Origin of the sequence: Roseateles oligotrophus (assembly GCF_025717515.1) — a bacterium.
Classification (GTDB): Bacteria; Pseudomonadota; Gammaproteobacteria; order Burkholderiales; family Burkholderiaceae_C; genus Paucibacter_A; species Paucibacter_A oligotrophus.
This window is the reverse complement of the sequence record NZ_JAJIRN010000012.1, coordinates 55085-111048: the sequence shown is the minus strand read 5'-3', so window position 1 is coordinate 111048 and position 55964 is coordinate 55085. Positions and strand designations below refer to the sequence as shown.

Sequence of the window (55964 nt, the reverse complement as noted above, 5' to 3'; positions counted from 1 at the left end):
ACCTCGGCAAGGGCGCCAGCGGGGCCGCCGTGCAGTCGATGAACGTGCACCTGGGCCTCGATGAGGGTCTGGGGCTTTAAGGCGAGCTAGGCCGCTGTATTTGCCGTGGCCGTGGCCGTCGCCGGGCTGCGGTAGTGGTAACGGTAAGCGAAGCTGAAGCCCAGCCGCGCGTAGACGCGCTGGGCCACCGGGTTGTCCGAGCCGACCTGCAGATAGGCCTCTCGGGCGCCCTCGGTGCCGGCAATGTGCAGCAAGCGGCGGCATAGATTGAAGGCATGGCCTTGGCCGCGCTGCTCGGGCGGCGTGAAGATATCAAACAGACCGACGATGCCGCCTTCGCGGGCGAACTGGCCGCAGGCCAGTAGTGCGCCTCCGGCCCAAAGTGCGAAGCCTTGATAGGGCACCGGCGAGGCCTGCATGCGTTCGGCATGGGCGCTGATTTCGGCCGCGCTGGAGCCGCGCAAGTGACCGACCAGTTGCGCGTAGCCTGGCGCATCCAATGTGTGCAAAATCTGGCCGGCCGGCAGTTCCGCTGTGGAGGGAAGGGCAGCCAGGACCATCACATCGGCGGCGTCCGAAGCGGGCCAGCCTTTGGCGGCCAAGCGCTCGTCCAAATCGGCCGGCTGGCTGTAAGGCGTAACGCGCACATAGAGCGGCAGATTGGCCGCCGCAAAAGCCGCCTGGCAGCGCGCCAGCAATTCGTCCAGGGGCAGGCTGCCGGCGGCCAGCGCATTGATGCAGCGCGAGCGTTTTGCTTTGCCGGGGGAGAGCCGGATCAACCAGCCTTCGATCAACTTCTCTTGTGGCGGGGCGCTGGCGTTCAAACCCGCTTGCTCGGCACGCTGTGCCAAATCAATTCCCAACATCACATGCTGCCGACGCGACGCACCATTTCACGTGCGAATTCGACAAAGGACTGCGCACCCTTGGAGGACGGGTCAAACACAACGCCGGGCAGGCCGTAGCTCGGCGCCTCGGCCAAGCGCACATTGCGCGGAATCACGGTGTCGAACACCTTGTCGCCGAAATGGCTCTTGAGTTGGTCGCTGACCTGGTTCTGCAGCGTGATGCGGGGGTCGAACATCACGCGCAAAAGGCCGATGATTTGCAGGTCGGGGTTTAGGTTGGCATGTACCTGCTTGATCGTATTGACCAGGTCCGAGAGACCTTCAAGCGCAAAGTACTCGCATTGCATCGGCACGACGACGCCATGCGCGCAGCACAGGCCGTTCAGCGTCAGCATCGACAGCGAAGGCGGGCAGTCGATCAGGACGAAGTCGTAGTCATCCTTGACCGCGCTCAGCGCGGTTTTCAGGCGGCGCTCACGGCGCTCTTGCGAGACCAGTTCCACCTCGGCGCCGGCCAACTCGCGATTGGCGCCGAGCACGTCGTAGCCGGCTTTTTCGCTGTGCTGCTTGGCCTCGGCGACGCTGCTGGATTCCAGCAACACGTCGTAGACGGTCAGCTCCAGCGTGCGCTTGTCTATGCCCGAGCCCATCGTCGCATTGCCTTGCGGGTCAAGGTCAACGACCAGCACACGCTGGCCTACCTTGGCCAGGCCGGCGGCGAGGTTGACGGTGGTGGTGGTCTTGCCGACTCCGCCTTTTTGATTGGCAACGCAAAAGATCTTGGCCATGTGCTCTATTTTTGTGGACGCTAGGAGTCTGTCGGGCTTGGGAGTCGGCGGCTGGGGCCGATTCTCGCTATCGCCGCCCCAAGTCCGACAGGCTCCTAGAGCTTAATCGCTGCGCCCGGCTATTTTGTTTACAATGCTTGGTTTTTTGGACGAATCCAGATCAAACAACGCTGTGCGTCGAGGCCCGGCACCTCAAGTTGTTCCACGTGAAACACATCGAGATCGGCAGTCAGGGCGGCGATCTCGTCGGCCGGATGCTGGCCCTTCATCGCCAGCCAAATTGCGCCGGGCTTCAGATGCTGGCGGGTGAGGGTGGTGAAGTCTAAGAGCGAGGCGAAGGCCCGCGAGGTGATCAAGTCAAAGGCAGGCGTCTTCAAGGCTTCGACCCTGGAATGCACGCCATGCAAATTGGGCAGCTTCAACTCGGCCGCGACTTGGGTGATGAAGCTGGCTTTCTTCAGCACCGCATCCACGCAAGAAACATCGATCTCGGGGTTGCAGATGGCAATCACCACGCCGGGCAAACCACCGCCGCTGCCGACATCCATCAAACGCAGCGCTTGGCCTTGGGTATGTTTGCGCAAGGCGGGTAGCAAGCTCAGGCTGTCGATCAAATGGTGGGTCAACATCGCCTGCGGGTCGCGCAGCGAGGTCAGGTTGTAGACCTTGTTCCACTTTTCCATCATGGCCAGATAGGCCAGGAGTTGCTCGACTTGAGGCTCGCTGAGCTGCAACTGCAGGGTCGTCGCGGCCGCAGTCAGTGGTGCGCGCAGGCTTGAAATATCAATCATCGTTGTTGTTCGTCGGTGTTTATCAGGCGCTAGGCGTCGCCGCGTCTTCGCTGCCGAAGCCCTTGAAGCGTTTCTTCTTCAGATGCACCAGCAGCAAGGAAATGGCGGCCGGCGTGACGCCGGAGATGCGCGAGGCCTGCCCCAGAGTTTCAGGTTTGAGCTTGTTTAACTTCTGGCGTGCTTCGAAGGAGAGGGCGCTGACCTGTGAGTAGTCGAGGTCGGTTGGCAACTTCAGGTGTTCGTAGTTCGCGGCACGGGCCACATCGTCCACCTGCTTGTTGATGTAGCCGGCGTATTTGACGCTGATTTCTATCGCCTCGATCACCGCTCCGGCCAGAGCGTCGCCCAACTCGACGTTCATTGTTTCACGTGAAACAGCCGACTCCGGTCTTGCGATCGCAGCGACTTCGGCCAGGGTGTCGTAGACGACGCCCGGCCGGCGCAGCAGCTCGATGAAGTTGTACTCGCGCTCCAAGGCCTTGCCGACCAGACGTTCGGCGTCGGCCGAGGGCAGTATTGCCGGATGAACCCAGGTCGCCTTGAGCTTCTCTGTTTCACGTGAAACAGCATCGCGCTTGCGGTTGAAGGCGGCCCAGCGTGCATCGTCCACCAAGCCCAGTTCACGGCCCATTTCGGTCAAACGCATATCGGCGTTGTCTTCGCGCAGCTGCAGGCGGAATTCGGCGCGGCTGGTGAACATGCGGTAGGGCTCGGTCACGCCCTGGGTGATCAGGTCATCGACCAAGACGCCCAGATAGGCCTGATCGCGGGCCGGCAGCCAAGGGCCGCGGCCCTGCACCTGCAGCGCGGCGTTGAGGCCGGCGAACAGACCTTGAGCGGCCGCCTCTTCGTAGCCGGTTGTCCCATTGATCTGGCCGGCAAAGAACAGGCCTTGGATGTCGCGGGTTTCGAAGCTGGACTTGAGGCCGCGCGGGTCGAAGTAGTCGTACTCGATCGCATAGCCGGGCCGGATGATGTGTGCGTTTTCCAGGCCGGGGATTGAGCGGACGGCGGCGAGTTGAATGTCGAAGGGCAGGGAGGTCGAGATCCCGTTCGGGTAGTACTCGTGCGTCGTCAGGCCTTCCGGCTCCAGAAAAATCTGGTGGCTGTCCTTGTCGGCGAAGCGATTGACCTTGTCTTCGATGCTGGGGCAGTAGCGCGGGCCGACGCCTTCGATCACGCCGGTGAACATCGGGCTGCGCTCGAAGCCGCTGCGGATGATCGCGTGCGTGGCCGCCGAAGTGTGCGTGATGAAGCAGGGCACTTGGCGCGGGTGCTGCTCGACCCTGCCCATGAAGCTGAAGACCGGCAGCGGGTTCAGGTCTCCGCCTTGTTCCTCGCATTTCGAAAAATCGATCGAGCGGCCGTCGATGCGCGGCGGCGTGCCGGTTTTCAGCCGGCCCTGCGGCAGCTTCAATTCCTTCAGCCGCGCCGACAGGCTGATCGCCGGCGGATCCCCGGCGCGGCCGGCCGCGTAGTTTTGCAGGCCGACATGGATGCGGCCATCGAGAAAGGTGCCGGCGGTCAGCACCACCGAACGGGCGCGAAATTGCAAGCCCATCTGCGTGACGGCGCCGACGACCCGTTCGCCTTGGCCGTCCGACTCGACCATCAGGTCATCCACCGCCTGCTGGAACAGCCATAGATTGGGCTGATTTTCAAGCTTGTGGCGGATCGCTGCCTTGTACAAAACCCGGTCGGCCTGGGCTCGGGTGGCGCGCACGGCCGGGCCTTTGGAGCCATTGAGGATGCGGAACTGGATGCCGGCCTCGTCGGTGGCGGCCGCCATCGCGCCTCCCAGCGCGTCGACTTCCTTGACCAGATGGCCCTTGCCGATGCCGCCGATCGAGGGGTTGCAGCTCATCGCCCCGAGCGTCTCGATATTGTGGGTCAGCAGCAGCGTGGCGCAGCCCATGCGGGCGGCGGCCAATGCGGCCTCGGTGCCGGCGTGGCCGCCGCCGACCACAATAACGTCGAATTCCTTGGGGTATTGCATGAGTGGGTTTGCCTAGAAGAAAGGAGGCCTCGGCGCCGCTGAAAACTCGCGCGCGGGCAAGCGGCAGATTTTACGCGGGGCTGTGGATAAGTGCCGGTCTGCCGTCCCAACTAGACGGACAATTGCGCGATGAAATGCCGAGAACACTGTGCCGCCTGCTGCATCGCCCCATCCATCAGCTCACCCATCCCAGGCATGCCGGTTGTGGGGGGTATTTCCAAGCCGGCCGGTGTGCGCTGCGTGCAGCTCGATGACGCGAACCGCTGCAAGATCTTCGGCCGGCCCGAACGGCCGGCGGTATGCGGCTCGCTGCAGCCGTCCGAGCTGATGTGTGGCGACAACCGCGAACAGGCGATGCGCTGGCTGGGCTGGATGGAGCAGGAAACCGCGCCCTGATTACAACCACAGGCTCACGCAAGTGCCCTGGCCCAACTCGCTTTCAATCTGCAGCCGCCCGCCCATCAGCTCCAGCAACTCGCGCACGATGCTGACGCCCAGGCCGGTGCCGGGGATATGGCCGGAGGCGTCGGCGCGGAAGAAGCGTTCGCCCATGCGGGCCAGATGGGCAGGTGACAGGCCGATGCCACGGTCCCTGATTTCAACCCCGTAATGAACGCGACCCTCTTCGGGTTCGTCCACCAGCAGGCGGATCGAAACCGGCTCGCCGCCGGGCGAATATTTATAGGCATTGGAGAGCGTGTTGAGCAGTGCCTGCTGCATCTTCTGGCGGTCCACATGGACCGGCATCGCCTGCATAACGGGTTCGAACAACGGGCGCTCGCGTCCCTGTGGCGGCAGGTAGTCGCTCAGCACATGGGTTACCAGCTCGGCCAGATCCAGCATCTCGAACTTGAACTCGCTGGCGCCGCGCGCTTCGATGCGCGCCAGGTCCAGCAGTTCGTTGAGGATGTTGATCATCAGCTTGCTTTGGCGATGGATGCGACCCAGCAAGTCGGCCCGCTTGGCGTCGCTGAACTCGCGGTTGATCAGCAGCTCGACGAAACCGAAGATGCTGGCCATTGGTGTGCGCAGCTCATGGGCGGCCAGCGTCAGGAACTCCGACTTCATCCGGTCCAGCTCATGCTGCTGGGTCTCGTCACGCACATAGAGCGCTAGGCTGACCGAAGCGGCCGTGGTCTGCCGCCCGCTGATGGCCAGCACCTTGGGCGGCTCGCCACGCAGGGTCAGGGTTTGCCTGTTTGGCCCGAAGCTGGCGGCGAGGCCGGCGAATTCGCAACCCTCCACCGCGCGTTCCATCAGCTTGGCGTCTAACCCGAGGTCGTCCTGCCCCAGCACCTCGTCTTCGCGCAGGCCGGTCATGCGCAAAAAGGCCTGATTGGTGAACTCGACCTTGCCCTTGCGGTTGAAGGTCAGCAAACCGTCCGGACTGTTGGTGAAGATGGCGCCGAGCTGATCGTTCTGGGCGGCCAGTTGTTTGGACTGGGCTTGATGGGTCTGGATGCCGTCGGTCAACAGAATCAGGTGCTGCTGCAGCAGCATCGAGGCGTCATTCAGCGCGCGCTGCAACTGCTGGATCTCCAGCGGCCCTTCGAGCACGAGCGGGGCGGTGCCGACATCATCGGCCAACTCGACGGCGAAGCGCCTCGCGCTGTCAATGCTCTCCATCGGGCGGCGCAAAAAGGCCATCAGCAGCGGGTAGCAGAGCAGCACGGCCAGCAAGGCCATCAGCGCGGTATTGCGCCAGACCACATGGCTTTGGCGATGCAACTCGCTCAGGTCATAGTCGAGCTGTATCCAGGCGAGCAACTGCTCATCGGTCTGCACGGGCTGCCACACGGTCAGCAGGCTGCCCTCGGTAGTCAGCGACATTTGCGGCTGTTGGACAGCGGGCAATTGGCGCTGCCGCTGCGGGTCGGCGTAGCTGGCCTGCGCGCTTTGACCGGCTTCATGGACGACCTGGGTCAGCGGCTTGCCTTGCGGGCTGAAGATGCTCAGCCGCCGCACATCGGCCATCGCCGCGTAGGACAAGGCCAGCGCCTCAATCCCGTCAAGGCTGCCGACCAGGATCAGATTGGTGCTTGCCTCAGCCAAGCTGCGGGCCAGCAGCGCGGCCTGTGCTTCAACTGCGGCGCGGGCTCGCGATTCCTGCTGTTGGGCCGTGAAGCCGCCCAGCAAGGTCAGCGCCAAAACCAGCAAGAAACTCATCATCAGCGCGAGCTGATGCTTGAAGCGCTGCGGCCACAATTGTCCGGCGAGCTTGCTGAAGCCGGCGCTGCTCATTCAGCCCGGCACGCGGAGGTGTCTTTCGTGCCCGCCGTCAAGTCAGCCGGCGAAAGTCGCCGACTTGAACGCAATAACTCGCCATACCCCATGCGCGTCTCCTATGCGGAAACCCCGGGCCAGCGCGGCGCGCCCTATCTGCCGAGGGTTCGAGACATTATGAGCATGGCGCAAATGGGCAGGCAAGCGAATAGCCGGGGAAAGCGCCTCCTTTCTGCGCCGGCCCTCCCGCGGACACAAATAGTCCTCAGGACTATTTAGCTGCGACCTAAATGGGTACAAGTTAGTCTTCGCTGAAACTACGTTTTGTGCCCGGCTACCGCCCCGCGCATGGACTTGGCGACGAAGAGCAGGCAGACGACCGTCAGCGCCGTGCCGACCAGCACGCCCGGCATGATTTGAGCGAGGCTCAGGGTCTCGCCCTTCAGCACCAGCATCATCAACGTGTTCTGGGCAAGACCTGGCACCCACAAATACCAGCCCGCATCGCCGCCGGGGTTGAGCATGCTGACCATCGGCGCCAGGCCCACCAGGGTGACGATCAGGCCGCTGCCGGCCTGCGCCTCCTTGAAGGTTTTGGAGCGGATCGCCATCGCCATCAGCAGCGCGCCCAAGCCCGCCGCCAAGGGCAGTTGCAGCAGCAAGAAGGCGCCCACCTCATACCAGCCGAACTGGAACATCGCCTGCAGGCTGTCGCTCCTGAGCAGCCATTGCGCCGGGATGAAGCTCAGGCTGGCGAGCAGCGCCACCAGCATGCCGAGCAGCGCCACCGCGCCCCATTTGCCCAGCACCAGGGCCAGGTGTTGCACCGGGTTCATCAGCAGCGGTTCCAGCGAACCGCGCTCGCGCTCGCCGGCGGTGCTGTCGAGGGCCGCCGTTAGCGCGCCATAGAGCACCGCCATGATGATGAACATCGGGATGATGCTGGTGATGCGGGTCGCGCGCGCCTGCGCACTGGCGAGGTCGCGCTCCTCCAGCAGCACCGGCTGCAGCAGCTCGGTCGAGACGCCGCGCAGCGCCATATTCAGCGTCGCGCGCTCGCGGTTGAAGCCGCCGAGCAAACGGCTCAGGCCGGGCAGGCCGGTGCCGGCGCGCTGGTTCGCGCTGTCGCTGACCAGCTCCACGGTCGGCTGCTGGCCGCTCAGCAATTCGGCCTCGAAGTCCTTGCCAATTACCAGCACCGGCTCCAGCAGTTGGGTATTGCGCAGGCGCGCCTCGTAGTCGGCCGGCGCTGGCTTGATGGTGTAGGTCTGGCGTTCCAGATAGTTGCGCAGCGTCGGCGCATGTTCGATGCCGGCCACCATCACTTCGCGCTTGTCGGCCCGCTCCTCCAGCGAGGAAATAAAGCCCGACAGCGCCAACAGCAGCAGCGGCCCCATCAGCACGGCGGGCACCATCAGGCGCAGCAAGGTGCGGCGGTCGCGCAAGGCGTCCACCACTTCCTTGACCCAGACGATCCAGAAATTCTTGCTCATGCTGCCGCTCCATTCAGTTCTTGATCGAAGGCCAGCTTGACGAAGGCGTCTTCGAATTTGCGCTCACCCGCTTGTTCGAGCAGCTGCTCCACCGTACCCTCGGCCACGCTGCGGCCGTTGGCGACGATCACGACATGCTCACACAGCTGCTCCACCTCTTGCATGATGTGAGTCGAGAAGACGATGCATTTGCCACCGCCCGCGGGCGAGCGCAGATGGCGCAAGGCCTCGCGCAAGGCTCTTGTGGCCAGCACATCGAGGCCGTTGGTCGGCTCGTCCAAGACGATATTGGCCGGGTCATGCACCAGCGAGCGGGCCAGCGCCGTCTTCATCCGCTCGCCCTGGCTGAAGCCCTCGGTGCGGCGGTCCAGAATCTTGCCCATGTCCAAGAGCCGGGCCAAGTCCTCGGCGCGGGCGTTGGCCGCGTCGGCGGCCATGCCTTGCAAGCGGCCGAAGTAGATGATGTTTTCGCGTGCCGACAGGCGCGGGTAGAGGCCATGCGCGTCGCCCAGAATGCCCATCCGGGCCAGGGCCTGGCGCGGTTGCTCGGCCACCGCAATGCCGTCGACCGTGATGCTGCCGCTGTCCGGCGTGAACAGGCCGCCCAGCATGCGCAGCGTGGTCGTCTTGCCGGCGCCGTTGGGCCCCAGCAAGCCGGTGATGCGGCCGCTGGGCGCGTCCACCGTCACCGACTTGACCGCCTGCACCAGTTGCTTGGTCGGCCGCTTGAGCAGCGAGCCGCCGGTCTTGGCGGTGAATTGTTTGCTGACGTTCTCGATCAGGATCATGGCTGCTGCTCCTTGCTGGCCTGCACCGGCAGGAAGGCGCCGGGGCGCGGAATCTTGGTGGCGCAGGCCGCGTCTTGCGGCAGCGCCAGGGCGTCGGTCTTGGCATCGACAAAGCGGAACAGCAGCTCACGCATGCAGCCCACGCCCATCACGCCATGGCCGGCCTCGGGCACGACAATATGCTGCACCAACTTGGCGTTAGCGGAACCCAAGGCCTTAGCCGCGCGCTCACCGTGGCGTGGCGGCGTGGCCGGGTCGGCTCCGCCGCTGAGCAGCAGCACCGGCGATTTCGTCGGCGGCATGGTGAAGAAGTCCGGCGCGATCTGCGCGCGCGGCCATTGCTGGCAAACCTGCGTGTAGAGCCTTGCGTCATCGCGGCCAAAGTCGGCGCCGGGCCGGTCGGCGCTGCGCTCCAAACGCGGCACATCCTCGGCGCAGACGACGGCGAAGTGCATGCCCATGGCGAGCCGCCCGGACTTGCCGCCGCCGACGATGGCGGACAAGCCCACCAAGCCCTCAAAACGCCCCTCGCTGGCGGCCGCGATGGCGGCGGGCAGGGCGGCCGCCAAAGCTGGCACATAAAGCGGTGAGCGCACGCTGCGCAACAGCATCTCGCGGCTCAGCGTGAAGCTCTCCGGCTGGCCGGTCAGCGGATGCCTGACGCTGATTTGGCGCGGCAGGCTCTGCAATAGCTCGCCCCATTGCCGGCGCAGATGCGGGAACTGCTGGGCGCAGGCCGGCTCCTTTTCGCAGGCCTGCAAGCTGGCGTCGAGCGCGGCCTGGCCGTCGCTCGAAAAGCTGGCGGGCAAGACCATATCGGGCGGCGCCACGCCGTCCAGCACGCTGCGCCGCACCTGCGCCGGGAACAGGCGCAAATACTCCAGCGCGGCGCGCGTGCCGTAGCTGCCGCCGATCAGATTCCACTGCGGCGCGCCGAGGGCCACGCGCACCGCCTCGAAGTCCTGCATCGCGATCGTGGTCGAGTAATAGCGCATATCGCCATGCGGCAACTTGGCCAAGTCCCGGCGGCAGGTTTCCAGCCGCTTGAATTGGGCATTAGCGTCTAGCGCCTCGGCCATCGGCAGGTCTTTGTCGTCGGCGCATTGCAGCGGCGCCGATTTGCCGGTGCCGCGCTGATCGATGAAGACCAGATCGCGCCGGTTGTTCAGCCGCGCCAGCCGGCTCGTCACCATAGGCGCGACATTGATCGCGCTTTGGCCGGGGCCGCCGGCCAGCATCAAGACCGGGTCGGGCTGCTTGTTGCGCGCCATCGCCGGCACCACCAGGAAGTGGATGTCGATCTGCGTGCCGGCCGGCTCGGCCGGGTTCAAAGGCCGCTTGATGCTGCCGCATTGCAGCTCATTGGGCATGCCCTCGATGCGGCAGGGCTGGGTGATGCTGGTACTCGTGCCGCTGCCTTGCTTGGCCGGGCCGTCGGCCGCGGTGGCGGGCTTGCCGATTGCGGCCAAGGCGAGGGCCAGGCCGGCCGCCGCGCCTATGCGCGCCCCTTGGCGCAGCAGGCGCAGCTTGCTTGTGTATCTCATATCCGCTCTCCAGGATCAAATAGCTGTTGTTCTGAACTGGAGCGGATTATGGGCAGCGCGCTGCGGCGCATGTGGCCCGAAGCGGCGAACGGCAGTTAGCGCGGGCGAGTGGCGGGTGGCTAGACTTGGCCGGCGGCGCTTAAAGAGGTGGTCGATAGCAGAGCCAGTCGGGCCAGATCGCTGCCGCCTATTTGCGGCGCCCAAGAATCCTTCATCCTTGGCCCAATCAGCGATTTGCCGTCAAACACTCAAGGTAGGAGCCGAGTGCGTGAATTGCGCATGCTCGGATCTGTGCGGGGGGCGCTCAGCAATGGGTGTCCTTACCGCGATCCCCCCCTTGCCGTTCAGCTCTTTTGGCGCCGCCGGCCAAACGCCGCAGCGGCCAGGCCGAGGCCTACCAAGGCCAGGCTGGCGGGTTCGGGCACCGCTTGGCTCGGGGCATCGGCGACATTGAACGTCAATTGGCTCAGGCCGATGTCATACGACGAGTTCTTCCACTCGATCACCCAGCCTTTGCTGGAGCTGAGCGAGTTGAAGTCGACCTGCGTGCCGGTGGTGATGTTCACCGAAACTGCCTCATCCATCAGGTTCACATTGCTGTCCAGCTCATGCACTTGCAGCCAGGTGCCGACACCGTCCAGGTAGGAAGCCAGCCCCAGGCCTTCAAGACTGATGCTGTGGCCTGCGATGGCCTTCAGGATGATGCGGGCACTGGAATTTGTATCGCTTTCGCCGCTCCACAAGACGCCATTGGCGCCGCCGTAGCCGGTGCCCCACCACGAGAGACTGCGCTCCCAGCCGAAGGTCGTATCCTGGTATTGCACGTCGACGCCCGCCGTGTCGCCATAGTTTTGGTGAATGAAACCACCATAGAGGCACGAGCGGATCTCGTCGGTGCCTTCTTGGTTGCCTGAGCAGTTATTGCCCGAGGCAAAACCGAGCACGGCGCCCGCATGGGCGGAGCTCATCATGGATGTGGCTGTCAGCACCATCGTGCAGGCCAGCGAAACAAAGGATTTCATCAACAGTTCCCTCGTGCAGTGAAGTTAAGGCGTTGAAGTCTAGGGGCCAAAGCGACCGATGTCTTGAGTCAAGGCCCCTTGATTGCCTGGGGCCGTGAGGATGTCCCGGATTTTGTGCAAACGGCGTTAGGTCCGACGCGGCCTTCCAGTCTCGAATCGGCAAAGTCCACTTCTGGCTGATATTGTTCAGCGCCAGATAGAACAGTTTGAATGCCGCTTCATCCGTTAGCAACGAGCCTCGGGTCTTGGTGATTTTGCGCAGGCGCATGTTGACCGACTTAATCGCCTTGGTCGTGCAAATCACTTTTCGGATATCCGGCGGGTAGTCGATCAGGGTCGCTCGGCCAGCGCCGGCCGGCACCGCGGCGGAGAGGGCCGAGGCTTGGGAGGGCAGGTTTCAGGGCCGGACCAACTTGGCCTGCTCCATGCGCCGCGCGGTCTGCGCGCCGGTCAGGACGAAGCCGCGATTCAGTCCGGCGGCGTCAATGAACTGCCACAACCCGTCCTCGACCTGACACCAATCACCGACGGTACCGGGTGCGGGCGCCGCCACCACGGTGGGCAGCGCCGGCGTTTTGATGCCGACCGGCATCAGCGGGAACACCAACTCCGTGGCTTGGCCGGCCAGCGTCGCCGCCAAGGCCTTGGCCGCCGTCATGATGGGCATCACGAAGGGCAGGGCGCGGCTGCCGGCGCTGGCGTATTGGGCGCCGTCGCCGAGCGCGTAAATGTCTGGGCTGCTGGTCTGCAGGTAAGGGTCTACCAAGATGGCGCGGTCGCAGGCGATGCCGGCGGCTTGGGCCAGCGCTATGTCGGCGCGCAGGCCGATCGCGCTCAGCACGATGTTGGCGCCGCAGCGCTGCCCGTTTGAGAGTTCGACTTGTAGCCCATCGCTCCCGGCGACCAGATTGACGGCCTTGACCGTCGCGCCGAAATGCCAGACCACGCCGAGGCCGGCCAAGGCCGCGCGAATTTGCGCGCCGGCCGCCGCGGGCAGCAAGCCCGAGATCGGGCCCGTCGAGGGGTCCACCACCGTCACCGGGTGGCCGGCGGCGGCCAGGTCGTTGGCAAACTCGCAACCGATCAGGCCGGCGCCCATGATCAGCACGCTCTTTTTGTGGGCCGGATCGGCGCCATTCAACCGGGCATGAAAGCGCGCGAAGTCGGCCAACGAATTGATCGCCAGCACCTCTGCGCTGGCGTCGCCGTCCAGCGGCAGGCGGATCGGTTGCGCGCCGGTGGCCAGCACCAGGCGGCTGTATTCGAACTGCCCCGCCGAGGTGCTGATGCGGTGCGCCTGCGCGTCGATCGCCGTCACCCGCGTGTGCGCCAAGAGGGTCAGGTTTTGCTGCTCGGCCATCTTGGCGGCCGGCGTGGTGACCAAGCGCTCGGGCGTGCGGCCTTGCGTGAGCGCGTTGGACAGCGAAGGCTTGGCGTAGAAGTCGGCGTTGTCGGCGCTGATCAACATCAGCGGCGTCGTGGCGTCCAGCTTGCGGAACTCGCGCGCGGTGGTCCAGCCGGCCAGGCCAGCGCCGATGATGATGACGGGCGCCATCTCAGATCTCGACCATGTCGAAATCGGTCTTGGCCACGCCGCATTCGGGGCAGACCCAGCTGTCGGGCACGTCGGCCCACAGCGTGCCGGCGGCCAAGCCTTCGGCGGGCGCGCCGGCGGCTTCGTCATAGATATGGCCGCAAACAGTGCATTGATAGGTTTTCATGGGGATGTGTCCGTAGGTAGGGTGAGGTAGCTCGACCCAAGCAGGCGCCGAGCCGATTGTTACTTGCTCTTCAGATTGCGGCAGGCCGCGTCGCTATTGGCCGACTTCAGATAGGCGATCAGGTCGGCGCGGTCGCGTGCCTCGGGCACGCCGTCATAAGTCATGCTGCTGCCGGGCAGCATGGCGAGCGGTTTTTTCAGGAACAGATCAAGCGCCTTCTCGTCCCAGACGATGTTTGACTTCTTCATCGCCGCCGAGTACTCGAAATCCGCCACGCTGCCGGCGCGCCGGCCCAGCAGACCGCAGTGGCGGGGGCCGACCCGGTCCGTCGCCATCGCATGGCAGGCAATGCAGCGGCCGTAGAGTTGCTCGCCGCGTACGACGTCCGGTGCAGCCTGCGTTGGCGGGCTGGCTGCGCTTAGCGCCACGCAGCAGATCACCAGCAGCTTGCGAGTTAGGCCTATACGCCCGGCGCTCATGACATGAAGGCCGAGGGCACCGGCACCTCGCCAATTGCTTGGCGCAGGATCGCCCAGTGCATCGCTTCGTCGCCCAGGATGCTGGCGGCTGCCTTGGCCAGATCGCGGTTACCGAACAGCGGCACCGCGCCCAGATAGGCGCTGACGGCACCTTGCTCCAGCTGCGCAGCGAACTTGAGCACGTCGAGTTGTGACTTCAGGTTCTCGACCGGAAACATGTACTTGGCCTTGGCCACCACCGCCTTGCCGCCGAGCTTCTCGACCGTGCTGGCCAGCAGGGCCACATGCTCTTTGTGATGGCCTTGAAAGCTCAGCGCCAGCTCCAGCACCGGCTTGCTCAGCAGGCCGCTTTCGGCACCCAATTGGTAGGCGGCGATCGCTTCCAGCTCGGCCGCGATGGCGGTATTCAGGATCTGCACATCGCCCGTGCTGGCGGCGCCCGATTGCGCGGCCAGGCCGTCCTTGCCGGCCAGCAAGGCCACGGCGGCACCGGACAAGACCAGACCGCCCGAGCGGCCGAGAAAGAGCCGGCGTGCGGCAACGGGTGTGGGCATTTTGAAAAACGACATTGCAAATCTCCGGTGGGTCAAAGGAAGCATGGCCAAGACGTTGAGCGGCTTTGCCGACTCGTCTTGCGCTCATGCTTTCTTAGATGCGGGCCATCGCGGCTGCGTTCCGGCTATTTGCAAATAGTTTGAAAAAAATAGGGCGGGCGGACAGTCAGCGGCTCGCGCGCTCACGGGCAATCGCCGCCAACACACCGGCCACGATCTTGTCGCAGCGTGGGCCGGCAAACGAGAACGCATCGGCGACGGCCATATCGGTGTCGCGGGCCAAGCCTTCGCGCAACAAGCCGCGGGCCCTGAAGAAGCGCGAGCGAACGGTGGCCTCGGGGATCTCCAGGACCTCGGCCACTTCCTCGACGCTCAGCTCCTCCACGCCTCTGAGCATGAAGACGGTGCGGAACTGGTCGGGCAGGCTGTCGATGCGGGCTTCGATTTGCCGGCGCAGCTGGCCGCGCATCGTCGTCGCTTCCGGTTGTTCGTCGGGATTGGCTTCCATTTGAACCTCCAGGGATTCGCCGTCGCTATCGAATGTCGCGTTCAGAGGCCAAACCTGCGCGCCGGTCTGGCGCAAGCGGCCGAGCGCCTCGTTGGCCGCGATGCGCACCAACCAGGTCGATAGCTTGGCGTCGGCGCGAAAGCTGGCCAGGGCACGCCAGGCGCGCAAATAGGCCTCTTGCACGGCGTCTTGGGTGTCATCGTCGTTTTTCAAAATGCTGCGCGCGGTGCGAAAAAGCAGGCGGTTGTAGCGCCGCATGATCAGCGCAAACGCCTTCTCGTCGCCGCTCAGAGAGAGGCTGATCAAGACGCTGTCTGGGCTGTCAACGCTTGATTCAACGCTGAGACTGCTGCCGGTGGGGAAGGGCTGATTTGTTGGCATAGGCGTGGGAGGTTCAGCCCATTAGATGCCGGCGGGCCGTCCCGCGTTCCCGATATTTTTGGAATCGGCAAATAGAACTTGAGCGGAAGCTGCAAGTTCAAACACCGAGCAGCCCGAGCCGCGTGCGCAGCGGCCTACAGCTCCAGGCAAGCACTGGGTTCAAGCCCCAATGCTTCATGACTGACCACCAGCGCCAGTCGATCCCGCCGCAACGCCGCTTCGCCCAACACCCCTCGCAGATGCGCCAGCGACACCGCATCGAGCGCATTCAGCGGTTCATCCAAGAGCAGCAAGGGCGTGTTGAGGGCCAGCGCCGCAGCCAAGGCCGCTTTGTGCTGCGTGCCGGTGGAGAGCTCGCGCAGCGGCTGGTTCAGAAATGGCCGCAGACCGAACCCGTCGACATGCTCGCGCCAGCGGTCGACATCCGCGTGCGGGTAGAGCCCGCTCAGAAAGCCAAAGCGCTCGGCCGGACTCAGATGCTCGAAGGGCGGTGGCTCGGCGCCTACAAAGCCGACTAGGCGGCGGTACTCAAGCGGCTGGCGCATCAGGTCGATGCCGCCTAAGCGAGCACTGCCGTACTGCGGCTGCAGCATGCCGGCCAAGAGCTTGAGCCTTGTTGACTTGCCGCTGCCATTGGGCCCGCGCAGCCAGACCAGGCCCGGCTCGAAGCTCTGGCTCCACAGATCGACCACGCGCCGGCTGCTGCCGCTGTAGGCATAACTGAGAGACTCGGTGTGCAAGAAAATGGAATCGGACATATTGATTTTCAAGAGGGCATGGCCAGCAACGCTTCACTGGCCAAGGCGACCCAGAGCGCCCAGCCCAAGAGCCAGCGACCGGCGTGGGATTCGGGGCTGCCGCCCTTGTCCGCCAACAAAGGCAGGGCGGGAGCGAGCAGACCATAGGCCATGAAGAGCGGTGCCGCCAGAGGTGCCAGTTGCCAGGGCCCGAGCAAGAGCAGCAAAGCCAGCCCAAACCAGGCCAGCAAGGCCGGAGTCAGCGCCAGCAGCATAAGGCGCCGCGACCAGAACTTGGGCGCCAAGGGCAGCGCTGCGCAGGCCTGCTCGATGGGCGCATAGCAGCGCGTGGCCTGCGCATGCAGGCGCGCGCTCAGGCCCATCGCCAGCAAGGTGTAGGCGGCCAGCGCCCAGGACGCCTGCTGCGGCCAGCGCCAGGCCGCCGACAAGCAAGCGGCCAAGGCCAGGCAGGCGAGCAGCAGCAAATGCATGACCGGCCGCGCCGGGCCGCGCCACAAGGGCAGGCCCAGCAAGACCCAGTTGCGGCCGAAGGAATGCTGCGTCCTTGCCGACGCGCTTGGCGAAGTGCTTGGCGATGGGCGATGCGGCGCCGCGCTCGCGGCCTGGCGTGGCCTGCGCCTAGCCTGCATCAGCGCCGCCGCGCCGAGCACCGAGAGCGCCAGAGAAATCGCAAAGTTCGCCAGCGCGGCCGGCCACAGGCCGCGCATCCAGGCCGGGTCGGCATAAAGCCAGGCGCCAACCGAGATCAGATAGAGCAGCGCCAGCGGCAACAAGGCCAGCGTGATCACGGCCAGATCGGCGGTCAGTAATTGGCGCCGCCGCAGCGGCAATGCTCGCTCGGCGTCCAGCCAATGGGCCGGTAACAGCTGCTCGCGCAAACCCCAGCACAGCAAGAGCCCGGGCAGCGCATGCAATAGCAGCACCCAAGCCGCCACCGGCCAAGCCTGCTGGCTGGCCCAGAACAAGGGCAGCGCCGGCCAGCCGATCAAGGTTGCAAAGAACTGGCCCAAGACGGCCGCCACCACGCCGATGAAAGCGCCCCAGCGGCGCAGCAGCGCCTTCAGTTCGGCGGCGCTCCAACGCAGGCGCAGCGCTAACAGGCCGAGCGGACGGGCCTGAACGGGAAGCCGATTTACTTCAGTCGCTGCACCCAATAGATCAATACCTCTTGCCTTGGCCGCAGGTCGGCTTCGCTATAGACATAAACGGGCACCGCATTGATTGCCTCCACGGTGGCCATGCCCGAGATCACCCGACCGAACACCGCATAACCCGGTTTTGCTGCGGACTGGTAATCCAAGTCCTTATTGTCCTTCACGTTGATGAAGAACTGATTGGTCGCGCTGTTGGGGTCGCTGCGGTGGGCCATCGCGATCGTGCCGGGCAGGTTGTATTCGCGCGCCTCCAGCGGGATCGGCGCATAGGCGGGCGGACGCTCGACCATGCCGCTGGTGAAACCGCCGCCCTGGATGACGAAGTCGCGGTCAACGCGGTGGAACAAGGTGTTCTTGTAGGCGCCATCGGCCACATAGCGCAGGAAGTTGTTGACGGTGTTGGGGACGGTGTCCGAGTACAGCTCGAAGACGATCTCGCCGCTGCTGGTCAACATGCAGACCGTCGGCAAGCTGCTCAGCGCCGACTTGATCAGGCCTTCGTTGCTGCAGCTATAGGTATTCGGGTAGGGGTTGGGGTTGGGCGTCGGCACCGGCAAGGGCGGCGGCGGGCGATAACCATCGTCGGCGCTGCCTCCGCCACCGCAGGCCGTCAGAAAAATCACCGTGGCGGCTGTAGCCGCGCGCAAGAGATATGAGTGCATTGAAACAACTCCGGGAACCAAGGAGCTTTCAACGGGCGCCGCCTAGGCCGCGATGACAGCAGCCTAGGTGCGAGGCCGAACGCTTACGCTCTGTTACAGGTTCGGCTATGACGTCCTTCTGGACTTGGCTCATCAAACGGTTCCCAAAGACATGCACTAGACTGCGACCGCAGTTTGCAAACCTCGTCACTTCTCGAAGACCAGCATGTTCATCAAAAAGATTCTTTCCGCCTCCGCCATCGCCTTGGCCATCACCGGCAGCCTGGGCCTGAGCGCTTGCGGCGGCGGTGGCTCTGATTCAAGTACACCCATCGGTGACACCTCGGGCTCGGCCGCCGTCACCGAACTGAAGATCGTTGACACCCTCGTCGGTACCGGCGCTGCTGCCGCTACCGGCACAACCGCGACCGTGCATTACACCGGCTGGTTGTATGACGTCAAGGCCGCCAGCACGCACGGCACTCAATTCGACAGTTCGGTCGGCAAGACGCCGTTCTCATTCAAGGTCGGCAATGGTGACGTGATCAAGGGCTGGGACCAAGGTGTCAAGGACATGAAGGTGGGCGGCAAGCGCACCCTGACCATTCCCGCCAGTCTGGGCTACGGCACGACCGGCGCAGGTGGTGTCATTCCCCCTAACGCAGCCTTGGTGTTTGACGTCGAGTTGCTGAGCGTCAAGTAAGCGTTCACTCAAGCTTCGAGGTTGTCAATCAGCCTCGTCGCCCCCAGCTTGGCCGCCGCCAGCGCCACCAAGGGCTGGCCCTCGACGGGGGCGCCCAGATCATGCTGGAGGCGCAGCGACACATAGTCGGGCTGCCAGCCATGCGAGCGCAGATGATGGATGGCCTCGGCCTCCAGCTTGGCCACATCGCGCTCACCCGCCTGCCAGCGCGCGATCAGCGCCCGCAGCGTCTGGCTCAGGCGCAGCGCTTCAGCGCGCTCGGCCTCGCTCAGATAAGCATTGCGTGAAGACAGCGCCAGCCCCTCGGCGCTGCGCTGGGTCTCGCCTGCAATGATCTCGATCGGCAGCGCCATCTGCGCCACCATGCGGCGCAAGACCATCAACTGCTGATAGTCCTTCTTGCCGAACAGGGCGATCGAGGGCTGCACGATATTGAACAGCTTGGCCACCACCGTGCACACGCCGATGAAGAAGCCGGGGCGGAAATGGCCCTCCAAGATGTCCGACAGCGCGGACGGCGGATGGATCTTGTAGCCCTGTGTCTCGGGATACAGCTCACCCTCGGCCGGCGCAAAAACGATGTCGCAGCCGGCACCGGCCAGCAGCGCCGCATCGCGCTCCAAGGTACGGGGATAACGGTCAAAGTCCTCGTGCGGCGCGAATTGCAGGCGGTTGACGAAAATGCTGGCGACGACCAAGCCGCTTTCACCGACCGCGGTTCGGCCTTGGCGCACCAAGGCCAGATGACCCTCGTGCAGACTGCCCATGGTGGGCACGAAAGCCCGGTTGCTATTGCCGGCCAGCGCCAGACGTAACTCGGAAATGGTGTGGATGATTTGCATGTGCGACAAGCCGCTCAATAGCCGTGTAGTTCGTCTTGCGGGAAGGTCTGCGCCTTCACTTCGCCGACATAGCGCCGCACCGCCTCCTGCACCGAACCCGCACCGCCTTGCATGAAGTTCTTGACGAAGCGCGGGCGGCGGCCCGGGGTGACGTCGAGCATGTCATGCAGCACCAGGACCTGGCCCGAACAGCCGACACCGGCACCGATGCCTATCACCGGGATACCCAGCGTCTGCGTTAGCTCGCTGGCCAGCGCGGAAGGCACCATTTCCAGCACCAGCATTTGCGCGCCGGCCTCGACCAGCTCCTGCGCCTGTTGCTTCATCAGCGCGGCGGCCGCATCCTCGCGGCCCTGCACCTTGTAGCCGCCCAGCATGGTGACGGTCTGCGGCGTCAGGCCCAGGTGCGCGCAGACGGGGATGCCGCGCTCGACCAAGAAGCGCACCACCGGCGCGGTCCAGCCGCCACCCTCAAGCTTGACCATATGGGCGCCGGCCTTGAACAAGGCGGCCGCGCTCTTCCAGGCTTCTTCGCGGCTGGCTTGATAGCTGTCGAACGGCATGTCGCCGATGATCCAGGCGCTCTTGCGGCCGCGCGCCACGCAGCGGGTGTGATAGACCATCTCATCCAGGCTGACCGGCACGGTGCTGGTCTGGCCTTGCAAGACATTGCCGAGCGAATCGCCGACCAGCATCACGTCGACACCGGCCTCGTCCAGCAGGCTGGCGAAAGCGGCGTCATAGCAAGTCAGCATCGCGATCTTGTCGCCGCTCGCGTGCATATCCAGCAGACGCTGCAGGCTCATCGGTTTGCGCTCGGTCATGGTGGTACCTCGGTCGTAAAAGCGGATTCAAACGGTCGGATCAAACATCCGACCTTGAGTTTGGCCGCAGTGTAGCCGGGCCTCCGAGGGTTTGCTCTAGGGCCTGCCGCCCAAAGCCAAGCACAATGCAAGGCTTGGAGGAAGAACAGCATGACCTTGACCGAGTTGCGCTACATCGTTGCCGTCGCCCGCGAGCGCCACTTCGGCCGCGCCGCCGAGGCCTGCCATGTCTCGCAGCCGACGCTCAGCGTGGCGATCAAGAAGCTCGAGGAAGAGCTGGACCTGCGCATCTTCGAGCGCGGCGCCAATGAGATCAGCGTGACACCTCTGGGCGACGAGATCGTGCGCCAGGCGCAGTCGGTGATAACGCAGGCCAACGCCATCAAGGAGATCGCCAAGCGAGGCAAAGACCCGCTGGCCGGCAACTTGCGGCTCGGGCTGATCTACACCATCGCCCCCTATCTGCTGCCGGCTCTGGTCAAGGGGGTGATCGAGCGCTACCCGCAAATGCCCTTGATGCTGCAGGAAAACTTCACCGTCAAACTGCTGGAAATGCTGCGCGCCGGCGAGCTGGATTGCGCGGTGCTGGCCGAGCCTTTCCCTGACGCCGGCCTGGCCGTCGCGCCGCTGTATGACGAGGACTTCTCGATCGCCGTGCCGGCCACGCACCCGTTTGCCGAGCGCAGCGAGGTCAGCGCCGAAGAGCTCAAGCAAGAGACCATGCTGTTGCTGGGCGCTGGGCATTGCTTTCGCGACCATGTGCTGGAGGTTTGCCCCGAGTTCGCGCGCTTTTCGAGCGATGCCGAAGGCATACGCAAGAGTTTCGAGGGCAGCTCGCTTGAGACCATCAAGCATATGGTCGCCTCGGGCCTGGGCGTGACCGTGGTGCCCGCCTTGAGCGTACCCAAGGAAGCGCAGCCGCATCTGCGCTACATCCCCTTCTCAGCCCCTGTGCCGACGCGCCGCGTGGTGCTGGCTTGGCGCAAGACCTTCACCCGCTACGAGGCCATCGCTGCGCTGCGCAATGCGATCTATGGCTGCGAGCTGACCGGCGCGACGCGACTGTCATGAACAAGGCACCGGCACTCTATGAGCTGAACAGCGCGGTCGAGGCGCTGGCGACCAATATCGCTGCGCTGCCACTGGCCGAGAAATTTCGCCAACTGGCGAATTTGGCCTGGCATCAGCGAGAGCGCAATTCCGCCTGGGCGCTTGAGCTGGCCGAGCAAGCCGAACAAGGTCTGCAAGCAATGCCGGCCGAGCAGGCTTTGCAGGTCGCCTGGCGGTTGCAGCTCGTCCGCATCGAGGTTCGGCGCCTGCGCAGCGAGGCCGCTCAGGACGAAGCACTGGCAAGCGGCATTCTGCAAGCGGCCGAGGCGGCAGGAGACTGGATCAGCGCCGCCGACTGCTGCTGGGTCTTGTCGCAACTGGCGACGGGGGCAGGCAACACGCCGGCCTGTTGCGCTTGGCTCGAACGCGGGGCGGACTACGCCGAACGCGCGGGAGACAGCAGCCGGCAGCAAATTCTGCAATGCAGTCAGGCGCGATATGCCGGCTTTGCCGACCCCGATGCGGTCGAACAGCGCTGGGGTGACAGCTTGACCCGAGATACCGCCGCCCTGACCGCTCCGGCGGCGGCGATCACGCTGCTCTACGCCGCCCATCGCGCCATGCGCGCCAGCAAACTCAGCGAATCGGCCCAAGGCTTCTCGGCCGTGATCGAGCCGCTGCAGCAAGCCGGCTATATCCGCGAAGCGATCATCTCCCTGGTCAATTTGGGCAGCATTTTCAATGATCTGAATGACCCGCAGGCCGCGCTGGAATGGATGGAACGCGGCCTCAATCTGGCGCGCGTCCATGGCTGGCCAAGCAGCATCGCGAGCTGTCAGCTGCAGCTGGGCGAAACCCTGCGCCTGCTGGGCAGGCTAGACTTGGCCGAGCAGCAAATGACGGCAGCCCGCGACTGCCTGGCGGCTTGGCCCGAGTCACGCAATTTTGCGGTGACCTTGGGTTATCTTGGTTGGCTCGCCCTCGACCAGCAGCGGCCCATGGAAGCCACTTCGCTGTTCACCGAGCTGCAGGCGCTCGGCGGCTATGCCGACTTGCAACTGAAGGCGCAACGCGGCCAGGCACATGCGCTGTTTGATCTGGGCCAACTGGAGCAGGCCGAAACCTGCGCGCTGGAGGCCTTGCGCAAAGCAATCAGCCGTGGCGCGACGGAGTTAGAGCTTGAACTATGTCTGCTGCTGGCGCGCATCGCCCAGCGGCAGCCGGCCGCGCCCGAGGGCAAGGCCTTGCAGTATTTGGAACGTGCGAACCAGGGGGGGCAGTCCATCGCCGGCTACAAAAACAGTGGCGAATTGCTGAATGCCTTGGCACAAGCCTACGCCGACGCGGGCCGCTACCGGGAGGCGTTTGAAACCAGCCAGCAGGCCGCGAATTCGCGGGCCCAGTCGCTCAGCCGCGAATCGGCGAATCGTCTGGAATCCATCCAGCTGCGCAATCTGAGCGAGAGCGCCCGCGCCCAGACCGAGCATCTGCATCAACTGGCCGAGGCCGAGCGCCAAAAAGCAGCGCTGATGCAGGGCAATAACGCAACGCTGGAAAAGCTCGGCCTGATCGGCCTGCAGCTGACCCGCCATCTGGATCAGGCCTCGGTCTTTGCCGCCTTGAGCCAGCATATTCCGGCCTTGCTGGACGCCCGTGCGTTCGAAATCTATTTGCTCGATGACGATGGCATGGGGCTGCAATCGGTGTACGGCCTCGAAGACGGCGAGTCGATACCCCCTAGCCATATCGCCCTCAGTGAGCCGAGCTCCAATGCCGCCCGCTGCGCGCGCGAACGCGATGAGTTGTCGATTCAGCTGGCGGCCGACGGCAGCGACCCCAGCCAGGTGCCCGGCACCATGCGCACGCTCAGCGCGCTGTTCGCGCCACTCTTGATCGGCGAACGCCTGCTTGGCGTGGTGACGGCGCAGTCGCCGCTGGCCGATGCTTACGGCGAACATGAGCGGATGGTGTTTCGCACCCTCAATGCCTATACCGCCATCGCGCTGGACAACGCACGCGCCTATCGGCAGCTGCAGCAGGCGCAGAGCCAGTTGATGGCACAAGAGAAGCTTGCCGCCTTGGGCGCGCTGGTGGCCGGCATCGCGCATGAACTGAACACGCCCTTGGGCAACAGCCTGTTGATGGCGAGCACGCTGGAGCAGAGGACCGCCGAGGTCGAGAGCGCTGTGCTGACCAAGGCCTTGCGGCGCAGTGAACTGGAGAGTTACTTCAACGAAGCCAAGGCGATGGCGCGGCTGATCATGCTGGGCCTCGAATCGGCTGCTCGGCTGATAGGCAGCTTCAAGCAGGTGGCGGTGGACCGTACCGCCGAGCAGCGCCGGCCCTTCGATCTGGCGCAGCTGTGCGAGCAGATTGTTGCCACCTTGCAGGCCAGCATCCGCAAGCGCGGCCACCGGATCACGCTGGATATTCCGCCCGACATCTTGCTCGACAGCTTCCCCGGCCCCTTCGGCCAGATCTTGAGCAATCTGATCGAAAACGCGATGGTGCATGGCTTCGGCGAACGACGCGAGGGCCATGAAGGGCTGATGAACTTGAGCGCGAGGCGTATGTCCGGTGAGCGGGTTGAGCTGCGCTTCCAGGACGACGGCGTCGGCATCAGCGCCGCTCACGCCGCCCGCATTTTCGAGCCCTTCTTCACCACCAAATTCGGCCAAGGCGGCAGTGGGCTGGGGCTGTCGGTCAGCTACAACATCGCCAACTCGCTGCTGGGGGGCAGCCTGACGCTGGACCGAAGCGTCGTCAATGGCAGCTGTTTTGTGCTGTTTTTGCCGCTCAAGGCGCCCACGCCCAGTGATGATTCGGCGCAAGAATCGGGTGGGCAAGGCGAGTCGAAATTTTGACAATGGCTGATCTCGAAACTCCGACCGACGCCTCATGCCACGTTTTCAGTTCCACATTCAAGGCCTGGCGGCCGCCTTCGTCAATATCCACTGCGCTCGTGCCGGCTGTTATGCGGCTCGCGCCAGCCGGGCTTGAAGCCAGCTACAGGCGCAGAGCATGGACACCCAAAGCAGCCACTATCAGCGCATACGCAAGGCCATCGAGCGCCTGGCCTCGAGCGAGGAGGCGCTGCCTCTGCAGACCCTGGCCGATGAAGCCGGGCTCAGCCTGTTCCATTTCCAGCGCAACTTCGTCGGCATGGCGGGCGTTACGCCCAAGGAATTCAGCCAGGCGCTGACGCTGCAACGCGCCAAGCAGAGCCTGACCGAGGCGGCCTCGGTGATGGACGCGGCCTTGGCGGCCGGCCTCTCCGGCCCGTCGCGGCTGCATGATCTGTTCATTGGGCTGGACGGCATCACGCCGGGTGAATTCAAGCTGGGTGGCGCCGGCCTGAGCTTGCGCTGGACCTGCGCGGACAGTCTGCTCGGGCCGATCTGGTTGGCCGCCAGTGAGCGCGGCGTGATGCAACTGGTGTTCAGCCGCGGCGCCAGTCCGGCGCAGCTGATCGCAACAGCCGCTGGCGCGCTACCGCTGGCGCAATGGCGCGAAGATGCCGCAGGGTTGGCCCCCATCGTCACCGAGTTGCAGCGCCGCATGCAGGGCCTGGGGCCGAGCCGGCCGATTGGCCTGGCCTTGTCGGGCACGCCGCTGCGTTTGAAGGTTTGGCAAGCCTTGATGGCCGTGCCAGAGGGTCAGGTTTTGTCTTATGGGCAGTTGGCGCAGTTGGTCGGCGCGCCCAAAGCGGTGCGCGCGGTGGCGAGTTGTGTGGCGGCGAATCCGATTGCTTACCTGATCCCTTGCCACCGCGTGATACGTGCCAACGCCGAATTTGGCGAATACCGCTGGGGCCCGCAGACCAAGCGGGCCTTGCTGGGGCTGGAGCTGGCGCGAGTCGGCTGAAGCGGGGCTACAGTGCCGCCATCCAGACCGAGGTCCATTCAATTGCCGAGCATCATAGAAGTTGACCCTCAAGGCGCCGATGCGCTCGCGCTGCTGCGTGAAGCTGCGATCGACGCGAAGGCTTTGTATCCCGAGTTGTTTGTGGCGGGTGGCCCGCCGGCCAGCAATCCCCCTGTGGGAGCGCGCAGCGTTTATGTCGTCGCTTATCTCGATGCCTGTCCCGTCGCCTGCGGTGCCTTTCGCCCTTTGGATGAATTCACCGCCGAAATCCGCAGAATCTATGTGCACCGCGATCACCGCCGCAAAGGCCTTGCCCGCGCGGTGCTCGCGCACCTTGAGCGGGCCGCGATTCGTCTGGATTACCGCAGGCTCGCGCTTGAAACCGGCTACAAGCAGACGCCGGCCATGGGCCTATACGAAGCTTGGGGTTTCCGGCGCATAGCGCCCTTTGGCGAGTACCTGGGTGATCCGACCAGTGTTTGTTATGAGCGCCACCTTGACCTTGAGGAATAGCTCAAGGTCCGTTGACGCCATCAAGCCGTCATTTTTGGCCGTTACGTTGGTGATATGCTGATCGCGGCGCCTGTAACTACAGGTGTCTAAACCACTATTGGACAGAGCGATGCAGCGTCAAAACCTCCACCCCTCCCTCAAGGCCAATAAACAGGCCGGTTTGTTGGCCTGCTTGGCCGCAGTTGCCGGTTGCTTGTCGGGCTGCGCCAATATGGACCCGCAGCAGCAAAGCACCGCGCAGGGTGCGGCCATTGGAGCGGTGGCCGGCGCCATCATCGGTTCGGCTACCGGCGGCAAGGCCGGCACCGGCGCGGCAATTGGCGCTGTGGCCGGGGCGGTCGGCGGGAATCTGTGGTCCAAGCATATGGAAGACAAACGCCGCGCGATGGAACAGGCCACGGTGGGCACCGGCGTGCAGGTCACGCGCACGGCCGATAACCAACTCAAGCTGCAAGTGCCCAGCGACATCTCCTTCGCCACCGGCAGCGCTGCCCTGGAGCCCCGGCTGCGCCCTGTGCTTGAAGCGTTCGCGAATGGCCTGGAGCGCGAGCACGCCAGCACCAAGATCCGCATCGTCGGCCATACCGACAACACCGGCAACGATGCCATCAATGACCCGCTGTCCTTGCGCCGCGCCGAAAGCGTGCGCAGTTTCCTGGAGGACCGCGGCATCAAGGGCGAGCGCATCGAGGTGGCCGGGCGCGGCGCGCGTGAGCCGCTGGTGGCCAACGATTCGGCCGAAGACCGGGCGCGCAACCGCCGGGTTGAAATATTCTTGCGTGAGGTCCAGGCCAGCAACGGCTACTGAAGCGCGCTCAAGCCTTGCGCCGACGGGAGATGCAGATGATTCGAAATTTTCTGACGCGGCCTTTGAGCGGGCTGATTTGCGTGGCCATGGTGGCGATGCCTCTGCCGGCGCGTGCCGAACAAACCGTTCGCTGCGAATCCCGTGGCTTCAGCTACCGCTATTGCCGGGTTGACACCAACGACCGGGTCGAGCTGTCACGCCAGCTGTCTAGCATCAGCTGCCGGGAGAATCGCTCCTGGGGCTATGACCGTTATGGCGTGTGGGTGGATCACGGTTGCGCGGCCGAGTTCCGCGTCGGCAAAGACGACAACAATCACCGCAGCCGCGACAAGGCCATTGGTATCGGCGTGGCGGTGGTGGGTTTGGCGGCGCTGGCGGCGCTGGCTTCCAGCCGCAATCAGCAGGCCACGCAAGAAGGCAGTGAGGTACAGAGCTGGTCGGTCGGCAGTTTCAGCGGCTATGACGAGACCGAGCGCACCGATGTGCAGCTGACCATCCTGCCCGGCGGGTCGGTGAAGGGCCGCGCCGGCAACAACGAATTCACCGGCCAGCTCACCGGCGAGCAACTCCAAGCCGGCCGCCAGCGCTTCAAGATCAGCCGGCAGGGCCAGGGCTTTCTCGCCGTGGACGTCAACAACCCACAGCACCGCGTCCAGTTCAATCTGGTCGGCGGCGGCTACTGACCCGAGGCCATCGTGCTGAAAATTCTTCTACGCAAGACTGGCTTGCTGTGCGCCGGCCTGAGTCTGGCCTTGTCGATTCAATCTCACGCTCAAGTTCAAAGCCAGGCCACAGCGCCCGCGACCGAGGGTTATGGCTTTATCGACGCTGCCGGCCTTGCACCGCACGCGCCGTTTGTGGAGATGGCGCCACCGGTCATGCGCCCGCCGGCGGTGGACACACTCGCCACGCTGCGCCTGCGCGGCGTGCTGCGTGTCGGCGTGGTGCCGGTGGTGCCGATGGTGATGCGCAATGCCAACGGCGAGTTCAGCGGCTATAGCGTTGACATCGCCCGGCGTTTGGCCGAAGACATGGGCGTCGCGCTCGAGTTCGTGCCCACCACTTGGGGCGACCTGATCCCGGACCTGATCGCGCAGCGCTTCGATTTGATTGCGAGCGGTTTATGGGTAACGACGCCGCGCGCGCTGGTGGTGAATTTCACTCAGCCGACGGCGACCGAGAGCGTGCATGTGGTGGCCAGCAAACGCCAGTCTCACAAGCTGAACAACATCAATGACGTGAATCAGCCGAACATGACCGTCGCGGTCGGCGCGGGCACGCCCGAGGTCGCGCTGGCCAAGCGCCTGTTCCCGCGCGCCAAGCTTTTGCAGGTCGAAGGCGAGCCATTTGGCCCGGTGCTCAGAGGCCAAGCCCAGGTGGCGCTGCTGGCCACCTTGACACCGACGGCGATTGCGCGCGCCGTGCCCGAGCTTTATTTGCCTTTCCAATTGCCGGTCGGCAGCACATTGGCGGCCTTGGCGGTGCGCAAGGGCGACTCCGATTTCCTGAGCTTTTTGAACACCTGGATCGCCATCCAGCGCCAAGCCGGTTGGCTCGATGAGCGCCTGCTGCATTGGAGCCTGGCGCCAGAACCAACGCCCTGAAATCCCCTTCGTTTTTCAAACAGAAATCGCGATGAAAACAAAACCACTCGCATTCTGGGTCGCGGCCGCTATCGCCCTGATTGCACAGCCCAACGCCTACGCGATCAGCGCCAAATACGCTCAGCAGTTGGAGCGCTCCGGCTGCACGCAAATTTCCGAAGGGCAAGGCTGCGACATCCGCAAGACCAAGGCCGAGAACGCCAAGGCCGGCTTCGTCAACGATGCCGCCGCGCCTGCGCCCAAGGCCAGCCCCGCCGCAGCCAAGCCCTACGCCGGGCAATGGCTCGCCAAGTCTGATTCGGGCGCCACCGTCGCCACCATCCGCATCGACGCCAAAGAGCATGTCTGGGTCAACGGCAAGCCAGTCAAGGCCAAACGCAGCGATGGCGGGCTGGCGTTCAAATCCGGCACCATCAGCTTCAGGATCCAAGGTGACCGCCGCCTGCAGGGCGAGGACGGATGGACCGACAGCGGCGCGGGCACCAAGGGTCAGATCGTCAGCGAATAGGCCGACCTCAAACTCGATCCGGGGGGCAGGTCTTGCCTTGCGGGCAGTTGGCGCGCACCGGCTAAGCCTTCAGCCAATGTCGTGTGGCATGTTTGGCGGCACCAAAACCGCGTCATTACCCTCATGGCGTCCCTGCGCTTTACGCTTAGCGTCTGAGCCAAACCCATCGGTCTTTCCAATTGCCGTCAAGAGTGCGGCACCGCACCAGCGATGCCATCGTCCGCCCGATGCCTTCGACGGACGACCAAGCTTAGCAAGCCCAGCCCTGCCAGCAGCATTGCGTAGACCTCAGGCTCCGGGATTGGCGCGGCGAGCTCATTGGCGTTGAACCCGCCGACCTGCTGGCCAACGTAAACCAGATCGTGACGTATGAGGATGCCATTTTCATCCGGCAGCATGACATAGGCGACACCATTTTCGTCCACGTGAGGCTTCTGGCTGACCAAGGGATCCACCAGACCTTCGTCATCAAATTGACCTTGGTATTTGTAGAACTTCATGTCGATGACCAGTGAAGGATCGCCGTTCGGTTTCAACTCCTTGGACAGTTCGTCGACTCTGCCGATCTGAAGTTCATACCATTCGGTCTCCGACTCCGGCTTGTTGTTCAGTGCAGCGATCTGTTCATGGTGACCGGGATGATCGCCAATCAGCAGATCACCCAGATCGACGTTTTCAGGCAGCGTGGTCTGAGTCAGCTTGACCCAGAAGGCGTTCGCAAACGGCGCAGGAGCCTCAAGCACCGGAGCCTTGATCAACGCCTGCACCGCGGCAGGGATGGGAGGTGGAGGCCCTGGCACAGGCACCGGCACAAAGCTCACCGAAGGAACCCCGACCGCCTGCTTGACCAAGGTTCCGCTGCCGTTATCCACCAGCCAGCTGTATTTGATGGCGGCGGGGTTGCCGTAGGTGCTGACGCCAAAGTGATCGCAGGGGTTGGCCTTCCATCCGGCATTGGCGCCGGGCCAGCAACTCTCGCCGGTGGTGACGAAGGGGCTCAGCGGATTGTTGAACGGAGTAGCGACGCCGCCTATCGTCCCGCCGTAGATGATCCGTACGCCATAGCCGGGCACGTCGGTAATGGTCGGCTTGCCGAACCGGACGACCGCGCCGGGGTCGGGCGAGATGAAGGAGAAGACCCGGTTGTAGCCGAAGACGCTGGTGATCTTGCTTTGGTCGAACGACAAGTCCTCGATGTCGATTTCGAATCCCCAGGCATCCTTGCCGGTGTCGTTGACGGTGTCGAAATTGCCAAGCGAGCCGAACACGGTGGCCAGGCTCAAGCCGGGGCTGAGTGACGTCGCCAATGCAAGCGCTGCGATGGGTCTGAAACGGAAAGCACTCATGGTCATTGCTCCGGTGTTGCTAAACCAAGGCGGCGAAAAACGCCGCTTTAAAGAAATATCCGGTTGAATGCTGCGCGCGCGCTTTGGCTGCGAAGTTGAGTTCGCTCAAGGAATTTGAAGCCGACCCCAAATGACGGGAAAGCGGCCGTGGCTGGCGCTCGCTGCTCTATAGTGGCCGCTGCCTTCAGCATCCAAAGTCCTCATCAACAGGAGCCTCGCATGGCCAAGAAAAATTCCGCCAAATCTGCAGCCAAGCCGGATGCGATCAATATCGGCATTAGCGCCAAGGACAGGGAAACAATTACCTTGGGCTTGTCCAGGCTATTGGCCGACACCTACACGCTCTACCTGACCACGCACAATTTCCATTGGAACGTGACCGGGCCGATGTTCAACACCTTGCACCAGATGTTCATGGTGCAGTACACCGAGCTGTGGAACGCGGTTGACCCGATTGCCGAACGCATCCGCGCGCTTGGGTCTGTGGCGCCCGGCTCTTATGCCCAGTTCGCCGCCTTGAGCTCGCTGCCCGATGCACCGGCCAAGCCGCCCAAGGCGCTGGAGATGGTGCGCATCCTGGTCGAAGGCCATGAAGGCGTGGCGCGCACCGCACGCGCCTTGTTCGCTGCGGTTGGCCAAGCCTCGGACGAGCCGACCGCCGACCTGCTGACCCAGCGGTTGACGGTGCATGAACAGACGGCCTGGATGCTCAGGAGTCTTTTAGAGGACTGAGTAGCCAAGCGCTGACTGCGCAGAAGTCAGCGCAGGTGAGCAGCACCGGCCGGCTGTCGGCGCAGCCAAGAGACGGCCTGGATGCACAGGAGTCTTTTAGAGGACTGAGTAGCCAAGCGCTGACTGCGCAGAAGTCAGCGCAGGTGGGCAGCACCGGCCGGCTGTCGGCGCAGCCAAGAGACGGCTTGGATGCTCAGGAGTCTGCTGGAGGAGTGACGCGGCTTGATGCCTGGCATCCGCCTTCAAGCCGCAGCCAGCAAGGCCCGGCAGGTCAGCAGCGCGCGCCGGAAGTCGAGGTCGCCGATGGCTTCCTCCAGCTGACTCAATTGCGGGCCCAGGTCGGCGCCGAAGCGATGGCCCAGGGCCAGCAGGGAATCCAGCGCGGCCATGTCGGAATTCAACAATTGCTGCTCCAGTGCTTGCAGCGCGGCCCGCTTCGGTGATGGCGCCACCACCGTGCCATCCCGCTCCGCCTTGAAGGACAATTCAAAGGCCTCGTGCAAGGCCCGCAAACCGGGCAGCGCGGCGGCCATCGCGGCGCAACTGGCCTCGCAGACCTGCGCCAACTCGGCCGCGGCCGGCGCCTGCTGGCGCCATGTTCCGATCAGCTTTTCTGCCGCACCCGCGGCGTCGGCCAGCGCCGTCGCGCCGAGCGTGGCTGCCGTGCCCTTGAGCGTGTGCTGCAGGCGAGCGGCGGATTCAAAATCGGCCTGCGCAAGCTGCTCACGCAACTGGGTCGGCAGCACCGCCAGTTCACTCGCAAACCGACCCAGCAAACGGGCATAGCTGGCGCGCTTGCCGCCCAAACGCCGCAGCGCCAGTTCAAGCTCCACGCCGGCGGCGCTCGCCGCAGCGTCCACCTCGTTCACCGCGGCCGGCGGCGTTTGAGTCGCGGTCTGCTCGCCGGCATTCAAGCCCGCCTGTTTGCGCAAGACGGCCACCAACTGATCCAGCGCAAAGGGCTTGCCGACATGGTCGTTCATGCCGGCGGCCAGGCAGGCTTCGCGATCCGAGCTCATCGCATTGGCGGTCATCGCGACGATGGGCAGCCGGCGCAGACCGAGCTGCTCGCGGATGTAGCGGCTTGCGCTGAGGCCATCCATCACCGGCATTTGCAGGTCCATCAAGACCACGTCGAAGGGCATCTCGCCTCCGGCCGCCACCAGCATGTCGACCGCCTCCTGACCATGGTTGGCGATCTGCACCAAGGCGCCTTCGTCGCTCAGCAACTCCAGCGCGACCTGCTGGTTATTGAGGTTATCTTCGACCAGCAGCAAACGCATCGAGGCGAGGCGTTGCTGGCCGGCCAAGGCAGCGACCTGCGAGGGATGGGCAAGCTGGCGGCCCCGGCCCGCATCCACCACCGCGTCGAACAACATCGAGGCCGTCAGCGGCTTGACCAGAAAGCCGTCCAGGCTGTCCTGCTCTGCTTGGCTGCGCCGCGACAGCATGTCGCGACCATGGGCCGTCACCATCAGCAGCAGCGTGGCCTCGCCCTTGAGCCCCAGCTCCTGGATGCGCTGGCTGGTCTGCCAACCATCCAGCCCGGGCATCTGCCAGTCCAGAAACACCGCCCGATAGGGCGTGCCGGCTGCCGCCTGCGCTTGCATCAAACTCAGCGCCTGCTCACCACTCTCGGCCAGGTCGACCTGCCAGCCCAGCGACTCGGCCATTCGCTCAAGCAGATCCCTTGCAAGCGCGTTGTCATCGACCACCAGCGTGCGCCAGGCGGGGTCGGGCGCGGCCGAAACCGCCACCGGCGCCGCCGCTGCCAGCGCGCCCGTCTCTTCGGCCAGCGGCAGCTCGATCGTGAAGGAGAAGCGACTGCCCCGGCCCAGTTCACTGTCCAGCAGCAATTGGCCGCCCATCAAGGTTACAAAACGCTGGCTGATCGCCACGCCCAGTCCGGTGCCGCCGAAACGCCGCGTGGTGGATGACTCGGCCTGCGTGAAGCCGCTGAAGATGCGTTGCTGATTCTCCAGGGCGATGCCGATGCCGCTGTCTTGCACGCTGAATTGCAGCGTTACTGTCGACGCACCGCGCTGCACCAATTTGACGCCCAGCAGCACCTCGCCGCGTTCGGTGAACTTGATCGCATTGCCGCCCAGATTGATCAGTATCTGCTGCAGGCGCATTGCATCGCCGACCAGGCGGCGCGGCAATTGAGGGTCGATGTCAAACAGCACCTCGACCGGCTTGCTCTCCACATTGGCCGCGAAAATCACCGACAGATCGCGCATCAGCTGGTCGATGCCAAAGGGCTGCGGATCCAGCTCCATCTTGCCGGCTTCGATCTTGGAGAAGTCGAGAATCTCGTTGAGCAGGCCCAAGAGCGAGCGCGCAGCACCATCGCTCTTGGCCGCGTAATCGGCCTGCCTCGGCGTCATCTCGGTCTTGCGCAAGAGCGTCAGCATGCCCAGAACGGCGTTCATCGGCGTGCGGATTTCATGGCTCATATTGGCCAGGAACTGGCTCTTGGCAACCGAGGCGGCCTCGGCCGCAGCGGTCGCTTGTTGCAGCGCCAGCAGCGCCTGCTTGCGCTCGGTGACATCCTCGAAGATAAAGAAGCGGCCGAAATAGTGATCATCGGCGTCGCGGATCTGGGTCGAGAAGCGCCGGATCGTGCGGCCGTCCTTGAACACGATCTCGTCCTCGACCTGCGCCCGGTTGGACTCGTCTTGCAGGCTTTGATAGCGGGCCGTGAAGGCCGCCTCATCCGCCACCAAGGCGCGGCGGGTCGGCATGGTGTCGATGTTCTTCAGCTCACCGCGCCGGATCGCATCGGCCTGATGGTTCATGCCCCAGATATCGCAAAAACGCTGGTTGAAGTAGAGAATCTGGTCGCTGCGGTTGTCCACCACAAAGAAGGCCAAGGGCGAGCTGTTTGACATCATCTCCAGCAAAGACTGGTTCCAGCGCAAGGCCTCGCCGGCCTTTTTGCTGGCCGTGATGTCGGTGCAGATGGCGATGTATTTTTCGATCTGCTCATCGGCGCCGAGCACCGGCGCGACAAAGCTGTCAACCCAGTAGAAGGAACCGTCTTTGGCCCGGTTGCAGACCTCGCCGCGCCAGGCAAAGCCGGCGCTGATCTGGGCCCACATCTCATCCCAGAACTCGGCCGGGTGCTGGCCCGAATTGATGATGCGGTGCGTCTGGCCGAGCAACTCGGCACGGCTGTAACCGCTGACCTGGCAGAAGGAGTCATTGGCCATGGTGATGCGGCCTGCGCGGTCGGCCACCGAGACGATGGCGGCCAGGTTCAATGTGCTCAACAAGGTCTCGTTGTCGCGCTGGGCGGCCATCAACTCGGCGGTTCTGGCTTCCACCAGGCCTTCGGCGCGTTCGCGCCCGGCCGCCTGCTGGCGCAGCATCAAGGCCAACATCGCACTGATCATCGCGCCGGCGGCGAACAAGAGCCAGGGCGTGCTGCCGTCTATCGTGGCGTCAAACTGCGGCGTGCTGTTCATGCGCAGCGTCAGCGCGCGATTGACGACCGTGATCTCGCGCTGATGGCTGAAGCGCCGGCCCTGCGAATCGGGCTGGCCCGCGCTCAGCTTGGTCACATGGCCGTCGGCATCGAACATCGGCGTTCCCAGGGACGCTCCGGCGCGGGCGTCATACAGCTCAAAGTCGACCCGACCCGACATCACATCGGGGATCTTGCCCAGCAATTCTCGGATGACGATCGGCGAGTACAGCAGGCCGAGCAGGCCGGCATTGCGCTGCTCGGCATTGTCGAGCGGCACCCCGCGCCGGTAGACCGGCAGGAACATCAGCACGCCGGGCGTTTTACGCTGGTCCTGCACCAGGGTGATGGCGCCGCTGATGGTGGCCAAGCCGCTGCTGGCCGCCAGCATGGCGCCGGCGCGGCGCTGCGCCTCCGAGCCGACATCCAGCCCCTGCGCGCCGGCATTGTTGGCGGCCGGATCGATCAGCTTGATGACGTAATAGTCGGGGTGATCCTTGTCCGCCAGCTGGCGGATGGCAAAGCCGGGGGCGCCATCGGCGCGCTCATCGGCGACAAACCGATCTCGCTCGCCGCGCATCACCTGCTCGATAAAGCCGAAACCGCGCACGCCGGGAAACTCCTTGGCGAGGTCGCGCGATTCGACATAGGCGCGGAAGTCGGCCCGCTTGACCCGTTGCCGGGTCTCCCGACTGGCCGCATAAAGCCCTCTTGCGCCCGCCAAGCCATGCACCGGGTGAGCAAAACGCTGCTCAACCTCCTTGGCCGTGCGTTCGACATTGCGCTGGAACTCGGCCTCGGCATCGGCCTGTATGGACTGCCATTGCCAGCGTGCCGCCGCGGCCGAAAGCCCCAGGCCGAGCAGCAGCGTGACGAGGGTCAGCGCCTTGCCCGAACCTGCCAAATACCAATGCCGATACGCCATGCGAGATCCGTTCCCGAGTTCTCCGTCACAACCGGGGGCAAGGCCCCTTTTCTGTACTCCGCAGATGCTAAATGAAGTCGGCCAAGGCAATCGTGGATATAGACGGATTTTTGGGCCGTTTTGTGACGCCGCCGGCGCTTGATCAGCGCAGGTGCTTCTCCATGAAAACGCCCGTTCCGTCGGCCACCCGATCGCCAAACGGCCCGCAGCGCTGGTAGCCGAGGCTGGCGTAGAGCGCCAAGGCTGCGGGCTGGCGGATGCCGGTCTCAAGCCGGCAGACGCCGATGCCGCGCTCGACCAGGTCTTGCTCCAGGGCCTGCATCAGCCGCCTGGACAAACCGCGCCCGCGCTGCTCGGGCAGCACATAGAGTCGCTTGATTTCGCCGTAGGCCAGGGCATCGGCATCCTGCATGCGCTTGACGGCGCCGCAGCCGGCCAGCTCGGCCCCAAGCCAGACGCCAAGGAACAAGGCGTTCGGCTGTTTGAGCCCCCAGGCGCTTTCGAGATGGGCAGCGTCTATGGCCGGATACAAGTCGCGCATGCAGCGATCCGAGGCCGCCAGCAAGGCCTGGGCGGCAGCGCTGTCGGCGTCCAGTGGCCGGACAAGAATCTGCGGCTTGTAGCCCGGATGCCGATACAGATGCCAGCGGCCGCCACGGAACTCGCGCAGTTGCTCCAGCGTCGCGCCGACCGCCAGCGCCAGCTGGATCGAGGCGCTGTTGGCGGCATTGATGAAGCTGATCAGGGGCAGCTCCGGCGCCTCGCGCAAGGCCATCGCCTGCACCGCGCGCACCGCCTCGCTGGCGAAGCCCTGGCCCCAGTACGCGCGGCTCAGCGCCCATTTGATCTCGGGCTCGGGCCAGTCGTTCGGGTACCAAAGCCCGGCCGCGCCGAGCACCGCGCCCGTCACCTTATGTTCCAGCGCATAAGGCCCATAGCCGCGCAAGGCCCAATGGCCGGCCATGCTGGCCATCGCGCGCCAGCTCTCGCCCTCGCTCAAGGCGCGCCCGAAGGTGAAGCGGGTGCATTCGGGGTCGGCGTAATGGGCGTGCAGTGCCGGCCAGTCGGCGTGCACAAAAGGGCGCAGGATCAGGCGCTCGCTTTCGAGCCGGGCAGGGAAGTTCAAGGCTTGTCGTCTTTCAAATGCTGGCCGAGAAACTTCTCGACCCGCCGGGCGAAGTCGATATGGGTATCGACCTTGCGCCAGCTGTGGCCCTCGTTGTCATAAGTGACCCATTCGGGCGGCCGCCCGGCCTCCTTCAAGGCCGCACGCAGGCGTTCGCCATGGACCAGCGGCACCCGCTTGTCGCTCTCGCCAAAGGCCAAGAGCAGCGGTGCCTGAATCCGCTTGGCCTGCGCCAGCGGTGAATTGGCCGTCAGCATGGCGGCGTCCTTCTGCACATCGCCCACCAGCTCCGGCAGCGCGTAGCGGCGGCCACTCGAGCTGACGTCATCATTCAACCACCACGGGGCGTCGAGAAACAAGTTCGGGTCGGTCACCGCCACCCAGGCCACGCCGCAGCGGTACAAGTCGGGGTGCCGCACCAGGCCCATCAGCGTGCTGTAGCCGCCATAACTGGCGCCAGCGATGCAGGCCTTGTCGCTGGCCAGGCCCTGCTTCTGGGCCCACAGCAAGGCGTCGGCCACATCGTCCTGCATGCTCTGACCCCATTGCTTCCAACCGGCCTTGTAATGGGCATCGCCATAGCCGGTGCTGCCGCGGAATTCGGGGCTGATGACCAGATAGCCGCGCGAAGCCAGGAACTGCTCCATCGCCTGCCATCGCCAGTGACCGATACGCACCCAAGGGCCCCCATGTACCAAGACCACGGTGGGCAGCGGTTGGCCGGCCTTGCTGCCCGCCGGCTGCGTCAGCCAGACCGGCAGGTCACGGCCATCGCGCGCCTTGATGCGCTGCAAGTCGACCGTTGCCATGCGCTTGGGCTCGATGCCGTCCAGCACCTTGCTGATCGATTGCCAACGCTTGTTGGCCGCCTCGTAGAGGTACAAGCGGCCCGGATCCTGATCCGAGTAGCTGCGCACCAGGACGACCATATCGTCGGCGCCGCAGCGCCGGCAATTGAGCCGATTGACGCGGCCGGGCAGCACCTCGTCGGCCAAGGCTTGCATGCGCTTCATGTCCTCATCGAACCAGATGGTTTGCTCGCCATCGGTGTCGACCCGCACGCCCAGGGCGCGGCCACCGGCGCGATCCAGCACCATGCCGCCAAGCAAATCGAAGCCCGGCGTGGTCACGATTGCCGGTCGCTGCGGCGCGCCCTTGTCAAAGTCGAAACGGCTCAGCACCGTGTAACCCTCGGGGCCCTCGTTGAATTTCAGATACAGATTGCCGGCATCATCGACGGCCGAGGGCGTGAACGCCGGCTTGAGCATGCTGCCCTGGGCCAGTTGCCGCCACTGGGTTTCACCAGGGCCGCGCCAGTGCACCGCCACGCTGTCTTTAACGCGCGTGGCGGCCACCCGCGGCTGCCCCTTGCTATCGAACAGCCAGTGCACCGTGCCGGTCGGCGCATTCAGATCGATGCTGCGAGTGCGGCCGGTGCGAGTATTGAGCCAAAGCGGCGTGAGCGAGTTGACCTCGTTGTGACCGAAGTCCATCTTGCCGACCACCACCTCCTCGGGTGTGACGCCTTCTTGCTGCAGCGGCACCGCCAACAACTGATGATTCCATTCCAGCGAGCGGTCACGACTATCGCCGCTGCTGACAAAAGGCTTGCCCTGGCGCCTGACCAGCTGCATCAGCTTGCTGCCATCGGGGTCGGCGGCATAAAGCCCCGGCGCATAACGGCGGTCTTCACCGCTGCCGGCCTCCAGGTCCAGCACGCTGAAGACCAGGCGCTGGTCGCCGACCCAGTCGAATTGCACGATATCGGCATCCGAGAATCCGGCCGCTCGCGTCGCCTTATTGCCTTCGCCCAGGTCCACCACCACAAGACCGACCCGGTTGCCGCCTTTCGAGGTGGTCAAGGCGAGCTGTTTGCCCGAGGGCGACAGCTTGGCCTCGAGCACCGCCGGGCGCTGGAAAAACCGCTCGATCGGGACGGGCTGGTCGGCCCTGGTCTCCGCCGTCACGCCAACTCCGGCCAAGGCCGATATCAACAAGCCGAAGCTCAGCCTCGCCAGGCATGGTTTCATGCGCATCTTCGTTCTCCCCCTGCTTTTAATGCGCGCAGGATAGCAAAGCGGCGCACCAAATTGGGCCTGCAGCGTACCCAACGCGGTCGCTGCGATAATCGGCGACCTAATTTTCTCGACCCAAGCGTGCGGCTGCCCAAGCTGAGCGCGCCGAGCGCCGCCACTATGTCAGCCGATCTGCCCAGCCAAATTCAATCCGAAGTCAAGCGCCGCCGCACCTTTGCGATCATTTCCCACCCGGACGCCGGCAAGACCACGCTGACCGAAAAGCTCCTGCTGTTCTCGGGCGCGATCCAGATCGCCGGCTCGGTCAAAGCCCGCAAGGCCAGTCGCCACGCGACCTCGGACTGGATGGAAATCGAGAAGCAGCGCGGCATTTCGGTCGCTTCCTCGGTGATGCAGATGGAATACCGCGACTGCGTGATCAACCTGCTCGACACCCCCGGCCACCAGGACTTCTCGGAAGACACCTACCGCGTACTGACCGCGGTCGACGCGGCGCTGATGGTGATCGACGCGGCCAACGGTGTCGAGCCGCAAACTCGCCGTTTGCTGCAGGTCTGCCGCGCCCGCAACACGCCCATCCTGACCTTCGTCAACAAGATGGACCGCGAGGTGCAAGACCCATTGGCCTTGATGGACGAAATCGAGCGCGAGCTCGGCATGACGGTCGTGCCTTTCACCTGGCCCGTCGGCATGGGCAAGCACTTTCACGGGGTGATGGACCTGCGCCAGCAGCAGATGCGCGTGTTCTCGCCCGGCGAGGGCAAGGCCGGTGGTGACGATGAAATTCTGCAAGGCCTGGACAACCCCGCCTATGCCGAGCGTTTCGGCATGCAATACGAGCAGGCCGAGGGCGAGATCGAGCTGGTGCAGGACGCGGCGGCCGAGTTCAATCTCGATGACTTCTTGACCGGCAAACTGACGCCGATGTTCTTCGGCTCGGCGGTCAACAACTTCGGCGTGCAGGAGATTCTCGACGCCTTGGTCGAGCTGGCCCCGGCACCGGCCGAGCGCGCCGCGATGCAGCGCGTGGTGCAGCCCGATGAGCCCAAATTCACCGGCGTGGTGTTCAAGATCCAGGCCAATATGGACCCCTCGCACCGCGACCGGATCGCGTTCCTGCGCGTCGTCAGCGGCCATTTCGAGCGCGGCATGCGGCTCAAGGTGGTGCGCTCGGGTAAGGAGTTACGCCCCAACACCGTGGTGAGCTTTTTGAGCCAGCGCCGCGAGCTGCTGGACGAAGCCTATGCCGGCGACATCATCGGTATCCCCAACCATGGCGTGCTGCAGCTCGGGGACACCATCACCGAAGGCGAGGCCTTGCAATTCACCGGCCTGCCCTTCTTCGCGCCGGAAATGTTCCGCGCGGTCGAAGTGGCCGACCCGCTGCGCACCAAGCAGCTCAAGGCCGGCCTGACCCAGCTCGGCGAGGAAGGCGCGATCCAGGTCTTCCGCCCGATTGCCGGCTCGGTGCTGCTGCTCGGCGCCGTGGGCCAGCTGCAGTTCGAGGTGGTGGCGCATCGGCTGGAGCATGAATATGGCTGCAAGGCCCGCATCATGCCGAGTCGCTTCCAGGTCGCGCGCTGGGTCACTTGCGATGACGCGAATGAGCTGAAGCGCTTTATCGACGCGAACGATCACCGCATGGCCTATGACGCGGTTGACGCGCCGACCGTGTTGGTCGAGTACGCACCGGAGTTGAGGGCGATCGAGGCCAACTGGCCGAAGATCAAGTTCCACGCGCTGCGCGAGCATGCGGGGCTGGTGTTCCAGAAGCGGCTGGAAGGGTGAGGCGGGGAGCTTTTAGCGGCGCCAAAACTTCGGCTTCTACCGCCCCCCGCCTCGAAAGGCCCAGCGCTATCTCGCCGCGCCACCCTTGTCGATATGGGCATTGCCCTGCAGGCTGATCTCCTTGCGCAGTGCCTCCAGTTCGGCGGCCTCTGCCGGCGTTTGCGGTGTCTTGGGCCGGGCCGGCGCGCGCTTCAACATGCTGCCGGTGACGGTCTCCGGCGCCTCGTAGGGCTGTTTGGCAGCGGTGGTCGGCGCTGGCCCGGCGCAGCCGGCGGCGCCTAGGCTCAGCAAAGTGGCCAGGCCCAGAGCGGCCGTCGAGTTGATGCGTTTGTCGTGGTTTGTTTGCATATTTGATCTCCCTGTTTTTCTCTCGATCTGTTTCAGACAAAAAAAACGGGTGCGGCTCAAATCAGCCGCACCCGCTAGTTCACTGCTGGTTCACATCCAGTCGGCTATAGGCCCGACATCAGAAGGTGTAGCCCGCGCGAGCGTAGAACACGCGGCCGACCGGATCGGCAAAGCGTGGATCAAAGCCGGTCTGGAAGGTGCGCGTCTGGTTGGAGAACGGCGGATCCTGGTTGAGCAGGTTGCGCACGCCGGCGGTCAGCGAGACCGACTTGATCGGCGCCCAGGTGCCGTACATATCCCAGATCGAATAGCTGTCGACCTTGTGCTTTGGATCTTCATCCGTGTAGCCGGTCTTGTAGCGGTTCACCAGGCCGAGACCAAAGTCGCCATGCTTCCAGCCCAGGCTCAAGGACTGTGACCAGCGGAAGATCGGGCCGTTGTTGCCGCTGTAGGTGCCGGCACGTTGAATCCAGGCACCGTTCTCTTCGTTCTGATACTCGTACTTGTTGACGTAGGTGCCATTCAGGCCGGCACTGAAGGTGCCCAGCGCGGCGGTGCGCAGGCGGTAGTTGGCCGTCAGGTCAACGCCATTGGTCCGGACACCGCCCAGATTCTTGGTCAGCAGTTCGACATAACCGCATTTCACACCGGGGCAGAGCGAGCCGTCTGTGGCCAGGGTGCCGTCGGCGGCACGCTTGAACAGGCTCGCGTACTTGACCGGGTCGGCGAACACCGCGTTCTCCGGCAGCACGTCGATCTTGTGCTCGTAGCTGATCCACCAGAAGTCCAGACCCACGCTGGCGTCCACCATGGGCTCGAACACAAAGCCCAGGGTCTTGTTGACCGAGGTCTCGGGTTTGAGATTGGGGTTGCCGCCGCCGAGGGACTGGAACTGCTGGTCGCAGTTGGCCGCCTTGGGCGCGCCGGGGATCGGCTTGCCGCCCGGGCAACGCACCGGATCATCGTGGTTATTGCCCGTGTTGGTGTAAGTCTGCGGCGCATTCAGCTCATACAAGGAGGGCGCCCGGAAGCCGGTCGAGTAGGAGCCGCGCATCAGCATCTGTTTATTGGGCTGGTAGCGGAATGTGAACTTCGGATTGGTGGTGCTGCCCGAATCGCTATAGCGATCGTGCCGCAAGGCAGCGCCCAACTCCAGGCCCGCCAGCACCGGCAGCGAGACTTCACCATAGACCGCGCTGACATTGCGTGTGCCATGGTTGTTGATCGTCGGGTCATAGCCGGTGCTGGCCACGACCTTCTCGGCAAACTCGGTATTGGCCTTGTTGGTGAAATCTTCCTTGCGGTACTCGGTGCCCAAGGCCAGACCGGCGTTGCCGGCACCCAGCCAATTGCCGAGTTCGCGGCTCGCCTTCAAGTCCAGCGATGTGACCTTGCCCAGGCCGGTGTAGAGCGTGCCGCGGACCGCTGCCTTTTCAAACACGGCTTTGCCTGCAGCGTCTTGGGGCCCGAACGGGTTGATCACACCGGTCTTGACGCCGGCCGTGATTTGCGCGCCGTCGGTATAGCCGCCGATCAATTTGTTGATGATCTCGTTCTCGTTGTAGGCCAGGCCGGTTTGGTAGTCCCAGCCGGCCAGGGTGCCTTCCAGATTCGCGACAAAGCGCTGCTGTGTATTGACACTTTCGTCGGCGCGGCCGCCGCTGATTTCATCCCGCATCTTGACGGTGATGGGCAGCTTGGCGTCGATCTTGGCCGAGGCCGGCGCGGCCGGCGTGATGCCTTTGCCTGGGTAGTACTTGGTGCCGGGGTCCATGCTCAAGGCGCCGTAAGGCACGCCGGCGATCACGGTCTTGTTGGTGTTCTCGGCGCGGAAATACTCGAAGCTCAGCAGGTGATCGTCGCTCAGTTGCACGCTGGCCTTGGCCAAGCCCGACAGGCGCTTGGTTTCGGGCACCAGATCGACCACGCGGGAGTACAGGTATTTGCACCCGACGGCACCGTCGGACACCAGCATCGGCGAGGCACAGCCTGGCGCTGCCGGGTTGGCGCTGTCGTCGTTCTGGTAATAGTTGGCCGGGAACGGCGTCGCCGAAGTCTTGGGCGTGCCGCGGTTGACATAGGGGCGCTGACCGGCGTTGAGCGGATCTTGCTGGCTGTAATCAAACACGGCAAATATGTTGAACTTGTCCTTGGCCAGATCACCGTAGCCGCCGCCGAGGTTGAAGTTCTTCGACTTGGCGCCTTCCTTTTGCGGTGAGTCCAGGCCCAGCGTGAGGGTGCCGCCGGTGAAGCTCTTCTTGGTGATGAAGTTGATGACGCCGCCGATCGCGTCGGTGCCGTACAGCGCCGAGGCGCCGTCACGCAACACTTCAACACGTTCGATCGCCGCGAACGGGATCATGTTCAGATCGGGTGCGGTCGCGTCGAGCGCGTTGTTGGCGATGCGCCGGCCATTCAAGAGCACCAGCGTCTTGTCTTGGCCGAGGCCGCGCAAATTGGCGAAGGTCGCACCACCGGTGGCCGAGCCGACGGCCTGGCTGCCGCTTTGGGTGGTCTGGCTGGCCGAAATCCGGCTGAGCATTTGCTCCACCGAAGTGACGCCTTCGTTCTTCAAGTCGCTCATCTTGATGACGGTGACCGGGTTGGCGGTTTCACCATCGATACGCTTGATCGCTGAGCCGGTCACTTCGACACGGTCCAATTGCTGTTGCGCCTGAGCTTGCACGCTGAACGCGGCCAACAAGGCCACGGCCAGGCTGATATGGGTCTTCTTCACGAACATCTCCTCGATACATATTGCATGGGTTGCCCGAATACCTGGGTTTGGCTTCGGGCCTGGGTTTGATCGGCGGCTTGTTGCCGCCTTTCCAGCACTGCGTTGTGGCCTTGCAACGGACTTTCAATCTGCGGCGCGGCTCTTTTTGGGGCAGTGAAATCACTCTTCCACCGCAAGTTAAATGGCAACCCCAGAGAATTTAAATGGCAGCTAAATGCAGGGAAAATTGGCCGGACTTGCGTGGCCTGTAGCCAACAAATCACCCGCTGCGTTTGGCGCAGAACGCCAAATTTGATCGGTATCAGAACGCCGAGACCAGACGGATTTTGTCGGGGCCCGGAACACCAGCCGCCAAGCGGCTCATGACTTTCGATTTTTGCCATCGTCTCGGTATTGAATGCTGGCATGAACGTCTTGCTGTTTGAAGATCAACTTGAACTCGCCCACCAACTGCGAAGCGAACTCGCGGACTACGGATACCGGGTTACCTGGGTTCGCCAGCTCACAAGCGCCCTGAGTCAACTTGAAGGTGGCGGCATTGACCTGGTATTGCTGGACCTGGGCCTGGCCGACGATGCGGGGCATAGCTTGCTGCAGCGCATGCGTCGTGATTGGCCCAGAACGCCGGTGCTGAATCTGACGACATTGGATCTTCTAGGCGACAGCCGGCTCTTCGGCGCCGATGGGAATGCGGCCCACGACTTCTTGCTCAAGCCCTTTGCGCCCGCCGAACTGCGGGCTCGCCTACGCGCGCTGGGTTGCCGCAGCTTTGGCGCGGATACCGAGTGCCTGGATCTGCGTGGCCTGAGTCTGAACCTCGGCGCTCAGCGCGCCAGCCTCAACGGCCGGCCGCTAGAGCTGTCGCGCAGCGAGTACCTGCTGCTCAGTGCGCTGGCGACCCGCGCCGACCGGGTGCAGACCCGCCGTGTGCTGGAGGAGCAGATCGGCTCAAGCGTGGTGGGTCGCGCCAGCAATGTGCTGGACGTGCAAATTTCCAATTTGCGCAAGAAGTTGGGCGAAGGCTATGTCAGAACCGTCAGGAATGTCGGTTATGTGATCGATAGACGCACGGAGCCGCGCGGGCAGCCAAGCTGATGATCCCTGCTTCGTTCTGCCTCCGGCCGCGCCGTTGTGGCGCTTTGTGAGGTTTTAGGCGCAAGTTCGGGCCTCGATTCATGAGATATTTAGGCCTATGAGCGGATGCCTTTTTGCTGTCCGCCCTCGCCCAAGGAGGAGCTTTGATCATGCGAACCTTGAACGAAATGCTCGCCAAGAAGCTGCTGACGCCGGATCAGCACTTCGAAATCCTGAGCTGGGCCACGCGCGCCAGAACGCCCGAGAAAATCATGGAAATGCCGCCGCATTTATGGCGCTCGCTGGAGCTGGCCAGCGTGCTGATGGGCTTCGAGGTCGGGCCAGCTAACGCTTGAAATAGGCGGCTCTGATCAAGGCTAGCCGCGGGGGGCTCACATGCCGCGCAGTTCCAGTCGCACCAGTTGAAAGTGCACTTCAGGCCCCTCTTGCTTCAGGCTGACCAGGCGGAAGTTCTTGCTGCTGCCGACCTTGTAGACCCGTTCACTGACGGAGGCGCTGATTTCATTGCAGCCAAGCCGGTCGTCTTTCGGCTCCTTGGCCTTTTTCTCGTTTTTGGACGCCAGCGCCGCCGGGCTGCCGACGCTGCAGTCGAGCACGGGGCCATATTGGCTCAAGGCCTCACGGTAGTAGTTGCTGATGCTGTCGATGCCGTCCGTGATGCCGTATTTGGAGACCTGCAACTTGAACCCAAAAGGGCCGAAAGACAGGCCCAGCGACACCCCCGACTTGTCGTTCCTGTCATCGGACCGCGCAATGGCGCCCGGATAGGCCGGCAAGCCAATCTCCTTCAAGCGCGCCAGTTCTTGGCTGCGGCCGGGCTTGCCGTCGTCGGAGACGGACAGCGCAGCGTTGATCTCCGTGGCCTGGGCCAGGGGCGCAGCCGCCAACATCGCCAGACCGAAGCCCAGCGCGGCAAGGCCAGAGGAGATGGGGTGATTGGCGGGGTGTTGCTTGGGCTTCATGGCGGGCTCGCATCCATTCAAACAGAGTGGAGCCAATGTATAAGCCTCGCTGCCCCCGGCCCAGTGAGATTCGACCAATTGCACGGCAGAAGGTACAGAGCGTCGAAAGGGCAGACTGGGATTGTCAAAATCACTTCATCGCGTCTGCTCGGGATTGCGCAAATATTGCTCGCGCAAAGCCTGCAATTCGCCCGAGCTTTGCAGCTCGTCAAAACCCTTGCGGAATTGCGTCAATAGCTGCGCGTCGACCTTGGGATTGAAGGCGAAGTAGCAACCATAGCCCGGCTTCAACAGGTGAAAAGCCTGCAATTCGGCCGGGTCGAAGCCATGGCGTTGGACCTGGAACAAGCTGGGCAAGAGCAGGCCGGCGAGCATGTCGAGACGCTCTGCAAACAGCATGCGCACGCCGATTTCACTGCGCGGCGTCTGGTAGATCACGGTCTCGGGGACACCGGCATCGCGCAAGAGTTGAGCCGAAGGCGAACCTCGGCCGACGCCGATTTGCAAAGGCGCGGCGGCCTGCCCCGGGTCGAACTTCAGCTCGGCGCGCCGCCGCAGTTTCATCAGCACGATGTCGCATTTGTCGAGCGGCCCCACCCATAGAAATTGCGGCTCGCGTTCGGGCGTGCGCACCGTCACGTAAAGCAGGCTGTTCGGCTCCGCCTGTGCCTCGCGCAAGGCCCGCACCCAGGGCATGTTGACTCGCTTGATGCCGAGGCCGGTGCGTTGCGAAATGCGGTCCAGCACCTCGTTGGCCAGGCCTCGATGCTTGTCGCTGTCAAGGTAGGCAAACGGCGGCAGGTCTTCGCTGAAACCGGTCAGATCAAGCGCCCGCGAGGCGCCACTTGCCAGGCAGACACCCAGCCCCAAAACCAATATTCGCGCCAACCGAGCAGAACGGAACTTGATCATGTCGGCCTCGCAATCAATCAATCGCTTTGAAAAAACTGCGCTTCAGCGGGGTCAGGGCTTGCTGCTGTAATTGAGCGGCATCCAATCATAGCCCGCCTTGGCATTTGGTCGCAGCCGGCCCAGACCAGGGAAGGAGACATGGGCGATGGCCAGGTAATGGCCCTGTGCGGCGGCCTCGGCAAAGACCTTCTGGCGCTGCGGCGCGGCGGCCTTGGCGTCGGAGTCGAACGCGATCGTGACCGCCGGATTCGGGAACTGCACCGCTGCCACATGCATCAAGTCGCCCAGGATCAATAGCTTCTGGCCTTTGCTCTCGACCGCATAAACGCTGTGGCCGGGCGTGTGGCCGGGCGTCGCGATGCTGCTCACACCGGGCACCAGCTGGGTAGGGCCGTTGAACGTTAGCAATTTGCCGGCGTCTTGGTAGGGCTTGATCGTGGTCATCGCCCGGCTGAAGCCCGGCTTGTCATCGGCGGCGGCTTTCTCCATCTTCTCGCCGCTGAGCCAATGCTCGGCCTCGGCCTTGTCCATGCGCAGCACGGCATTTGGAAACGCCGGTTTGCCGTCCGCCGCCAGCAAGCCGCCCATATGGTCGCCATGCAGATGGGTGATGTAGACCTCATCGACCTGCTCCGGGCTGTAGCCGGCGGCCTTCAGGTTCAGCATCAAGCGGCCCAGGGTCGGGCCGAACAGGCCGGCCGCGCCGGTGTCGATCAAGACTAACTTCGAGCCCGTGTTGACCAAAAAGGCATTGACCGAAGTCTCCAGCGGCAGCTTCAGATAGGCCCGATCGAGCGCTGCCTGGACCTCGCCCGGCGCGGCCTGCGTCAACAGCTTGTCCATCGGCAGCGCCACCGTGCCGTCGCTCAAGGCGGTGATCTCGAAGTCACCGAGCATCATCCGGTAATAGCCGGGCGCCTGGGTTTTGACTTGCGGGGCGGCGGCGTTAGTGCTGGTCGCCGGCACAAAAGCGCAGGCAGCGGCAATGGCGAAAGGCAAGGCGGCAAGGCGATTCATCGGTCTTCCTTTGACGAGACGGGATTGGCTGCACAGCATAGCAAGTGGCCGGAAACCCTGCCGACGATCGTCGACAATTCTGCTCGGCGGCGCAGGGGCGCCACAAAGACTTCAACAAGGACCGAGCCCATGAAGAAGATCGGCATCGTCGGCGGCATTGCCTGGGCCTCAACGGTCGAGTACTACCGCTTGATCAATCAATGGGCGCAGGCCCGTCACCTAGCGCAGGGACTAAGCGGCACGCCGCAGTTCCCCGAGTTCGCCATCGAGTCGGTCAATATGGCCGAGTCGCATGCACGCCGCGGCGTGGCCGGTGACGAGGCGTCCTGGGCCCGCTTCGACGCCTACTTCCACGCCGCGCTGCTGCGCCTGCAGGCCAGCGGGGCCGATTTCGCCATCATCGCCAGCAACACCCCACACAACCGACTTGCCGCGATCACGTGTGGCCTGCGCATGCCGGTGCTGAGTATCTTCGAGGTGGTCGCCAAGGTCGCCGCCGACTTGGGCGTCAGCGACTTCTTGATCCTGGGCACCGAGCCGACGATGCAGGGCTCGGCCTTGCCGACGGTGCTGCAAAACCATGGCATTCGGGCCCATGTGCCGATGCAGGCGGCCGATCGCTTGCAGTTGGCAACGGTGATCGCCGAGCTGCAGGCCGGACCGACCGAGCACGCCGCCGAGCAGATCGACGCTCTGGTGCGGCGCAGCTGTAGCGATTTGGCACAGGCCACCCGGCTGGCCGTTGGCCTGGCCTGCACCGAGTTGCCGCTGGCCTTCTCCGGGCAACTCGGTCAAGCCAGCTTCGAGCGCGATGGCAGGCTCCATATCAACACGAGCTTGATCCATGCGCGGGCGGCGTTCGAGTTGGCGGTGCGTGCCGACGAGACCCTGACGCGCAGACCGGCTAGCCCCGACGATGTTCCCTTCTTGTTGCAATTGCGCCGGCAAACTCTTCACGCCTATCTGACCGAAGCGGGTTTGCCGATAGACGCCGAATCCGATCTGGCGCGGGTGATGTTCAAGTTCGATGTGGCCGAAGTTTTACTGCACCAGGGGGCGGCGGCCGGGCTGCTGAAGATGACGCGCAGCGGCAAGGATTGGCTGATTCATCAACTGCAAATCGCTCCGCTGCTGCAGGGCCGAGGTCTGGGCGCGGCGCTGCTGCGGCAGCTGCAGGGCGAAGCAAGCGCGGCCGGCGCCGGCCTCAGCCTGGGCGTCTTGAAGCGCAACCCCGCCCAGGCACTCTACCGACGCTTGGGCTTTGTCGACGATGGCGAGAACGAGCTGGAATACCTGCTGCGCTGGCCGCCAAACTGAGCACGGTCAGCGCCCGCTGAATTGCTCGGGCATTTCACGCTTCCAACTCTTGTCAGGGTCGTAACTATTTATTTGCTCGGCGATCGCGGTGGTCTCGCGCCCCAGGTTCTTCGAATACACGACGCCGTCGTGGTTGACGATAAAGCTCAACACGCCCGAGACACCGTAGCGGGCCGGCGTGGCCAGCAGTGCAAAGCCGCCAATCTGATGCTCCCCCACCAGATAGTCGTAGGCACCGCCCTTGGCGTTCGGCCCTTGCGATTGCAGAGGGCGGAAATAATAGCCATGCAGGGGTTCCGGTTCGTCATCGGTGCCGCGCCAGCGCCCCAGGCTGGCCAAGGCAAAGCGCGCACCCATCGGCGACAAGGCCTTGCCTTCCTCGGGCGGCCAATACAGGCCGTCATGCTGCCCTTCGCTGCTGACCATGCGCTGGGCGTATTCAAGCAGGCCGTTATGGGTCCGGTCGCGCCGCACATATTCCTGCTGCGCCTGCACATAGGCCAGCATCACCGGCATAACGTTCAGCTCATTGGCACCGATTTGGCGATCCAGAAATTGCCGCAGGCCGGCCTTGGTGTCGAAACGCCATTGGCTCTTCTCTTGGACCAAGGGGAAGGGGAAAGGCCAGTTGGTTTCGCCGAGCAGCAAGGTCGCACGCCGCGTGCCCTCGAACTCGATCACATGGCCGCGCTGGTAGGCGCTCATTGAAATGGCGCGGTTCAGCAGGTCTTCGTGCGCATCACCGGAGTCAATCACCTTGCCGGCGCCGCGCCCCATGATGGCCACCACCCGCGCTTCATCACCCGCTTGCACGGCCGCATAGAGCGCCTCCGCAGCGGCCTCGGGCGTGGCAAAGCGCAATTGCGCCGGCCGCTTGGCGGCTGCTTTGACAGGGGCGGCGCTGATGACTGCCGGGTCGGCCACTTGGGCCTGGCTGGCCAGCGGCAGCAGTGGCGTGGCCATCAGCATCAGGCCGGCCAAGGCCGCGCGGGGGAATGAGGATGAAATCTTGCTGTTCATTTTGCGCTGCTCCATCATTTGGAATGGCCGCCGGGGCCGCCCTTTTGCAGACCCTGTGGCGCCGACTTGGGCGCCGGGCGAACGGCCGGCCGGGGGCTGGGTTTGGCCACGCTTTCCCGGCTCTGGCGGCCTCGGTCGGCTTGGGCTTTGACCACTTCACGGGTCGGCAGCGGCCTGGTTTCGGGCCGATATTCCGGTCTGGCGCTCGGCGTAGGCGATGGCCTGGGCGCAGGCTTGGGCTGGGGCTTGGCCTCCGGGCGGGTGGCGGGCCGCTGCAGTTGCGGCGCGGGCGGCATGACGCCGGGGCGCGGCCTGACTTGCGGATCATCGCCACGGTCGGGGCGCAAATCCGGACGACTATTGGGCAGCGGGCGGGCAGGCAGCTTGGTGCCGGTCACGCGCTCGCGCACCACATCGTCGCGGTAAGCCACGCCCTTGCGATGCTCGGGTCTGTGTTGCCACAGCTGGGGTCGCGAAGGGCGGTTGTTGACGTTGATGGTGATGTCGTTGTGAACATGGATATGGTGGTCATGCCAGCTGGGCCGGTAGTCGCTCCAGATCGCATGGCTGATGCCAATCGCCAGGCCCCAAAAAATGCCGGCGGCCATCGCGTCTCCATAGCCATAGGGCCGGTAACGCGGCGGCGGCGCCCAATACCAGGGCCGGTAATTGGGCCAGTACCAAGGTCCGTAGACCACGGTGGGGTTGTAGTAGGGCACATAGATCACCTGCGGCTGTGCGGGCTCGATGACGATGACCTTCTCCTGCACCACCACCGTTTGCTGGGTGTTGCTCTGCAGGTTGCCGGCTTGCTGCGCCTTGGCGCGAAGGCCTTGCACGGCATCCATCACGGCATTTTGCTGGGCCAGGAATGCATCTCCGAGTTGCTGGGTCCAGTCCAGCTTCTCGCTCATCATCACCAGCACCGAGGGGAACTGCAGCAGCGAGATGATGCTGCTGTCCCAGCCTTTGCTGGCCGCGGCGCGGGTCAGCGCTTCACCCTTGAGCGCGGCATTGGCGGCCACAAATCGTTCGGCGGCCACGATCTCAAGCGGGTAAGTGGCGGCTGCCAAAACCTGCATCAGCAAGGTGTCTGGATACAAGGCCACAGGTGCCAGCATTTGGTCCAGCTGTTCTTGACCGAACAGTACGGCTTGCTCGGCATCTGCGCCGCTATTGGCTTGAGCCTGGGCTCGCGCAGGCAGCGGCGGAACAGTGAGCAGCAAGGCCGCCAGCAGCATGCCGGCGGTCGGCAGCATTCTTGTGATCAAGCGCATCGGTAGAACCTTTCACTTGGGCCATGGAGATGACCGTTAGTAGCGAAGAGTTTAACCCTGCGAATTTGCTGCCTTGTCGAGTCGAAAATCTAATCGGCAGGTCTGGCGTCAAACCCTCCTCCATCGCGGCAATGGCTTGTGGCGGGTCCAACTCACCCTGCATCTTGCGCCGCCCTAAAATTGCCCCCTCCAAGGCTCATCTCTTGAGCCGCAGCGCAAATCACAGTCATCATGTCAGAAGCTATCGGGCACAGCGCCGTAACAAATTCAGAACCCGCGAGCTCGGTCCTTGACTTCGCCAATTCCCGCTGGCGAGTGCGGCGGCCCAAGCCTTTTGTGCTGGTGTTCGAGGGAGAAGTCGGCGCGGGTGCCGAAGCTTGCGACTACCTACACGACAAGCTCTTGCTACCCGAATGGCGCGAGGCCTTCTACCAACTGGTCGACGCGACCGGCCTGGTGGTCTGCCTGAATCTGCACACGAAGCACCCGACCTATCGCGATGTGCGCGGCCGCTCCAGCAAGGGCCGGCTGAGCCAGGGCGAGTATTACCACCACGACGGCTGCTCGGGCCCGTCCAAGCCACGCTTTGTCGAGATCCGTTGCCCGATCCAGCCGCAAACGCGCGGCGTGGCCACCGCCGTGGCGCCGCATCACGCAGTGGTGGCGGCGATGGTGCAGGTGTTGCCGGCCGAACTGGCCGCTGCGCCGGCGCTGGCCGCGCAAGACCTGAGCCCAGCGGCCCTCACCCAGATGAATGATGCGGCGCTCGACCAGTTGCAAGGCCTGATCACACGCTCGGTGCGCAAGAAGCTGAATGCCGAGGGCGCGCGCGCCTACTTTCGCCAGGTGGATCTGGCGGCCGACGCTTACTTTGAGCCCTGGCAGCTGGGCGAGAGCCGCATCATCGCCAACGCCAACAATACCGGCGTGACGATGCAGCATCGGCGCGCCTACCAAACGCCGCATACCGGCGGTGTCGCCAACGGCCATCTGGTCAAGCGCTGGCCCAACGAAGAGTTGCTGCTGCCAGGCCAGGTGCTGGACCCCGCCTTCATTGCCGCGCTGTGCAGCGAGGAAGGCGAGGAGAGTGAAGGGGGCGACCCGGCTTGTTATCTGGGCCCCCATTGAACCTCGCCGTCAGTCAGGGATGCTCAACACCCCGGCCGCAAAGCCGATCGCATCCGACGCGGCCGGCGTAGGCGCCCAGACCGGCACATTGGCCAGCGTCACGTTGACGCCCGCCGCACGCGGCGTCGTGTGCACGACCTGGCTGGCCGGCAAGGCCGTGCTGTTCTTCAGATGGGCCCACATCTGGTCCATCGCGCGGCCGAAGTAGACATGCAGCGGCACCAGGCGGCTGTCATAGCCCCACGCTGGCACGGCGATAAAGGTGTCGAAATGCTGCGCGTTGGTGACCTCGTAATAGCGGGTCTTGGACGTTGCCGCTTCGAGCACCTGGTTCTTGCCGTAATAGGCCCGCGCGGCATGGTTCACCGGGATCAGCGTGTCGCTGCGGCCGGCCACGATGATGGTCGGAACGGCGCGCAGCTTGGCGGTCAGCTGCACCTCACCCATACCGGCGATGACACGGTCGGACCAACTTTTTTGGGTGCCGAACAGGCCGGCGCCGCTGACGGCATCCTTGCCGGTCACCAGCGAGCGCATGCACAAAGCGCCGTCGAGGGCGAAGTCGGCTAAGCCGACACCAGGTGCACCACTGCCGGCCGATAGGGCCAGGAAGTCCCACTTGGCGCCGCCAACCGAGTCGTTGTAGACGATGTTGATACCACCGGTCGGCGGCACGCCGTTGCCCGTGGAGAACAGGCCGGCCTGGACTGTCGCGCTCTGCGCGATGACATCGCCTAGGTTGGGTCCGACGGTCACATTGGTGTTGGCATAGCTGTAGCCGCAGACGTTGTCGCTGGGCTTGAACTTGCCGTAGCTGTTCACATAGTTGACGACGATGGAATTGGTGGCGTAGCGGAAGTGCGATTGATGCAGGAAGTTACTCTCGCTCTGCCAGCCGTACGCATTCAACTTGGCCAGCGCCTCGTCGGCCTGCTCTGCGAGTGTCGTGCCGGCCAGCAGACCGCGCGCTTTCAAGGCCGAACAGCGGTTCTGCACATTGGCGGCCATGGGTGCCAAATTGATCTGCGGCCCCGCTTGGGCGGACGCCGACGCGCAGGGCTGATAGATGTTGGCATAGCTGAAGTAGTCGATCAGCGGCTTGCTGTGCGTCGCCACCGCGGCCGCGCTGCCCTGCTTGATGGTCAGCCCCGTGTTGGCACCGGGCTGCGCCATCGGCTCGGTCACGGCCACGCCGTCGATCAGACCCTCGGTGTCTTGCTCGGCCGCGGCCAGCGCGGCACCGCCGCCGTTGGAAACCGAGGAGGCGATCACGATCGTCTTGGCCGGGGTTATGACGACCTCTTTCTTGCCCGGTTGAGCGGGGATATCGGTGCCGTATTTTTCGTTCAGCACATAAAAAGCCAGCTTGACCGCACGCAGCGTGTCGCGGCCCCAGTCCTTTTCGGGATTCTGCTGCGAATGCGCGTGCTTGTAGGCCACCCGGTTCGGGAAGGCGGCGATATAGGCCAAACGCTCGGCCTCGCTGAGACCGGCGTTGAAATGCGCCTTCTTGCCGGCCACCGTGGCGGTGTCGATCGTGCCGTCGATCTGTATCACCTTGTCGCTGCTCAGATCATGCAGGCCATTGCCCGAACCCTTGTCGGTATAGGCGACCGCGCAACCATGTTTGAGCCCCCATTCGCCGGCGGTGCCGATGGCGCCGTACACGCCGCGCGAACCGGATGAGGTCGCGGTCACGATGCAGGGGTTCTTGACGTCAAAGCTGTTCGGCACTTGCACCATCAGCACGACATTCTGGCGGCCCGTGCCGTCATCGACGACGGTGATGTGCTCGGTGCCGGCGACCTTGCCTTCGCCCAGCGTGTCGCCGCCGTTGATGTCGATATTGGGGCCGTACAAGCGCGTGAAGCCACCGACGACCGTGTAGTCAATCAAGGCGCGGTAGTTGTTGTAGATCGCGTTGCGGCGCAGCTCGGCCACGGTCGGCGTGGCTGGGACGGCAAAGGCCGGTGCGGCCCCGGCCAAGCCGGTTTTGCCCAGACCGGCGGTCAAGAGGTCATCGCTGCTGCCGTCATAGCTTGCCTGTGCCACGGTGCCGGTCACGAAGGCCGGTAGGACGTTGACGACCGGCGCGGGCGGCGGCGGGGGCTCGGGCGCCGGGTCATTGTCACTGCTGCAAGCACCCAGCAAAATTGGCGCGGCTATCAGCAGCGCATGCTGAATCAGGGTTCTATTAAAACGGCGTGGACTCTTCATGGCATCGTCTCCTGTGGAATATCGTTGGGCTCGAATTCGTAGGGGGCGAATGCCGAACAGGCGAGCGCCCTCGCAGCGCTTGTCATACAGCCGCACGAATAATCGGTTAGCCTACGCAGCCATGGAAGCAGCAGCAAGCCCCAAAACTACGCCAGGGTTTTCCCCAGCCGACGCCTTTGCGGCGCTGAGCCCGTTGGGGCTGGCGTTGTCGCACGAGCGCGTGCTGAGCTGGGTCAATCCGAGTTTCGCTGCGATGTTTGGCTACGAACCGACCGAATTGATCGGCAAAAGCTTCGCCCTGCTCTTTCCCAGCGAGGCCGAATTCAAGCGCATCGGTCTGCGTATTCAAAACGCGATGCAGGGCTGCGGCAGCTACCAGGATGAGCGTTTGATGCGGCGCCGCGACGGCCGTCTGCAATGGTTCCGCGTACATGGCCATGCCCGCGATATGGCCGCGCCCTTTCTAGAGGCGGCCTGGACTTTTGAGCGCGTATTCACCCGCCAATGCGACTCCGAAGCGCTGACGCCACGCGAACGTGAGGTCTTGACAGCGATGGCCGCAGGGCAGACCGCCAAAGAATCCGCCAGACTACTCGGCCTGTCGCCGCGCACCGTCGAGAAGCTGCGCGCCGGCCTGAGGCAGCGCTATGACGTGCACAACGCCGCCGCCCTGGTCGGCCGCGTGATGGGCGCGAGCGCCTCGGGCCAGGGGCAAATTAGCTCCAGCTAGGAGTCTGCGCGGCAGAAGGCGGCGATAGCGAGAATCGACCCCAGCCAGGACAGTTGGTGCCGGATTTGCAGCCCCATAGCCCGGCTATGGGGCAAAAAGACGGTGCCGAATGGACGGCTGCGGTCGGTTCGCAGCCGCCGATCCTTCTGCCGCGCAGACTCCTAGCGTGCTCAAGCCTGTTTTTGCGGGCGGCGTGTCGGTGATTACCCTAGAGCAATGCTACGTAAAGGAAGTTCCGGTGTCAGGTCTTGCCTTTACGCCCTACATTGGGGGCCTAACTTCAATCGCGCCCTGATCGGGTGCGTCGGTGCACAGTGAGCGAACTAATTCTCGAAACCCGTGGACTCAGCAAAGACTTCAAAGGCTTTACCGCCGTTGACGGCGTAGATCTGCGGGTCCAGCGCGGTGCGATTCACGCCTTGATCGGCCCCAACGGCGCCGGCAAAACCACCTGCTTCAACCTGCTGACGAAGTTTTTAGAGCCAACGCGCGGCAGCATTCACTTCAATGGCGTCGACATCACCGGCGAGAAGCCGGCCGAGATTGCCCGCCGCGGCGTGATTCGCAGCTTCCAGATTTCGGCCGTGTTCCCGCACCTGACGGTGCTGGAAAACGTGCGCATCGGCCTGCAGCGCTTCACCGGCACCAGCTTCCATTTCTGGAAGGGCCTGACCGGCCTGAAGCAGCTTGATGCCCGTGTGCTTGCGCTGCTGGAGTTGGTGGACCTGCGCGACATGGCGGCGCTGAAGGCGGGCGATCTGCCCTATGGTCGCAAGCGGGCGCTCGAGATCGCCACCACGATGGCGATGGAGCCCACCCTGATGCTGTTGGATGAGCCGACACAGGGCATGGGCCATGAGGACGTGGACCGCGTCACCGCCTTGATCAAACGCGTCGCCGAGGGCCGCACCGTCTTGATGGTTGAACACAATATGAAGGTCGTGTCCAAAATTGCCGACCGCATCACCGTGCTGGCCCGCGGCGCCGTGTTGGCCGAAGGCGACTACGCCGAGGTCTCCAAGCACCCGGCCGTGCTGGAGGCCTATATGGGCAGCGAAGCCGCCGAACTCCAGGGAGCCCATTGATGACCGCCGCCCTTGAGATCAGCAATCTCCACGCCTGGTACGGCGAGAGTCACATCCTGCACGGCATCAATCTGAGCGTGCAAAAGGGTCAAGTCTTGACTTTGCTGGGCCGCAACGGCGCCGGCCGCACCACCACGCTGCGCGCCATCATGGGCCTGACCGGTGCGCGCAAGGGTTCGATCAAGGTGCATGGTGTCGAGACGATCGCAATGGCCACGCACCGGATCGCGCATCTGGGCCTCGGCTACTGCCCGGAAGAGCGCGGCATTTTTGCCTCGCTGACGACCGAAGAAAA

General features: G+C 64.0%; 52 protein-coding genes and 1 pseudogene (2 of these 53 running past the window's edge). 20 read left to right on the top strand and 33 right to left on the bottom strand.

From position 1 onward, the window contains the following. Positions 1-80, top strand: partial view of an N-acetyl-gamma-glutamyl-phosphate reductase gene (gene argC, locus LNV07_RS23790; protein ID WP_263573691.1) — the final stretch only. It extends 862 nt beyond the left edge of the window; the window shows 80 of its 942 coding nt (coding positions 863-942); its start codon lies beyond the left edge, outside the window; its stop codon occupies positions 78-80. A 6-nt stretch (positions 81-86) separates the two neighbouring features. Here argC and LNV07_RS23785 read toward each other — a convergent pair whose 3' ends face one another. From LNV07_RS23785 to mnmG, 4 genes are all read right to left on the bottom strand, one after another. Next, a complete protein-coding gene (locus tag LNV07_RS23785; RefSeq protein WP_263573690.1) occupies positions 87-866 on the bottom strand; it encodes a GNAT family N-acetyltransferase in 780 nt (259 codons plus the stop codon). Further along, positions 866-1636 carry a ParA family protein gene (locus tag LNV07_RS23780; RefSeq protein WP_263573689.1) on the bottom strand — a complete coding sequence of 257 codons (771 nt, stop codon included), beginning with the start codon at positions 1634-1636 and terminating at the stop codon, positions 866-868. The genes LNV07_RS23785 and LNV07_RS23780 overlap by 1 nt, the downstream gene beginning before the upstream one ends. A 128-nt stretch (positions 1637-1764) precedes the next feature. Next, positions 1765-2427: a 16S rRNA (guanine(527)-N(7))-methyltransferase RsmG gene (gene rsmG, locus LNV07_RS23775; RefSeq protein WP_263573688.1), complete on the bottom strand. Its 663-nt coding sequence runs from the start codon at positions 2425-2427 to the stop codon at positions 1765-1767. 22 nt (positions 2428-2449) lie between these two features. Then, positions 2450-4423, bottom strand: a complete 1974-nt coding sequence (gene mnmG / locus LNV07_RS23770) for a tRNA uridine-5-carboxymethylaminomethyl(34) synthesis enzyme MnmG (RefSeq protein ID WP_263573687.1) — start codon at positions 4421-4423, stop codon at positions 2450-2452. A gap of 129 nt (positions 4424-4552) precedes the next feature. Between mnmG and LNV07_RS23765 the strand changes: the two genes are divergently transcribed. Then, on the top strand, positions 4553-4819 hold the full coding sequence (locus tag LNV07_RS23765; RefSeq protein ID WP_263573686.1) for a YkgJ family cysteine cluster protein: 267 nt from the start codon (positions 4553-4555) through the stop codon (positions 4817-4819). Here the strand turns inward: LNV07_RS23765 and LNV07_RS23760 are convergent, their stop codons facing one another. From LNV07_RS23760 to LNV07_RS23695, 14 genes and pseudogenes are all read right to left on the bottom strand, one after another. Then, positions 4820-6664: a sensor histidine kinase gene (locus LNV07_RS23760; protein WP_263573685.1), complete on the bottom strand. Its 1845-nt coding sequence runs from the start codon at positions 6662-6664 to the stop codon at positions 4820-4822. It abuts the gene before it with no gap. A gap of 299 nt (positions 6665-6963) precedes the next feature. Continuing rightward, a complete protein-coding gene (locus tag LNV07_RS23755) occupies positions 6964-8139 on the bottom strand; it encodes an ABC transporter permease (protein ID WP_263573684.1) in 1176 nt (391 codons plus the stop codon). Then, positions 8136-8927 (bottom strand): ABC transporter ATP-binding protein, encoded by a 792-nt coding sequence (locus LNV07_RS23750; RefSeq protein WP_263573683.1) that lies wholly within the window; start codon positions 8925-8927, stop codon positions 8136-8138. The genes LNV07_RS23755 and LNV07_RS23750 overlap by 4 nt, the downstream gene beginning before the upstream one ends. Continuing rightward, complete coding sequence (locus tag LNV07_RS23745) at positions 8924-10471, bottom strand: alpha/beta hydrolase (RefSeq protein WP_263573682.1); 1548 nt, start codon at positions 10469-10471, stop codon at positions 8924-8926. The genes LNV07_RS23750 and LNV07_RS23745 overlap by 4 nt, the downstream gene beginning before the upstream one ends. A 344-nt stretch (positions 10472-10815) precedes the next feature. Further along, positions 10816-11493 (bottom strand): PEP-CTERM sorting domain-containing protein, encoded by a 678-nt coding sequence (locus LNV07_RS23740; RefSeq protein ID WP_263573681.1) that lies wholly within the window; start codon positions 11491-11493, stop codon positions 10816-10818. 136 nt (positions 11494-11629) lie between these two features. Beyond that, positions 11630-11821 (bottom strand): annotated as a pseudogene (locus LNV07_RS23735) (transposase); the annotation flags it as partial. Between the two features lie 69 nt (positions 11822-11890). After that, positions 11891-13048, bottom strand: a complete 1158-nt coding sequence (locus tag LNV07_RS23730) for an FAD-dependent oxidoreductase (protein WP_263573680.1) — start codon at positions 13046-13048, stop codon at positions 11891-11893. Between the two features lies 1 nt (position 13049). Continuing rightward, complete coding sequence (locus LNV07_RS23725; RefSeq protein WP_263573679.1) at positions 13050-13214, bottom strand: rubredoxin; 165 nt, start codon at positions 13212-13214, stop codon at positions 13050-13052. 59 nt (positions 13215-13273) lie between these two features. Beyond that, positions 13274-13693, bottom strand: a complete 420-nt coding sequence (locus LNV07_RS23720) for a c-type cytochrome (protein ID WP_263573678.1) — start codon at positions 13691-13693, stop codon at positions 13274-13276. Next, positions 13690-14262: a ferritin-like domain-containing protein gene (locus LNV07_RS23715; RefSeq protein WP_263573677.1), complete on the bottom strand. Its 573-nt coding sequence runs from the start codon at positions 14260-14262 to the stop codon at positions 13690-13692. The genes LNV07_RS23720 and LNV07_RS23715 overlap by 4 nt, the downstream gene beginning before the upstream one ends. Before the next feature lie 151 nt (positions 14263-14413). Further along, positions 14414-15136, bottom strand: coding sequence for an RNA polymerase sigma factor (locus LNV07_RS23710; protein WP_263573676.1), 723 nt, complete (start codon positions 15134-15136; stop codon positions 14414-14416). 134 nt (positions 15137-15270) lie between these two features. After that, a complete protein-coding gene (locus tag LNV07_RS23705; RefSeq protein WP_263573675.1) occupies positions 15271-15894 on the bottom strand; it encodes an ABC transporter ATP-binding protein in 624 nt (207 codons plus the stop codon). Between the two features lie 8 nt (positions 15895-15902). Next, complete coding sequence (locus LNV07_RS23700; RefSeq protein WP_263573674.1) at positions 15903-17048, bottom strand: hypothetical protein; 1146 nt, start codon at positions 17046-17048, stop codon at positions 15903-15905. After that, positions 17027-17710 (bottom strand): peptidylprolyl isomerase, encoded by a 684-nt coding sequence (locus tag LNV07_RS23695; protein ID WP_263573673.1) that lies wholly within the window; start codon positions 17708-17710, stop codon positions 17027-17029. Before LNV07_RS23695 ends, LNV07_RS23700 begins: the two co-directional genes overlap by 22 nt. Positions 17711-17915: 205 nt before the next feature. On the opposite strand from LNV07_RS23695, the gene LNV07_RS23690 reads away from it, so the two are divergent. After that, the gene (locus LNV07_RS23690) at positions 17916-18392 is read left to right on the top strand and encodes an FKBP-type peptidyl-prolyl cis-trans isomerase (protein ID WP_318013801.1); all 477 of its coding nucleotides are present in this window, start codon (positions 17916-17918) and stop codon (positions 18390-18392) included. Positions 18393-18400: 8 nt separating this feature from the next. On the opposite strand, the gene panC is transcribed toward LNV07_RS23690, so the two are convergent. Next, complete coding sequence (panC, locus tag LNV07_RS23685; RefSeq protein WP_263573672.1) at positions 18401-19234, bottom strand: pantoate--beta-alanine ligase; 834 nt, start codon at positions 19232-19234, stop codon at positions 18401-18403. A 14-nt stretch (positions 19235-19248) separates the two neighbouring features. Continuing rightward, positions 19249-20058, bottom strand: coding sequence for a 3-methyl-2-oxobutanoate hydroxymethyltransferase (gene panB / locus LNV07_RS23680; protein WP_263573671.1), 810 nt, complete (start codon positions 20056-20058; stop codon positions 19249-19251). Between the two features lie 150 nt (positions 20059-20208). Between panB and LNV07_RS23675 the strand changes: the two genes are divergently transcribed. The 8 genes from LNV07_RS23675 (at position 20209) to LNV07_RS23640 (ending at position 28405) form a co-directional block, all read left to right on the top strand. Beyond that, positions 20209-21129 (top strand): hydrogen peroxide-inducible genes activator, encoded by a 921-nt coding sequence (locus LNV07_RS23675; protein ID WP_263573670.1) that lies wholly within the window; start codon positions 20209-20211, stop codon positions 21127-21129. Next, positions 21126-23972, top strand: coding sequence for an ATP-binding protein (locus LNV07_RS23670; RefSeq protein WP_263573669.1), 2847 nt, complete (start codon positions 21126-21128; stop codon positions 23970-23972). Before LNV07_RS23675 ends, LNV07_RS23670 begins: the two co-directional genes overlap by 4 nt. A gap of 157 nt (positions 23973-24129) precedes the next feature. Further along, a complete protein-coding gene (locus LNV07_RS23665) occupies positions 24130-24972 on the top strand; it encodes a methylated-DNA--[protein]-cysteine S-methyltransferase (RefSeq protein ID WP_263573668.1) in 843 nt (280 codons plus the stop codon). Between the two features lie 42 nt (positions 24973-25014). Further along, positions 25015-25485, top strand: coding sequence for a GNAT family N-acetyltransferase (locus LNV07_RS23660; protein ID WP_263573667.1), 471 nt, complete (start codon positions 25015-25017; stop codon positions 25483-25485). A 109-nt stretch (positions 25486-25594) separates the two neighbouring features. Next, complete coding sequence (locus LNV07_RS23655; protein WP_263573666.1) at positions 25595-26293, top strand: OmpA family protein; 699 nt, start codon at positions 25595-25597, stop codon at positions 26291-26293. Between the two features lie 35 nt (positions 26294-26328). Continuing rightward, positions 26329-26976: a DUF3011 domain-containing protein gene (locus tag LNV07_RS23650; RefSeq protein WP_263573665.1), complete on the top strand. Its 648-nt coding sequence runs from the start codon at positions 26329-26331 to the stop codon at positions 26974-26976. A 12-nt stretch (positions 26977-26988) separates the two neighbouring features. Beyond that, positions 26989-27897: a transporter substrate-binding domain-containing protein gene (locus LNV07_RS23645; protein ID WP_263573664.1), complete on the top strand. Its 909-nt coding sequence runs from the start codon at positions 26989-26991 to the stop codon at positions 27895-27897. A gap of 31 nt (positions 27898-27928) precedes the next feature. Further along, positions 27929-28405, top strand: a complete 477-nt coding sequence (locus tag LNV07_RS23640; RefSeq protein WP_263573663.1) for a hypothetical protein — start codon at positions 27929-27931, stop codon at positions 28403-28405. Between the two features lie 185 nt (positions 28406-28590). Here the strand turns inward: LNV07_RS23640 and LNV07_RS23635 are convergent, their stop codons facing one another. Continuing rightward, complete coding sequence (locus LNV07_RS23635) at positions 28591-29688, bottom strand: PEP-CTERM sorting domain-containing protein (protein WP_263573662.1); 1098 nt, start codon at positions 29686-29688, stop codon at positions 28591-28593. 282 nt (positions 29689-29970) lie between these two features. Between LNV07_RS23635 and LNV07_RS23630 the strand changes: the two genes are divergently transcribed. After that, positions 29971-30483: a Dps family protein gene (locus tag LNV07_RS23630; RefSeq protein ID WP_263573661.1), complete on the top strand. Its 513-nt coding sequence runs from the start codon at positions 29971-29973 to the stop codon at positions 30481-30483. A 242-nt stretch (positions 30484-30725) separates the two neighbouring features. Here LNV07_RS23630 and LNV07_RS23625 read toward each other — a convergent pair whose 3' ends face one another. The 3 genes from LNV07_RS23625 to LNV07_RS23615 all read right to left on the bottom strand — a co-directional run bounded on the left by LNV07_RS23625 (position 30726) and on the right by LNV07_RS23615 (position 38036). After that, complete coding sequence (locus tag LNV07_RS23625; RefSeq protein ID WP_263573660.1) at positions 30726-34874, bottom strand: CHASE domain-containing protein; 4149 nt, start codon at positions 34872-34874, stop codon at positions 30726-30728. Positions 34875-35016: 142 nt separating this feature from the next. Beyond that, positions 35017-36000, bottom strand: coding sequence for a GNAT family N-acetyltransferase (locus LNV07_RS23620; RefSeq protein WP_263573659.1), 984 nt, complete (start codon positions 35998-36000; stop codon positions 35017-35019). Next, complete coding sequence (locus LNV07_RS23615) at positions 35997-38036, bottom strand: S9 family peptidase (protein WP_263573658.1); 2040 nt, start codon at positions 38034-38036, stop codon at positions 35997-35999. Before LNV07_RS23615 ends, LNV07_RS23620 begins: the two co-directional genes overlap by 4 nt. A gap of 159 nt (positions 38037-38195) precedes the next feature. Between LNV07_RS23615 and LNV07_RS23610 the strand changes: the two genes are divergently transcribed. Next, positions 38196-39824: a peptide chain release factor 3 gene (locus LNV07_RS23610; protein WP_263573657.1), complete on the top strand. Its 1629-nt coding sequence runs from the start codon at positions 38196-38198 to the stop codon at positions 39822-39824. A gap of 66 nt (positions 39825-39890) precedes the next feature. On the opposite strand, the gene LNV07_RS23605 is transcribed toward LNV07_RS23610, so the two are convergent. The 3 genes from LNV07_RS23605 to LNV07_RS23595 all read right to left on the bottom strand — a co-directional run bounded on the left by LNV07_RS23605 (position 39891) and on the right by LNV07_RS23595 (position 43316). Further along, positions 39891-40172: a hypothetical protein gene (locus LNV07_RS23605; protein ID WP_263573656.1), complete on the bottom strand. Its 282-nt coding sequence runs from the start codon at positions 40170-40172 to the stop codon at positions 39891-39893. A gap of 118 nt (positions 40173-40290) precedes the next feature. Beyond that, positions 40291-42909 carry a TonB-dependent receptor plug domain-containing protein gene (locus tag LNV07_RS23600; RefSeq protein WP_263573655.1) on the bottom strand — a complete coding sequence of 873 codons (2619 nt, stop codon included), beginning with the start codon at positions 42907-42909 and terminating at the stop codon, positions 40291-40293. After that, positions 42906-43316 (bottom strand): hypothetical protein, encoded by a 411-nt coding sequence (locus LNV07_RS23595; RefSeq protein ID WP_263573654.1) that lies wholly within the window; start codon positions 43314-43316, stop codon positions 42906-42908. The genes LNV07_RS23600 and LNV07_RS23595 overlap by 4 nt, the downstream gene beginning before the upstream one ends. Between LNV07_RS23595 and LNV07_RS23590 the strand changes: the two genes are divergently transcribed. Further along, positions 43315-44004 (top strand): response regulator transcription factor, encoded by a 690-nt coding sequence (locus LNV07_RS23590; protein ID WP_263573653.1) that lies wholly within the window; start codon positions 43315-43317, stop codon positions 44002-44004. The two genes, LNV07_RS23595 and LNV07_RS23590, sit on opposite strands and share 2 nt — an antisense overlap. Before the next feature lie 149 nt (positions 44005-44153). Continuing rightward, positions 44154-44339, top strand: a complete 186-nt coding sequence (locus LNV07_RS23585) for a hypothetical protein (protein ID WP_263573652.1) — start codon at positions 44154-44156, stop codon at positions 44337-44339. Between the two features lie 36 nt (positions 44340-44375). Here LNV07_RS23585 and LNV07_RS23580 read toward each other — a convergent pair whose 3' ends face one another. The 3 genes from LNV07_RS23580 to LNV07_RS23570 all read right to left on the bottom strand — a co-directional run bounded on the left by LNV07_RS23580 (position 44376) and on the right by LNV07_RS23570 (position 46895). Continuing rightward, positions 44376-44966, bottom strand: a complete 591-nt coding sequence (locus tag LNV07_RS23580; protein WP_263573651.1) for a hypothetical protein — start codon at positions 44964-44966, stop codon at positions 44376-44378. 135 nt (positions 44967-45101) lie between these two features. Further along, complete coding sequence (locus tag LNV07_RS23575) at positions 45102-45878, bottom strand: substrate-binding periplasmic protein (RefSeq protein ID WP_263573650.1); 777 nt, start codon at positions 45876-45878, stop codon at positions 45102-45104. 51 nt (positions 45879-45929) lie between these two features. After that, entirely contained in the window at positions 45930-46895 is a 966-nt protein-coding gene (locus LNV07_RS23570; protein WP_263573649.1) for an MBL fold metallo-hydrolase, read from the bottom strand. A 129-nt stretch (positions 46896-47024) separates the two neighbouring features. Between LNV07_RS23570 and LNV07_RS23565 the strand changes: the two genes are divergently transcribed. Beyond that, on the top strand, positions 47025-48212 hold the full coding sequence (locus LNV07_RS23565; RefSeq protein WP_263573648.1) for a GNAT family N-acetyltransferase: 1188 nt from the start codon (positions 47025-47027) through the stop codon (positions 48210-48212). Positions 48213-48218: 6 nt separating this feature from the next. Here LNV07_RS23565 and LNV07_RS23560 read toward each other — a convergent pair whose 3' ends face one another. Further along, a complete protein-coding gene (locus LNV07_RS23560) occupies positions 48219-49232 on the bottom strand; it encodes a DUF2950 domain-containing protein (protein ID WP_263573647.1) in 1014 nt (337 codons plus the stop codon). A 14-nt stretch (positions 49233-49246) separates the two neighbouring features. Further along, positions 49247-50509 carry a DUF3300 domain-containing protein gene (locus LNV07_RS23555; protein WP_263573646.1) on the bottom strand — a complete coding sequence of 421 codons (1263 nt, stop codon included), beginning with the start codon at positions 50507-50509 and terminating at the stop codon, positions 49247-49249. A 231-nt stretch (positions 50510-50740) separates the two neighbouring features. Here LNV07_RS23555 and LNV07_RS23550 point away from each other — a divergent pair, with 231 nt between their 5' ends. After that, positions 50741-51637 carry a hypothetical protein gene (locus LNV07_RS23550; RefSeq protein ID WP_263573645.1) on the top strand — a complete coding sequence of 299 codons (897 nt, stop codon included), beginning with the start codon at positions 50741-50743 and terminating at the stop codon, positions 51635-51637. A 9-nt stretch (positions 51638-51646) separates the two neighbouring features. Here the strand turns inward: LNV07_RS23550 and LNV07_RS23545 are convergent, their stop codons facing one another. Further along, the gene (locus LNV07_RS23545; protein ID WP_263573644.1) at positions 51647-53854 is read right to left on the bottom strand and encodes a D-(-)-3-hydroxybutyrate oligomer hydrolase; all 2208 of its coding nucleotides are present in this window, start codon (positions 53852-53854) and stop codon (positions 51647-51649) included. A 121-nt stretch (positions 53855-53975) separates the two neighbouring features. On the opposite strand from LNV07_RS23545, the gene LNV07_RS23540 reads away from it, so the two are divergent. From LNV07_RS23540 to LNV07_RS23530, 3 genes are all read left to right on the top strand, one after another. Continuing rightward, positions 53976-54584 (top strand): helix-turn-helix transcriptional regulator, encoded by a 609-nt coding sequence (locus tag LNV07_RS23540; RefSeq protein ID WP_263573643.1) that lies wholly within the window; start codon positions 53976-53978, stop codon positions 54582-54584. 314 nt (positions 54585-54898) lie between these two features. Then, the gene (locus LNV07_RS23535) at positions 54899-55669 is read left to right on the top strand and encodes an ABC transporter ATP-binding protein (protein ID WP_263573642.1); all 771 of its coding nucleotides are present in this window, start codon (positions 54899-54901) and stop codon (positions 55667-55669) included. After that, positions 55669-55964, top strand: partial view of an ABC transporter ATP-binding protein gene (locus LNV07_RS23530; protein ID WP_263573641.1) — the 5' portion only. The gene runs 415 nt beyond the window's last position; only the first 296 of its 711 coding nucleotides appear in the window; it begins with the start codon at positions 55669-55671; its stop codon lies off the right edge, out of view. Before LNV07_RS23535 ends, LNV07_RS23530 begins: the two co-directional genes overlap by 1 nt.

What these genes read in the sequence shown, in the direction of transcription:
- LNV07_RS23745 (WP_263573682.1), bottom strand. Translation starts at nt 10,471, where the DNA reads ATGAGATACACAAGCAAGCTGCGCCTGCTGCGCCAAGGGGCGCGCATA.
- LNV07_RS23695 (WP_263573673.1), bottom strand. Translation starts at nt 17,710, where the DNA reads ATGCACTCATATCTCTTGCGCGCGGCTACAGCCGCCACGGTGATTTTT.
- LNV07_RS23560 (WP_263573647.1), bottom strand. Translation starts at nt 49,232, where the DNA reads ATGAACAGCAAGATTTCATCCTCATTCCCCCGCGCGGCCTTGGCCGGC.
- LNV07_RS23630 (WP_263573661.1), top strand. Translation starts at nt 29,971, where the DNA reads ATGGCCAAGAAAAATTCCGCCAAATCTGCAGCCAAGCCGGATGCGATC.
- LNV07_RS23765 (WP_263573686.1), top strand. Translation starts at nt 4,553, where the DNA reads ATGAAATGCCGAGAACACTGTGCCGCCTGCTGCATCGCCCCATCCATC.
- LNV07_RS23670 (WP_263573669.1), top strand. Translation starts at nt 21,126, where the DNA reads ATGAACAAGGCACCGGCACTCTATGAGCTGAACAGCGCGGTCGAGGCG.
- LNV07_RS23740 (WP_263573681.1), bottom strand. Translation starts at nt 11,493, where the DNA reads ATGAAATCCTTTGTTTCGCTGGCCTGCACGATGGTGCTGACAGCCACA.
- LNV07_RS23725 (WP_263573679.1), bottom strand. Translation starts at nt 13,214, where the DNA reads ATGAAAACCTATCAATGCACTGTTTGCGGCCATATCTATGACGAAGCC.
- LNV07_RS23575 (WP_263573650.1), bottom strand. Translation starts at nt 45,878, where the DNA reads ATGATCAAGTTCCGTTCTGCTCGGTTGGCGCGAATATTGGTTTTGGGG.
- LNV07_RS23720 (WP_263573678.1), bottom strand. Translation starts at nt 13,693, where the DNA reads ATGAGCGCCGGGCGTATAGGCCTAACTCGCAAGCTGCTGGTGATCTGC.
- LNV07_RS23675 (WP_263573670.1), top strand. Translation starts at nt 20,209, where the DNA reads ATGACCTTGACCGAGTTGCGCTACATCGTTGCCGTCGCCCGCGAGCGC.
- LNV07_RS23705 (WP_263573675.1), bottom strand. Translation starts at nt 15,894, where the DNA reads ATGTCCGATTCCATTTTCTTGCACACCGAGTCTCTCAGTTATGCCTAC.
- LNV07_RS23780 (WP_263573689.1), bottom strand. Translation starts at nt 1,636, where the DNA reads ATGGCCAAGATCTTTTGCGTTGCCAATCAAAAAGGCGGAGTCGGCAAG.
- LNV07_RS23570 (WP_263573649.1), bottom strand. Translation starts at nt 46,895, where the DNA reads ATGAATCGCCTTGCCGCCTTGCCTTTCGCCATTGCCGCTGCCTGCGCT.
- rsmG (WP_263573688.1), bottom strand. Translation starts at nt 2,427, where the DNA reads ATGATTGATATTTCAAGCCTGCGCGCACCACTGACTGCGGCCGCGACG.
- LNV07_RS23625 (WP_263573660.1), bottom strand. Translation starts at nt 34,874, where the DNA reads ATGGCGTATCGGCATTGGTATTTGGCAGGTTCGGGCAAGGCGCTGACC.
- panC (WP_263573672.1), bottom strand. Translation starts at nt 19,234, where the DNA reads ATGCAAATCATCCACACCATTTCCGAGTTACGTCTGGCGCTGGCCGGC.
- LNV07_RS23605 (WP_263573656.1), bottom strand. Translation starts at nt 40,172, where the DNA reads ATGCAAACAAACCACGACAAACGCATCAACTCGACGGCCGCTCTGGGC.
- LNV07_RS23755 (WP_263573684.1), bottom strand. Translation starts at nt 8,139, where the DNA reads ATGAGCAAGAATTTCTGGATCGTCTGGGTCAAGGAAGTGGTGGACGCC.
- LNV07_RS23610 (WP_263573657.1), top strand. Translation starts at nt 38,196, where the DNA reads ATGTCAGCCGATCTGCCCAGCCAAATTCAATCCGAAGTCAAGCGCCGC.
- LNV07_RS23585 (WP_263573652.1), top strand. Translation starts at nt 44,154, where the DNA reads ATGCGAACCTTGAACGAAATGCTCGCCAAGAAGCTGCTGACGCCGGAT.
- LNV07_RS23715 (WP_263573677.1), bottom strand. Translation starts at nt 14,262, where the DNA reads ATGTCGTTTTTCAAAATGCCCACACCCGTTGCCGCACGCCGGCTCTTT.
- LNV07_RS23785 (WP_263573690.1), bottom strand. Translation starts at nt 866, where the DNA reads ATGTTGGGAATTGATTTGGCACAGCGTGCCGAGCAAGCGGGTTTGAAC.
- LNV07_RS23565 (WP_263573648.1), top strand. Translation starts at nt 47,025, where the DNA reads ATGAAGAAGATCGGCATCGTCGGCGGCATTGCCTGGGCCTCAACGGTC.
- LNV07_RS23555 (WP_263573646.1), bottom strand. Translation starts at nt 50,509, where the DNA reads ATGCGCTTGATCACAAGAATGCTGCCGACCGCCGGCATGCTGCTGGCG.
- LNV07_RS23750 (WP_263573683.1), bottom strand. Translation starts at nt 8,927, where the DNA reads ATGATCCTGATCGAGAACGTCAGCAAACAATTCACCGCCAAGACCGGC.
- LNV07_RS23655 (WP_263573666.1), top strand. Translation starts at nt 25,595, where the DNA reads ATGCAGCGTCAAAACCTCCACCCCTCCCTCAAGGCCAATAAACAGGCC.
- LNV07_RS23595 (WP_263573654.1), bottom strand. Translation starts at nt 43,316, where the DNA reads ATGCCAGCATTCAATACCGAGACGATGGCAAAAATCGAAAGTCATGAG.
- LNV07_RS23730 (WP_263573680.1), bottom strand. Translation starts at nt 13,048, where the DNA reads ATGGCGCCCGTCATCATCATCGGCGCTGGCCTGGCCGGCTGGACCACC.
- LNV07_RS23540 (WP_263573643.1), top strand. Translation starts at nt 53,976, where the DNA reads ATGGAAGCAGCAGCAAGCCCCAAAACTACGCCAGGGTTTTCCCCAGCC.
- LNV07_RS23760 (WP_263573685.1), bottom strand. Translation starts at nt 6,664, where the DNA reads ATGAGCAGCGCCGGCTTCAGCAAGCTCGCCGGACAATTGTGGCCGCAG.
- LNV07_RS23650 (WP_263573665.1), top strand. Translation starts at nt 26,329, where the DNA reads ATGATTCGAAATTTTCTGACGCGGCCTTTGAGCGGGCTGATTTGCGTG.
- LNV07_RS23640 (WP_263573663.1), top strand. Translation starts at nt 27,929, where the DNA reads ATGAAAACAAAACCACTCGCATTCTGGGTCGCGGCCGCTATCGCCCTG.
- mnmG (WP_263573687.1), bottom strand. Translation starts at nt 4,423, where the DNA reads ATGCAATACCCCAAGGAATTCGACGTTATTGTGGTCGGCGGCGGCCAC.
- panB (WP_263573671.1), bottom strand. Translation starts at nt 20,058, where the DNA reads ATGACCGAGCGCAAACCGATGAGCCTGCAGCGTCTGCTGGATATGCAC.
- LNV07_RS23580 (WP_263573651.1), bottom strand. Translation starts at nt 44,966, where the DNA reads ATGAAGCCCAAGCAACACCCCGCCAATCACCCCATCTCCTCTGGCCTT.
- LNV07_RS23615 (WP_263573658.1), bottom strand. Translation starts at nt 38,036, where the DNA reads ATGCGCATGAAACCATGCCTGGCGAGGCTGAGCTTCGGCTTGTTGATA.
- LNV07_RS23690 (WP_318013801.1), top strand. Translation starts at nt 17,916, where the DNA reads ATGTTCATCAAAAAGATTCTTTCCGCCTCCGCCATCGCCTTGGCCATC.
- LNV07_RS23590 (WP_263573653.1), top strand. Translation starts at nt 43,315, where the DNA reads ATGAACGTCTTGCTGTTTGAAGATCAACTTGAACTCGCCCACCAACTG.
- LNV07_RS23550 (WP_263573645.1), top strand. Translation starts at nt 50,741, where the DNA reads ATGTCAGAAGCTATCGGGCACAGCGCCGTAACAAATTCAGAACCCGCG.
- LNV07_RS23545 (WP_263573644.1), bottom strand. Translation starts at nt 53,854, where the DNA reads ATGAAGAGTCCACGCCGTTTTAATAGAACCCTGATTCAGCATGCGCTG.
- LNV07_RS23665 (WP_263573668.1), top strand. Translation starts at nt 24,130, where the DNA reads ATGGACACCCAAAGCAGCCACTATCAGCGCATACGCAAGGCCATCGAG.
- LNV07_RS23710 (WP_263573676.1), bottom strand. Translation starts at nt 15,136, where the DNA reads ATGCCAACAAATCAGCCCTTCCCCACCGGCAGCAGTCTCAGCGTTGAA.